General features: G+C 63.8%; 46 protein-coding genes (1 of these 46 running past the window's edge). 25 read left to right on the top strand and 21 right to left on the bottom strand.

Going from position 1 to position 57,671, the window contains the following annotated elements:
- Positions 1-47 precede the first annotated feature (47 nt).
- The gene (locus B552_RS0100340; RefSeq protein ID WP_019446993.1) at positions 48-395 is read right to left on the bottom strand and encodes a hypothetical protein; all 348 of its coding nucleotides are present in this window, start codon (positions 393-395) and stop codon (positions 48-50) included.
- Positions 396-1,275: 880 nt separating this feature from the next.
- Here B552_RS0100340 and B552_RS0100345 point away from each other — a divergent pair.
- Positions 1,276-1,545, top strand: a complete 270-nt coding sequence (locus B552_RS0100345) for a hypothetical protein (protein WP_019446994.1) — start codon at positions 1,276-1,278, stop codon at positions 1,543-1,545.
- A gap of 68 nt (positions 1,546-1,613) precedes the next feature.
- Here B552_RS0100345 and B552_RS0100350 read toward each other — a convergent pair whose 3' ends face one another.
- The 6 genes from B552_RS0100350 to B552_RS0100380 all read right to left on the bottom strand — a co-directional run bounded on the left by B552_RS0100350 (position 1,614) and on the right by B552_RS0100380 (position 3,883).
- On the bottom strand, positions 1,614-1,931 hold the full coding sequence (locus B552_RS0100350; protein WP_019446995.1) for a hypothetical protein: 318 nt from the start codon (positions 1,929-1,931) through the stop codon (positions 1,614-1,616).
- Between the two features lie 33 nt (positions 1,932-1,964).
- The gene (locus tag B552_RS29335) at positions 1,965-2,099 is read right to left on the bottom strand and encodes a hypothetical protein (RefSeq protein ID WP_019446996.1); all 135 of its coding nucleotides are present in this window, start codon (positions 2,097-2,099) and stop codon (positions 1,965-1,967) included.
- A gap of 286 nt (positions 2,100-2,385) precedes the next feature.
- Positions 2,386-2,748, bottom strand: coding sequence for a DUF2493 domain-containing protein (locus B552_RS0100365; RefSeq protein WP_019446998.1), 363 nt, complete (start codon positions 2,746-2,748; stop codon positions 2,386-2,388).
- Positions 2,749-3,090 carry a hypothetical protein gene (locus B552_RS0100370; protein WP_019446999.1) on the bottom strand — a complete coding sequence of 114 codons (342 nt, stop codon included), beginning with the start codon at positions 3,088-3,090 and terminating at the stop codon, positions 2,749-2,751.
- Between the two features lie 49 nt (positions 3,091-3,139).
- Positions 3,140-3,499: a hypothetical protein gene (locus B552_RS0100375; protein WP_019447000.1), complete on the bottom strand. Its 360-nt coding sequence runs from the start codon at positions 3,497-3,499 to the stop codon at positions 3,140-3,142.
- A gap of 57 nt (positions 3,500-3,556) precedes the next feature.
- Positions 3,557-3,883 (bottom strand): hypothetical protein, encoded by a 327-nt coding sequence (locus B552_RS0100380; protein ID WP_019447001.1) that lies wholly within the window; start codon positions 3,881-3,883, stop codon positions 3,557-3,559.
- Positions 3,884-4,653: 770 nt separating this feature from the next.
- Between B552_RS0100380 and B552_RS0100385 the strand changes: the two genes are divergently transcribed.
- From B552_RS0100385 to B552_RS0100395, 3 genes are read left to right on the top strand one after another with little or no spacing between them, the layout of a single operon-like run.
- Entirely contained in the window at positions 4,654-5,574 is a 921-nt protein-coding gene (locus tag B552_RS0100385) for a DUF4007 family protein (RefSeq protein WP_019447002.1), read from the top strand.
- A complete protein-coding gene (locus B552_RS0100390; RefSeq protein ID WP_019447003.1) occupies positions 5,567-8,902 on the top strand; it encodes a hypothetical protein in 3,336 nt (1,111 codons plus the stop codon). Before B552_RS0100385 ends, B552_RS0100390 begins: the two co-directional genes overlap by 8 nt.
- Positions 8,895-9,737, top strand: a complete 843-nt coding sequence (locus tag B552_RS0100395; protein WP_019447004.1) for a phosphoadenosine phosphosulfate reductase family protein — start codon at positions 8,895-8,897, stop codon at positions 9,735-9,737. Before B552_RS0100390 ends, B552_RS0100395 begins: the two co-directional genes overlap by 8 nt.
- Positions 9,738-9,915: 178 nt before the next feature.
- Here B552_RS0100395 and B552_RS0100400 read toward each other — a convergent pair whose 3' ends face one another.
- The 6 genes from B552_RS0100400 to B552_RS0100425 form a co-directional block, all read right to left on the bottom strand.
- Positions 9,916-12,228 carry a DUF262 domain-containing HNH endonuclease family protein gene (locus B552_RS0100400; protein ID WP_019447005.1) on the bottom strand — a complete coding sequence of 771 codons (2,313 nt, stop codon included), beginning with the start codon at positions 12,226-12,228 and terminating at the stop codon, positions 9,916-9,918.
- A gap of 16 nt (positions 12,229-12,244) precedes the next feature.
- A complete protein-coding gene (locus B552_RS0100405) occupies positions 12,245-17,656 on the bottom strand; it encodes an FtsK/SpoIIIE domain-containing protein (protein WP_019447006.1) in 5,412 nt (1,803 codons plus the stop codon).
- Positions 17,650-19,203: a hypothetical protein gene (locus B552_RS0100410; protein WP_019447007.1), complete on the bottom strand. Its 1,554-nt coding sequence runs from the start codon at positions 19,201-19,203 to the stop codon at positions 17,650-17,652. Before B552_RS0100410 ends, B552_RS0100405 begins: the two co-directional genes overlap by 7 nt.
- On the bottom strand, positions 19,200-21,107 hold the full coding sequence (locus B552_RS0100415; RefSeq protein ID WP_026035150.1) for a hypothetical protein: 1,908 nt from the start codon (positions 21,105-21,107) through the stop codon (positions 19,200-19,202). The genes B552_RS0100410 and B552_RS0100415 overlap by 4 nt, the downstream gene beginning before the upstream one ends.
- Positions 21,108-21,644: 537 nt before the next feature.
- Positions 21,645-23,306, bottom strand: a complete 1,662-nt coding sequence (gene panP / locus B552_RS0100420) for a pyridoxal-dependent aspartate 1-decarboxylase PanP (RefSeq protein ID WP_019447009.1) — start codon at positions 23,304-23,306, stop codon at positions 21,645-21,647.
- A 129-nt stretch (positions 23,307-23,435) separates the two neighbouring features.
- Positions 23,436-24,056, bottom strand: coding sequence for a response regulator transcription factor (locus tag B552_RS0100425; protein WP_019447010.1), 621 nt, complete (start codon positions 24,054-24,056; stop codon positions 23,436-23,438).
- Positions 24,057-24,387: 331 nt separating this feature from the next.
- Here B552_RS0100425 and B552_RS0100430 point away from each other — a divergent pair, with 331 nt between their 5' ends.
- Positions 24,388-24,834 carry a universal stress protein gene (locus B552_RS0100430; protein ID WP_019447011.1) on the top strand — a complete coding sequence of 149 codons (447 nt, stop codon included), beginning with the start codon at positions 24,388-24,390 and terminating at the stop codon, positions 24,832-24,834.
- Between the two features lie 43 nt (positions 24,835-24,877).
- On the opposite strand, the gene B552_RS0100435 is transcribed toward B552_RS0100430, so the two are convergent.
- Together B552_RS0100435 and B552_RS0100440 are read right to left on the bottom strand one after the other, a co-directional pair.
- Positions 24,878-25,924 carry a serine/threonine protein kinase gene (locus B552_RS0100435; RefSeq protein ID WP_019447012.1) on the bottom strand — a complete coding sequence of 349 codons (1,047 nt, stop codon included), beginning with the start codon at positions 25,922-25,924 and terminating at the stop codon, positions 24,878-24,880.
- Positions 25,925-25,935: 11 nt separating this feature from the next.
- Entirely contained in the window at positions 25,936-27,549 is a 1,614-nt protein-coding gene (locus tag B552_RS0100440; protein ID WP_019447013.1) for a DEAD/DEAH box helicase, read from the bottom strand.
- A 241-nt stretch (positions 27,550-27,790) separates the two neighbouring features.
- Here B552_RS0100440 and B552_RS0100445 point away from each other — a divergent pair, with 241 nt between their 5' ends.
- The 13 genes from B552_RS0100445 (at position 27,791) to B552_RS0100510 (ending at position 42,320) form a co-directional block, all read left to right on the top strand.
- Positions 27,791-29,473, top strand: a complete 1,683-nt coding sequence (locus B552_RS0100445) for a ClcB-like voltage-gated chloride channel protein (RefSeq protein WP_019447014.1) — start codon at positions 27,791-27,793, stop codon at positions 29,471-29,473.
- Between the two features lie 171 nt (positions 29,474-29,644).
- On the top strand, positions 29,645-30,022 hold the full coding sequence (locus tag B552_RS0100450; RefSeq protein WP_019447015.1) for a hypothetical protein: 378 nt from the start codon (positions 29,645-29,647) through the stop codon (positions 30,020-30,022).
- Between the two features lie 63 nt (positions 30,023-30,085).
- A complete protein-coding gene (gene miaB / locus B552_RS0100455; protein WP_019447016.1) occupies positions 30,086-31,438 on the top strand; it encodes a tRNA (N6-isopentenyl adenosine(37)-C2)-methylthiotransferase MiaB in 1,353 nt (450 codons plus the stop codon).
- 6 nt (positions 31,439-31,444) lie between these two features.
- Entirely contained in the window at positions 31,445-32,440 is a 996-nt protein-coding gene (locus B552_RS0100460) for a PhoH family protein (protein ID WP_019447017.1), read from the top strand.
- A gap of 2 nt (positions 32,441-32,442) precedes the next feature.
- Entirely contained in the window at positions 32,443-33,180 is a 738-nt protein-coding gene (gene ybeY, locus B552_RS0100465) for an rRNA maturation RNase YbeY (protein ID WP_019447018.1), read from the top strand.
- A gap of 132 nt (positions 33,181-33,312) precedes the next feature.
- Positions 33,313-34,200, top strand: a complete 888-nt coding sequence (locus tag B552_RS0100470; RefSeq protein WP_019447019.1) for a transporter associated domain-containing protein — start codon at positions 33,313-33,315, stop codon at positions 34,198-34,200.
- Complete coding sequence (lnt, locus tag B552_RS0100475) at positions 34,197-35,825, top strand: apolipoprotein N-acyltransferase (RefSeq protein WP_019447020.1); 1,629 nt, start codon at positions 34,197-34,199, stop codon at positions 35,823-35,825. The genes B552_RS0100470 and lnt overlap by 4 nt, the downstream gene beginning before the upstream one ends.
- 485 nt (positions 35,826-36,310) lie before the next feature.
- Positions 36,311-37,264 carry a glycine--tRNA ligase subunit alpha gene (gene glyQ, locus B552_RS0100485; protein ID WP_019447022.1) on the top strand — a complete coding sequence of 318 codons (954 nt, stop codon included), beginning with the start codon at positions 36,311-36,313 and terminating at the stop codon, positions 37,262-37,264.
- Positions 37,261-37,884, top strand: coding sequence for a hypothetical protein (locus tag B552_RS0100490; protein WP_019447023.1), 624 nt, complete (start codon positions 37,261-37,263; stop codon positions 37,882-37,884). Before glyQ ends, B552_RS0100490 begins: the two co-directional genes overlap by 4 nt.
- Positions 37,885-37,917: 33 nt before the next feature.
- On the top strand, positions 37,918-40,041 hold the full coding sequence (gene glyS / locus B552_RS0100495; protein WP_019447024.1) for a glycine--tRNA ligase subunit beta: 2,124 nt from the start codon (positions 37,918-37,920) through the stop codon (positions 40,039-40,041).
- Positions 40,042-40,075: 34 nt separating this feature from the next.
- On the top strand, positions 40,076-40,657 hold the full coding sequence (gene gmhB / locus B552_RS0100500; protein WP_019447025.1) for a D-glycero-beta-D-manno-heptose 1,7-bisphosphate 7-phosphatase: 582 nt from the start codon (positions 40,076-40,078) through the stop codon (positions 40,655-40,657).
- Positions 40,658-40,686: 29 nt separating this feature from the next.
- Positions 40,687-41,448: a lysophospholipid acyltransferase family protein gene (locus B552_RS0100505; protein ID WP_019447026.1), complete on the top strand. Its 762-nt coding sequence runs from the start codon at positions 40,687-40,689 to the stop codon at positions 41,446-41,448.
- Entirely contained in the window at positions 41,445-42,320 is an 876-nt protein-coding gene (locus B552_RS0100510) for a SprT family zinc-dependent metalloprotease (RefSeq protein WP_019447027.1), read from the top strand. Before B552_RS0100505 ends, B552_RS0100510 begins: the two co-directional genes overlap by 4 nt.
- A gap of 66 nt (positions 42,321-42,386) precedes the next feature.
- Here the strand turns inward: B552_RS0100510 and B552_RS0100515 are convergent, their stop codons facing one another.
- On the bottom strand, positions 42,387-45,128 hold the full coding sequence (locus B552_RS0100515) for an autotransporter outer membrane beta-barrel domain-containing protein (RefSeq protein ID WP_019447028.1): 2,742 nt from the start codon (positions 45,126-45,128) through the stop codon (positions 42,387-42,389).
- A gap of 261 nt (positions 45,129-45,389) precedes the next feature.
- Between B552_RS0100515 and gloA the strand changes: the two genes are divergently transcribed.
- Both gloA and B552_RS0100525 read left to right on the top strand, forming a co-directional pair.
- Entirely contained in the window at positions 45,390-45,797 is a 408-nt protein-coding gene (gene gloA, locus B552_RS0100520) for a lactoylglutathione lyase (protein ID WP_026035152.1), read from the top strand.
- 6 nt (positions 45,798-45,803) lie between these two features.
- Complete coding sequence (locus B552_RS0100525; protein WP_019447030.1) at positions 45,804-46,709, top strand: DMT family transporter; 906 nt, start codon at positions 45,804-45,806, stop codon at positions 46,707-46,709.
- 67 nt (positions 46,710-46,776) lie between these two features.
- On the opposite strand, the gene trpS is transcribed toward B552_RS0100525, so the two are convergent.
- Genes trpS through B552_RS0100550 form a run of 5 tightly spaced genes read right to left on the bottom strand, consistent with a single transcriptional unit; the run spans position 46,777 to position 53,780 of the window.
- Positions 46,777-47,805, bottom strand: coding sequence for a tryptophan--tRNA ligase (gene trpS, locus B552_RS0100530; RefSeq protein ID WP_019447031.1), 1,029 nt, complete (start codon positions 47,803-47,805; stop codon positions 46,777-46,779).
- A 41-nt stretch (positions 47,806-47,846) separates the two neighbouring features.
- Positions 47,847-48,686, bottom strand: coding sequence for a 16S rRNA (adenine(1518)-N(6)/adenine(1519)-N(6))-dimethyltransferase RsmA (gene rsmA / locus B552_RS0100535; RefSeq protein ID WP_019447032.1), 840 nt, complete (start codon positions 48,684-48,686; stop codon positions 47,847-47,849).
- Between the two features lie 3 nt (positions 48,687-48,689).
- A complete protein-coding gene (pdxA, locus tag B552_RS0100540; protein ID WP_019447033.1) occupies positions 48,690-49,793 on the bottom strand; it encodes a 4-hydroxythreonine-4-phosphate dehydrogenase PdxA in 1,104 nt (367 codons plus the stop codon).
- Positions 49,794-49,808: 15 nt separating this feature from the next.
- Positions 49,809-51,293: a peptidylprolyl isomerase gene (locus B552_RS0100545; RefSeq protein WP_026035153.1), complete on the bottom strand. Its 1,485-nt coding sequence runs from the start codon at positions 51,291-51,293 to the stop codon at positions 49,809-49,811.
- A 9-nt stretch (positions 51,294-51,302) separates the two neighbouring features.
- Positions 51,303-53,780, bottom strand: coding sequence for an LPS-assembly protein LptD (locus B552_RS0100550; protein WP_026035154.1), 2,478 nt, complete (start codon positions 53,778-53,780; stop codon positions 51,303-51,305).
- 180 nt (positions 53,781-53,960) lie between these two features.
- Between B552_RS0100550 and B552_RS0100555 the strand changes: the two genes are divergently transcribed.
- The 5 genes from B552_RS0100555 to B552_RS0100575 form a co-directional block, all read left to right on the top strand.
- Positions 53,961-55,007, top strand: a complete 1,047-nt coding sequence (locus tag B552_RS0100555; RefSeq protein ID WP_019447036.1) for a phosphotransferase — start codon at positions 53,961-53,963, stop codon at positions 55,005-55,007.
- 86 nt (positions 55,008-55,093) lie between these two features.
- Complete coding sequence (locus B552_RS0100560) at positions 55,094-55,813, top strand: AzlC family ABC transporter permease (RefSeq protein ID WP_237718136.1); 720 nt, start codon at positions 55,094-55,096, stop codon at positions 55,811-55,813.
- Positions 55,810-56,133, top strand: coding sequence for an AzlD domain-containing protein (locus B552_RS0100565; protein ID WP_019447038.1), 324 nt, complete (start codon positions 55,810-55,812; stop codon positions 56,131-56,133). The genes B552_RS0100560 and B552_RS0100565 overlap by 4 nt, the downstream gene beginning before the upstream one ends.
- Complete coding sequence (gene murU, locus B552_RS0100570; protein WP_019447039.1) at positions 56,130-56,837, top strand: N-acetylmuramate alpha-1-phosphate uridylyltransferase MurU; 708 nt, start codon at positions 56,130-56,132, stop codon at positions 56,835-56,837. The genes B552_RS0100565 and murU overlap by 4 nt, the downstream gene beginning before the upstream one ends.
- A gap of 105 nt (positions 56,838-56,942) precedes the next feature.
- Positions 56,943-57,671, top strand: partial view of an aminopeptidase P N-terminal domain-containing protein gene (locus B552_RS0100575; RefSeq protein ID WP_019447040.1) — the 5' portion only. It continues 675 nt past the right edge of the window; the window shows 729 of its 1,404 coding nt (coding positions 1-729); the start codon lies at positions 56,943-56,945; its stop codon lies off the right edge, out of view.

Here is a 57,671-nt window from a genome sequence, read left to right on the forward strand (position 1 = left end):
GAAATTACTTGACCACTACAAGCGTCTTCTTCATCCTCATGGTCGCCTCACTTGCAGGGGAAGGTTTCACGCAGGACGTAAAAGACGGCTGTCGACAGCGGCACATCATCTGTAAGCCTGGCAACGACCCTCGACTGATCATTGTCGAGCATTGCCCGCACGTTGCCTGTATTCAGCGAAAGGCTCCTCGGCTGGCAATAGAGGAGAGGCTTGCGTTCGATTTGCAATTGAGCATTTGCAGCGCCAAGAGACTCTGAGGCGCCCGCGATGTATATGTTCATTACTCTGTCCGCACCCTGCTGGCCTGCTGTTTTGTAGTCCTTCCATATGATTTCGGCCATTGCGTTGCCAGACAGGAGTGCCGCGCCGGTCGTGGCTATGATCAGTTTCTTCATATTTGTTCGTCCCTACCCGTCAAAAAATCAATTCTTATCTGGCAACGGTGGCATGCGTGTCAGATCCCTCGCCGGCAAGGCGCTCGCTAGGCCGGCCCTCTCCCTGAAGCCACCCACTTTCCGCTACTGTGGCAATGAGTTCCCTACCGCAACAGCTCGAGTTTGCGCTTCCGCGACAGCGCGCTTACAATTGTGCAACTGCTTGCGGGGCGTCCCACTTAGGGCAATTAGAGCCGGACAGTCGTGTCGCGCAGGCAGCCCTACATCTGCAGCTCCCCTCGGCACACCCTGCCCGCACTTAGCCACTCAGCTAGACTAGCAGCTGGATTCCTTGTGGCAAAAGCTTGCGTTCATCAAGCACCGCTGACACTGGCCCCAACCAGCTTTCGATTATCGTGATCCTCTTCCACCCCGAGGACCGTGCTTACTGGGCAAGCTGATCTTTAGCCGCTGGCATCGACACCGCGAGCCAAAGTATAAGGATCCGTTGCCATCGATGGGATTGAAAGACACTACCCGTCGACTTTTTTCTAAGACTCATGGGCCTCAGCCCAGCGCTTCGATCGAGTTGCTTTACCACAACGATTCGTTGCAAGCCCTACCCAACCGTCTGGTTAGTGGCACGGCAGAGCATTGCCAAGAAAGAATCGCCACCTCGGCTCCCCAGCCTTCCTCGTTTCCCCCTCCAGACCTCTTCCTTATACCGCCAGGCCGCCGAGACCGAATCCGAGTCTCCTTACAGAGGCGATAAACACGATTTGCCTATACAGCCATGACACAGACGTGAGTCTGGAGTGCAGGGCTGGCCGCGGGCTCCCTGCGCTGGCCACCCGGCAGTCAAGCTCGCACTCGCAATCCGTCATGTGTAAGGAGAAAAACCATGACAAACGTAGCATTTATCATCCTGGCCGCTGTCTCCACCGCAGGGCTCTACTTCGTCAGCCGCAAGTTGGGCTGGTCCAAAGCCGAGGCCGTCATGCACGGCAGTCTCGTCGTTGGCCTGCTGCTGATGGCATTCAAGGTGGTCCTGATGGCCATCCTTGCCACCCTTGGCGCCGATGGGGCCGTGCTGACGCTGCAGGCTGAGGCCCGCGACGTGCTCAGTGGCGCGCTGGCTGCGCTCGTTTTGATGCCGCTCAGTAGGGTGTAACAAGCAAAGAGGCTGCTCTCGCAGCCCCTTTCTACTCGACCAGTGGCCGAGGTCCAATCCGTCGATCCTTATACGAGCGAGGGGAACTCCACCTTGCAGTGGTCTTCAGAGCTGCTCGCCTTGCGGACTTCAAACTGATAGGCACCCTCGACGTAGTGCGTCAGAAGCGCGCCGTCTTGGCCCGCGCCGCGCAGCCAAACCTGAGCTTGCGCGTCAATCTGGACCTGCTCGAGGCGGAAGGCGCGCGTCTTGTCTGCCAGGGGCACGGCCCACAGGTTGTAGTCGCCAATCGGAGTCTGAGCCTCCTGAGCCTCCGATTGGAGCGCCGAGAGCCGATTCTTCAGCGAGGTGTGGATCTTGTGACCGTGGGTATCTGCGAAGTTCATTGAATCTCCGTTGAGGGAAAAGGCCCAGGCGCGTTATGCGCAGGACCGAGGATCGTTGATCGCCTTGATTACTGTGTCGATGCGATCGAGCCACATGGACGAGCCGTAGTAGCTGTAGCCCTTGAAGTCCACCGCACCCTGCCCCATGGCCTGGATGTCGATGACCATGTAGACCGAGCGGAGCTGTGGACCGAAACTCGTCTCCGAGATCGTGATCTTCGTCTAGTCAGGCGACAGAACTACGCTGCCCACTGGCTGGCACTCGCCGGCATAGGCTGCGATGTTTTGGCGTAGGCCTGGTCGTTGGGCTTCTGGATGCGAACATCGCGCCGCAGGTTCTCAGCCACGCACACCTCCGCATTGGCGGTCCTAGAGGTGGCCACTGCCATGGAAGCTGCGAAAGCAAAAAGACCCAGACGTGTCATATCGACATCCTTATAGAAGATTTGGGATATTAATGGAGACTGGCAGGTCGAGACCCCGCCAGAATCACTTTTATTTGCGCGTCCCTGGCGATCTCGACCATATGGGCCGTTCCCGTGTGGCCAGGGAAGGCGATGACCAGCTCAGGACGACCGTGTCTGAGCATCTGGTGGTTCCTGACACGTCCACCGCGGCGGCCTGCGGCCGCAGGATAGGGGTAGGGGTCCAGGGGCACGCCGCGCGACCTGGCCCATTCCCTTGCGAGCGTGTCTGCGCCCGCCGCTTCGCCCTCGATCAGCACCGAGATGGGTCGACGCTCGTGGACGCGATCTAAGACCGCGTAGACCCATTGCCGGTCGTTGTATTCCCGACCACCACAGACCAGCAGACGCATTTACTTTGGTGCCTGCAGCTCTCGAATCAGCGCAACTGCGCCGTTGGCGACGAAACTCAATGGATTGGCTCGGCAGTAGTTGTCCATCCACACATAGACTTGATCGGTGGAGAGACCAGAGCTGAACGGGTCGCCATGCGTGCCGGGAGCGATATAGCCGCTCATGAACCCCAAAAGCCATGCCCTGTTGTAGATCGTATCGACGGTTTCTTTGACAGAGCTTTGCTGCCTGATCCATTCGCCGCAGTCAACGGCCCCCTGAAGTCTTACGGCGTGCGCGGCGTGCGCGGCTGGCGTGCAAAGTGTAAGGATGACCGCTGCGGCGGCGAGTGTTTTCTTCATTTCCCCTCCCTTGTATTGTTAGATCCACCATCGCAGACCAGCAGACGCATTATTGCTTCTGTTTGCCCGCTTCCACGGCATCGTTGACGATCAGTTCGATCACAGCGTCGCCGGCCCTCTTGAGCGGGTTGGCGCGGCAGAAGTTGTCCACGTAGAGGTAGATTTGCTCGTTGGAATACTTGCCCATTGGATCGCCCGCGATCTTTTCGCCCGCACCCATGACGATGCCGCTCATGTAGCCGATCACCCATGTTTCGTTGCGCAGCGAGGCGAACGTATTGCGCTGGGTGTTCTGCCTAGCGGTCACCCATTCACCGCAGTCTGGCTGACCCCGAATGGTAAAGGCCTGGCTGGCCAAAGGTGCGCAAAGTGCAACGATGACCGCTACGGCGGCGAGTGTCTTCTTCATGTTCTCCCCCTTGTAAATCAGATCCACCACCACAGCCACCGCAGACCAGCAGACGCATTACTTACCGGCTGATGTCAGGAGTTCATCCAAGAGCATGAAGGCACCCTCGTCGACCATCTTTAGGGGATGGGCGCGGCAATAGTTGTCCATCCAAGCATGCAATTGCTCGGCCGACTGGATCGGCTTCAGCGCGTCACGTCCGATTTTTGCATACATGATGGCATTCAGCGCGCTCATATAGCCATTGAGCCAAACTCGCTGCGCGGGTGAACTTTTGTTAATCCACGTCCCGCAATCCGTGTTGCCGAAAGAGACGACAGCGTTTGCTGCTGTAGACGCGCCAAGAGTAAGGATGACCGCCACGGCGGCGAGAGTTTTCTTCATGTTGTTCCCAATCCGTCAAAAATGTCGTCAAATCCACCACCATAGGGCGCGCACGTAGTCGCGCACGCGCTCCGCAGTCCCTATCGGCCGGAATCCTGCTACCTTTACAATGGCGTCGAAAAATGTCAGTCCCGGCGAACGCTTCCAGACGGCAAGCGCCTCGTCATTGAATACCGGGTGAAACTCGCGGACCCGCTGTGCCAACCATTCGCGGGCACGAGTTGCTCATTGTGTCAATGGCGCATGTCAGATCCATAGCCACAGCGCTTCGTAGTAGCGGCCGTAACCCTCGCCGGCCAGGCGCGTATGAAAGCCGACTTTGGCCGCCGCAGACCGATATATAAGGATCCATGGCCGCGGACTGGATTGAAAGACACTTCCCATTCGCGCGAACAAGTTTTCTCTAGGACCCATCGGTCTTACGTGAACTGTCCCACTGAGGCGCGTTGCTTTACGGCGGCGATTCGTTGCTTTTCGTAGAAGGACATCGAATACGGCTGCGCCTAAGCAACCGGCAGTGATCGCACACCAACGCCTGCACACGACGGCCGTTCCTCAGATGGGCTTGCCCGTGCCGGGCGCACCGGCCAACACGATGTTGTGTGGCAACTTCGGAAGCTTTCAGCGACGCAGCTGTTGCCCTGCAGTGTTGCACGACAGAAACGCAATTCGCCTCATTCCTGGCGCACCCCACGATACTGTGATTATATACAGGTATCAACAGGTCGTCGAACTGGTGAAAGCCACCAGTTCGGGTTAAGATAAGAAGCATGAATGCCATGACAAAACTCCAACGGGGGGCGCCTGCCCATTTCTCGGGCCACGAGACGTTTCCCCTGCGTCAAATGTGGCTCAAGAAAGTTCTCGACCAAGCCACCGATGGCAGACTAATTCGCAAGTCTGCTTTCGCCGATGAGAAGGCCATCGCGGAATTCGGTGTAGGCAAGAACATGGTGGCGTCAATCCGCCATTGGGCCTTGGCTTGCGGCGTAATGCTTGAGGACGGCGACAGTTTTCGCATCCGCAGCCTTGCAAAGGAGATCCTGAGTGATGGCGGGCTCGACCCCTACGCCGAGAGCCCCTCGACCGCATGGCTCGCGCATTGGCAGCTCGCGGGCCGGTGCTTTCGCTCGACGACGTGGCATTGGCTGTTCAACCATGTAACGGCACCCACATTTACCCGCCAAGAGCTCGAAGACCCTTTGGCGCGCTACGCCCGAGAGCTCGATCCAAAGCATCGGCTCTCAGCCTCGACGATCTCGCGCGACTTGGAGACATGCCTACGCAGCTACGCGCCACGCGCGGCCGGTGGCTCCCCCGAAGACTTCGCCGAGCCGCTGTTGGGCGAGTTGGGCCTGTTGCAAGAAGTCCACAAGGGCCAATATGCCTTCCGCCGCGGCCCGAAAGCATCCCTGCACGACGGCGTCTTCGCCTATGCCCTAGTCGATTTCTGGAACCGCGAGGCTGAGGGTCAAAGCTCGCTGGCCTTCGAAGCTGTCGCCTACGCAGAAGGATCGCCGGGCCGGGTCTTTAAGCTCGACGAGGAATCGATCGCACAACGGCTGATCGCCCTCTCCGACTTCACCGGCCGCAAGCTCGAATGGACCGACTCCGCAGGCCTTCGCCAAGTCCACCGCAAGAATCTTTCCCGGGAAGACATGAAGAACATGATCAGGCGCGCCTATGACTGAAAAGAAGCAACAGGCTCTCTCTGACATCATTCAGATTTCGCGCCAATACCAGCGCTCCATTCGCGTCGACGCCGACATTGGCCGCGCGGACGCCCTCTCCGGCTACATCTGCCACGCCACCGCGACGGCCGTGGTCGACGGCATGTGCAAGCAGCTCGCCGGCACCAACCAACGCTGCTTCACTTGGACGGGCCCCTTTGGCGGCGGCAAGAGCTCATTGGCCGTCGCCTTGGCGAGCGCGCTGCATCCCAACAAGAGCCTTCGCGCGAAGGCCCGCCAAGCTCTGCAGTTAGACTCCAAGCCTGCCTTCGACAAGGCCTTCCCCGTCCAAAAGGGATGGCTGATCGTTCCGGCCGTGGGACGGCGGGGCAGCGTCGTGACCGAGCTCTACGCGGCGCTTCGCCGCGCGCAGGGCGAAACAGTTGACGGGCGCAAAAAACCCAACGCCCAAACGCTCATCGCGGATCTGCTCGAAGAGGCCAAGAGCCGCCCGCGCGACGGCGTGCTGGTCATCATCGACGAGATGGGCAAGTTCTTGGAAGCCTCTGCCCTGGGTTCCGGGGACGACGTCTACTTCTTCCAAGAGCTCGCTGAAGCCGCCGCGCGCTCCGAAGGTCGCCTGGTGGTCGTGGGCGTGCTGCATCAATCCTTCGCGCAGTATTCTGCTCGCTTGGGCATCGACACTCGCGACGACTGGGCCAAGGTGCAAGGCCGCTACGTCGATTTGCCCTTCGTGGCTGCGAGCGACGAGGTCGTCGAGCTTATTGGCCGCGCGATCGAAGCCAAAGAACGTCCGCCATGGATGGGCGACGCCTCCAAGGCGATCGCTGAGGCGATCCGTTCGCGCCGTCCCGCCGTGGGGCAGAACTTTGCTGCCGCCTTGGAGGCCTGCTGGCCGCTGCACCCGGCCATGGCCGCGCTGCTGGGCCCGATCTCCAAACGGCAGTTCGGGCAGAACGAGCGCAGCACCTTCGGCTTCTTGTCGTCGGTGGAGCCATATGGCTTCCACTCCTACTTGAATTCAACCCTCAGAAGCGAGGCAAGCTGGTATCGCCCGAGCGACTACTGGGATTACCTGCGCTCGAACCTCGAGCCCGCTATTCTCGCCTCCCCTGACGGGCACCGCTGGTCGCAGGCCGTCGAAGCCGTGGAGCGGGCCGAGGCCAAGACTGGCGATGCCTTGCTGGTCTCGCTGATCAAGAACATAGCGGTCATCGACCTCTTCCGCAACGGTTCCGGCCTGGCAGCCGACGCAGCCGTCATCGGCGCGCTGTTCTACGACAAAAAACGCGAGGAGCTCGACGAGGCGCTCAAGAAACTCTCCGAGCTCAAAGTCGCCCTCTACAAGAGCTACACCGGCGCCTGGTCGGTCTTCGAAGGCAGCGACTTCGACATCGACTCTGCCATCGCGCAAACGCTAGCAGCCTCGCCTGGCATCGACTACTCGCGCCTAGCGCAGCTCATGGGGCTGCATCCAGTGGTGGCCAAGCGGCATTATCACGAGACCGGCTCCATGCGCTGGATGGAGTTGTCGCTGTGCAGCATCGAGCAGGCCGAGAAGATCGCCGCCGAGTTCCGGCCCAAAAACGGCGAGTTCGGGACGTTCATCCTGGCCCTGCCTAGCAAAGGCATGAGCGCGCGGGCTGCGCGGCTGCGCGCGCAAGCCTGCTCGAAGCTTCGTCCATGGCCTGTAATGGTGGGCATCCCCGCCAATCACGCCCGCATCGCCGAGCTCTCTGCTGAGCTGGTGGCCTTGGAGCAAGTCAAGGATCGCCACGAGCTCTCTGGCGATGCCGTCGCCCGCCGCGAGGTCTACGCTCGATTGGCCGCCACCCGCGCCGACCTGGAGGATCAACTCCAAGCCGCGGTTTCGCTGGCGAAGTGGCACGACGGAACGGATGAAGTCGTCGAGCCTGGCTCGAAGCTCTCGCCCGTGGCTTCCGGCCTCGCCGAAAATCTGTTCAGAGATTCGCCTCCGGTGTGGAGCGAACTGGTCAACCGCGACAGCGTCTCGAGCAACAGCGTGAAGGCTCGCCGCGAGCTGCTGCACGCGATGATCAACGCCGAGGGCCAAGTGGCTCTGGGCTTCGAAGGCTTCCCGGCCGAGCGCGGCCTCTACGAGACGTTGCTCAAAAGCACGGGACTGCATCGCCAGGATGGCTCGGAAGCTTGGCGATGCATGCCACCCGGCGACGGATTCGCAGAGGGCTTCCAGCCGTTGTGGCATGCTACGCGCGCCCTCTTCTCAGACGCCAACGCTCGCGTCGGCGCCCACGAGATCTATGCCCTGTGGAGTGCGCCACCGTTCGGCATGAAACTGGGCATCCAACCCGTCATCCTCACGGCTTTCCTACTGGCCCACAAGGCCAACATCGCCGTTTACAAAGACGGGATGTTCGTGCCCCGGCTCACCGACTTCGACATCGACGAGTGCCTGCAAGACCCCGGTCGTTTCTCGCTTCGCTGGGTGGCCATCGACGAGGACAAGAACCGCATCCTTAATGGCATCGCGCAGCTCTTGGCCGAGATCGGCGAGAACGCCGGCGCGGCTGACCCGCTCGAAGCGGCCCGTGGCCTGGTGGCCATGGTCTTCAATCTCCCTGATTGGGCGCGCCGCACGCAGCGAATGGGAGAGATGGCCAAGGCCATCCGCGACATGCTCTTGAAGGCCAGCGACCCGCACAAGGTCCTGTTTGTCGACCTGGCCTCGCTGCTCAATGCCGCCGACGGCAAGGCCTATGTAAAAGCCCTGCGCGCTCCGCTGCAGGAGCTCGCCGGCGCCTACGGAAAAATGCTCGCCGAAGTCGAAGCCAAGATGTTCGACGCGCTCGACGCGAGTCGCGATGATCTCGCCGCACTGCACGAGCGAGCCCGGTCGGTCTCCGGCGTCTCGGGCGATCTGCGTCTGGACGCGTTCGCGACACGCCTGGCCAACTTCGATGGTAGCCGAGCATCGCTCGAAGGCATCCTTAGCCTGGCGGCCGACAAGCCGCCGCGCGAATGGGTGGATCGACACATCGATGCGGCGATCTTGGAGCTGGCGAAGTTTGCCCGGCGCTTCCGCGAAGCCGAGGCTTTCGTGGCCGTGCAGGGTCGCAGGGCTCATAGCGAAGCCATTGCCGTGGTCATCGGTGCGGGCTCGGACACCAAAACGATTTCTCGCTCGTTTTCGATCGCCGATCGCCACCGGAAGACAATCGAAGCTAAGGCTGAGGAACTCGCCTCAATGCTTGAAGGCCAAGGCTTGGGAACGGAAATTCTGCTGGCCATCTTGGCCAAGGCCGGTATGAAGCTGGCGACGATCGACGAGGAGGCCGCAAATGGCTGAACGACACGTTCTGGGGCTATCCGGAGGCAAGGACAGCGCCGCCCTGGCAATTTATATGCGGGATCACCATCCCGACTTGAACATTGACTATTTCTTCACCGACACCGGCGAAGAACTACCTGAAGTTAATGAGTTCCTCGGCCGCTTAGAGGGCTACTTGGGCAAGACAATCGCAAGGCTCAACCCCCGGCGCACCTTCAAGTTTTGGCTCAGCGAATACAACCACTTCCTGCCCAGCCCCCAAACCCGTTGGTGCACCAAACAACTAAAGCTCGTCCCATTCGAACAGTGGATCAAGCCGATGCTCGCAGCAGGCGATACTGTTACCAGCTACGTCGCCATCCGCGCTGACGAAGACTATCGCGAAGGCTACGCGGCCAAGGCCGACAACCTGCTTGTAAAACTTCCGTTTCGCGAGGTAGGCATCGACAAAGCTGGCGTGGTAGACATCCTCGAATCCTCTGGCGTGGGTTACCCGAAGTATTACGAGTGGCGATCCCGCAGCGGTTGCACCTTCTGCTTCTTCCAACAGAAGATCGAGTGGGTTAGGCTGAAGGAGAGGCACCCCGAGGCTTTCGAAGCGGCCAAAGCTCTCGAAAAAGATGCTTTGGAGCATGGCTCGCCTTTCACTTGGTCACAAGGCGAGTCCTTGGGCGACTTGGAACGGCCTGAGCGGGTTGCTGCGATCGAGGCCGAATACGAGATCCGTCGCGCGCGCATGCGCAAGAGCATCCCGATTAACCCCCTGCGACCGGTAAAGGCCTGCCCCGAAGACATAGACGATGTTTATGGTGAAGATGAAGGCGGCGGTTCCTGCTTGATCTGTCACAAGTAACTCCAATCCACGCGCGTTCAAACACACCGGGGGCGCATCGTTGAATTGGTGTCCTCGGGCAGACCAATCGGACGCGATTGACACTCTATGCCTCACCTTTGAAATCTTCCTGAGCTTTTTCTCCTTCACGGTCACCACGTCAAGAAGATGTGGCGACCAAATCGAGATTTTCTGGAGATCAGCCCTCGAGATCCAGCCAGGGTGCAATTCGCTCCCAGGCAAGCTCGGCGATTCTGTTTGAGCGCTTATCGACCAGATCGAGCGTCCACGCGCCATCGACAGAGGCCACAGCCTTCACCATTGGCAAATGCTTGGAGTTCGCCAGTAAGTCGGTCGTGCTCCCTCCAATCTCTATGCCTTGCGCCGTCGCTTGCTTGAGTAGCGGGTCAAGCTCGTCAGCCGTCTCAGCCGATAGAATCTTGTAGCTCAGTCTCTTGCGCTCCCAAGAACCATTACTCAGCGAAGAGTTTTCCCGTTGAGGCAATAGTGTCAAGTTGCCTAGACGGTGAATTGTCTCCACGTCTTCATAGAGCTCCTCATCCCAACCGTCGGCTTGGGTCGTAGGGGCGACGTGTTCAACCGTTTGCGAGGCCTCATCGATCCAACGCTTGAAATTGAGCATTGGAAGCAAATCTTGCTTTCCTGCAACCGTCAAACCCGGCTCCGCCTTATCCACAGCGCTGTCATGCGCCGCGGCAAGCAGCACCAGTCGTGTAACGTCCCGTTGATTCTGATACGCCGGGAGTCGCGATGCAGCTTTCACCCAATCGGCCTTGGTCTCGATCTTTCCCTCTTTCCTTAGCACATGCCGGAGAGCAGCTTTTAGCAACTCAGAGTTAGGATTCGGATTCTCCGCCACATTAGCTGCGACACGACAAAGCGGGGGCATGCCCACAGCCACGCAACCCTGCGCCATCAGGTTTCGATAGTGCATGTCGATATTGTCAGTGCCGCGCCGCGAGGCTCGCCACAGTGTCGAGAAAGCAGCAATGGCCTTGGTCGCTGCAATGAATTCTTCGATGGCCTTCGTTCGACCCTCAGCATCCGCCTTCCGAATTTCAGAATAAAAGCGAACGAGCGGCCCAAGGATGATGCTGTGCTTGATGGTTCGCATCGCGTCGAGACACAGCATCACCTCGTCTGTAGCTGCCTCCTCAGCCGACTGAATTGTCGGTGTCTTTGCTGACGCATCAGGCCATGAGTGCTGAATAAACAATGCGCAATGGGACAAGTGCCGGATGAAGGCCCGCTTGGGCTCATCACCGAACTTGTCGAAGCAATCCTTAAAGAAGCGGCGCTGGTCACTAAGGCGTTTAGACAACTTCTCTCCACGCTCGGCCGAAGCGAAGGCCACGATGAGTCGGCTAGTGGCATCCTGCTTATCATCGGTCTTTGTGAAGCTCTCAAGGTAGGCCTCAGCAGCCGACATGTATTCGTATGACTTCGTCTTCTCGTATTGTTCCAGGCCCTCAAAGTGAATTACGCGAGGCTTGAAGGTTTCGAAAGCCGTTAGCGGCTCGCCTGTGGTGTTCAACGATTCGAACATGTCGAACGCGTAATCCTCGTTCTTTGCAGTGACTGTCGTTATGGCCACGCGAGTCAAAACAAAGTTGGCGAACAGCACCAAACGCAACAGCTGCTTATATGCACCATCTCCTTCCACCTGAATCGCTTTGCATACTTCCTCAGGAAACTCCGCCTTGATGAGAGTTTCTTGAAAGGACTTCGAATTCCGCATGCTCTCGAAGCTCGGAAATTCCAACTGCGACATATCGCCCGATGCAATAGCGCTGAGCATGTTCTGCACCACCTTGCGGCCGTCGCCGAGCTTCATGTGTTTTGAATGGTCTCCAGGCTCCTCGGGAGGCTTGAACTTAAAGGGTTTCTCGCCATTGTCGCGGCAGTGCTGACCGTAAAGATGCAGGTAACGACCAAGAGGCGATTTGTATTCCGCCTTGTCCTTCTTACGCGACCATGAATCGTCGTAAGCACGAATCATACGAGGGTAATAGCGAAACGGTCCATCGCCATAGTCTTTGTCTTCCTCGAAAGTCTTGGCTAAGAGACCGGTGACCTTCATGCACTCTTCAAAGAGCCAGATCTTTTCTACATCCTGCGCGTTCTTGATAGCGGAGGCTCGAATGCGAATGGAATCATGCAAGACTGTATTAATCAGCAGCAATGTCGTCAGTCGCTGCTGCCCGTCGATGATAGTCATCACGCGCGATGGCACATCTCCTTTGACGAGAGGATTGACCGTCAAGTATTGGGTATCGTGGATCGCGATGATGGTGCCCAGAAAAGTGATCGCATCCTCGTGACCGATGAGCATAGTGAACCCGTGGCTGATATCCTCCACGAGTCGCTCAATCTTGGACTTGTCCCACGAATATTGCCGCTGATAAGCTGGCACGTAGAGGCCTTGGCCGTTTTCACACAGATATTGCAGAACGCTCTTGGGAAAAGCGCCGAAAACGTCTTCGATTTGCATGCCTGTCCTTTCTTTCTCATTGGCCTTCCTGGCCGTTGTCGGTTCTTATAGCGGCTACCGCGGCCTCGATGTCCTGGTCCGACAGGAACGGGGCTTGCGCGAAAACAAGCCCCTGCTCGCCGTTGAGCTTTGCGGCCAGGTGGCCGCGGCCCAGCAGCAGCTCGGCTCCGGGCCTGTCGAGCGCAATCTTGGAAGTGGCCTCGCTAGAAACCTTCAAGATGAGCCGGTTACCCAAGTTCTCGCGAAGCTGCATGGGCATCACGTCCTTGTCGGGGCGCTGCGCCGCGAAGATCAGGTGGATGCCAGCCGCGCGAGCCTTTACACCAAGCCGTTGGACGGCCGCACCCACCGCGGCCTTGTAGGCGTCGTCAAGCATCCAGTCGGCGAACTCGTCATGGACCAAAAAGACCATGGGCAGGCGCTCTTCGGCCGAGACCTTTGCGTTGTAAGTCGGCAAGTCGCGCGCTCTGGCCTTGGCGAAGGCCCGGTAGCGGTCCTCCATCTCCTGGACCAGCACCTCGAGGACTTCACCGGCCTTTTCCTTGGTCGTGACTATCTCGTCGCGCATGTGCGGCAAGTCCGCCAAGGGAGCGTAGTCCACGCCCATCTTGGGATCGATCAAGATGATCTGGGCCAAGTCTTTCGAATTGGTCGCAGCAATGTCTAACAGCAGCGCTTGAATGAGCACTGACTTGCCGCTGCCGGTCGCGCCGGCCACGAGCGAATGCGGCTCATGCGAGGAGAGCCCGCCGAACTCTGCGCCGAGGTTCAGATACAGCAACGCTCCGTTAATCTCTTGCAGCCCCAGCAGAAAGGAGGTGTTGATGCCGGCGACGTTGCGATTTAGCTCGCGGCGGGACCAGAGCTCCCAGAGCGAGACCGCCTGCCGCTTGGCCCCGGCGACCGTCACCACGATCTCGCCTGGCTTTGGCTGAACCGTCACGAGGTTGATCGCGTGCGTGGTCAGAAGTTGAGTGCGCTTGTTCTCGATGTCTTCGACACGCAGCCGATCGGATCCGGCCAAGCGCACCAAGCAGCCATTGGGGGTCAGCCGTTTTCCCAGGATCGCCGCCTGCAAGCCGTAACTATTGAGCGCGGCTTTGAGCTTCTTGGTCACGTCCTGAGCCCACTCTTCACGCTCGGCATCAGCCTGGGAGCCGCCCGCGAATTTCGAGGCGACGAGCTCGGAGAGCGACGCGCCGTGATTGGCCGGCTCGGAAGAAGCCGGGGTCGTGGCCGAAGCCATCACTGGGACGTCGGCCTGGGCTGGGCTTTGCGTCGCAAGCTCGGGCGCGGGGGCACTGGATTGAGCCGGCATCGAAGTATCGACCGCCGCAGCGGGTTCCTCAACGGAAGCCTCGATAGCTCCGCTGGCGAGCTGCCCCATGGCAGAGAGCCATGGCACACGGGGCGCAGGCTTCTTGAAGCCATGGCCTGCCCACGGCTGCTGAGCGCCCAAGCCCGCTCGCGCCTCGGTGCTGCCCATGCCTTTGGCGTAGGCCTCGGCGAGTTTTCGCAGGTCAGGCCGGTCGAAGACTTCCTGCCAGGCTTGGACGCCGTCGGATTGCTCCAGCAGCTCTTGCTCAGATGCTGAGGTCGAGCCGGCGTCTGAGGTGTGCACATAGACTTGAGAATAGCCGCGCAGCGAGATCTCCACGTCGCCCTCACGAAGCTTCGCGCGCGCGCGCTCCATCAGACCCGTCATGCCAGGAGGAATGTCAGCGTCGATGAGCATGTCGGCCAAGCGGGCGAGCCACACGTCACGATCGAGCCGTCCCGGATCGCCAAAAAGCGCTTCTCGGAACATGCCCAGCGTCGACAGGAGTTGATCCTTGGAGTCGCGTCGAGCTTTGGCCAAACCATCAGCGCTAACGTATTTCGATTCGACGATCGAGATGACGACGCGAACGCCCTCCTCCCGCTCCTCTACATTGAGCGCGAGGATGTCGGCGATGCGGCTCTCCGGCTGAGAGAGCCAGCTCGCGTAGTCGTCGAGAAGGAAATAGGCAGTCAAAACCTGGCCCCCGCCCGCGGAGGCCTTGAATTCCTCAGCAAGCAAGTGGCGGCTGAGCACCAGGCCGATCATTTCTCCGGCCGAAACTCCCCGCTTAGCCGCGCGCAGAACGATGTCGCCAGAGATGGAGAGCGCATCCCGTTTGGCCTTGTCCGCAGCGGTCTGGATCTCTTCAGGGTCAAGCTGAAGGTTCAGCTCCTGCAATCGCCGGCGCACCAGCACGCCCAGCAGCCGCAGCTCGGATGTCGAGCTTACGATCATGTTGCGGCCGTTGGTGGACCCGCGGCGATAGCGAACAACAGTGATGCCGTTGTGCTGCAGCTGCCGCTTGTCCAACAACTCGTCGTAGGTGGCAACCCATTCGGCAAGCCCGTGAGCGTCCTTGATCATCTCGGCGAGGGCTGCGCTTTGCAGCGAGATACGCCGCGCCGGAAGGAATCGGGCGTCTGGCAACGCGTCGGTCTGCCGGCAAACGGCGGCCACTGCGGACACATAGGCCCAACCGGACGCCGTCTGCCATGGACAGGCGAGGAACGTGGTCGATTTGAGCTCGTTCTCACCCGAGACGCTACGATAGGACCAACGCGAGGGGGCGTGCTCTAGGTTAGGCCTATCGTTAGTCCAGGGAACCGGCAGCCATTCCGATTGAGCCGCGCGCGCGACCACATCATGCAGAAAGGCCACATCGAAGGCTTTGAAGCCCTGCGCGCTCTCGCCGGGCGTGGCCGAGATAGGTGTCACCGAAATGCGCAGCTTCGATATAAAGTTGTCGCTCGTCTCGCTGACCACAGGCAGATCCGGATCGTCGCCGGCCTTGTTGACCAGTTCGCCATAGACACTACGAAGCTTCGCCGGGTCCGAGTGGCGCACCGACACGCTGCATTGGAGCTTGCCATCCTCTTGGATCGACGAGAGCTCTCGCACCGCCGCCAGCGGTAGCTCAGCTGCGTCGGCATTGTAGAGCACGACGCTGAGGTTTGAGGCCTCGTGCGGCTGCAATCCGACGTAGCGCTCCAAGAGCTCGCGCGCTTGCTTGGCGGCGGCGGCCGGATCGACATCGGTCATAGTGTCCCGGGCGCCGCGTGTAGGCGACTCCAAGAGGCTGTATCCGTTGACGGTGCTGCTTTCTGAAACCAGTGTCGGCGCGCCGGCCCGGTTGAGGACGGCGATCTCCGGATAGAACGGGTGAGCGATCTCGTCGGAGAGCTCGCGCATGAAGATTTCGCGATCCCCGTAAAGGATGCTTCCACTCGAGAGCAAGTGGGTGGCAAATCCCGCCACGCGCCGCGACTTCACCGCTAGCGCCTTCATCCGCTCAGGGTGCCAAGGGGGAATGATCAGGGCGAGGTTGTCGCCGGCCACGCGGGCCGTGCCCACCGTGAGGATGTCGGAGACCAGGCGCGAGCGGCACACGTCGCCGCGGGCGTGGGCCATCAAGACGTTCATCAGCGCGCCAAAGGACTCGGCCTGGCGCATGACCGCCTCGCCGTGAAGGCCCGTCGAAACGAAGTCCTCCATCGCCTTGATGTAGTCCTGTTCGAACTTGTCCCAGGCGGCTTTCACCTCATCGCGCTGGTGTGCTGTCAGCCGGCCCTCGTCGGCGAGATCCTTAATGCGAGTCTTGATGTCCTGGCGCAGGCTGCGCAGCTTGCTGGCCGCGGGCACAAGAGACCCCGCGTCAGTCGAGTAGGTGGCCTCCAAAGTGCCCGTGTCGAGCAGCGAGACGTTCTGCACGCCGCCCTTCTTGCTCACCAGGCGTCGGGGGACCTCTGTGCAGCCGACCGCGCCCTTCTCCAAGAGCCGGCGCATATCCGCCACCATCGACAGCCCGATCGACGTGGGCTTGTAGCTCCACAGAAGCTGGGTCTTGGCCAGGACCGTCTCCTTGACCGCGCCAACCTGCACCAAGGCGACATCGAACTTAATCTGCAGGGCCACGCGCGAGAGCGAGGAGTTGGGCCGAATCTTGTTCTTCTTGTCGTTGCGCAGCTCCTTCTCCTTAGCGAAGAACGCCTCGTAGTCGAAGAGCGGATCGGGCAGGTTCGCATTGCCGAGGCGCTCCACTTTCCAGTCCGCCTTGGAGCCCATCAGCTCCTTCAAGCCGCGATACATTGCGGAGAAGTAGCTTCCGGCATCGTAGTTGAAGCGCTCGCGCCACTCCTTGCGGCCCTTGGCGACGGTAAAACGCAGGATCCGTTCCCCCTCGGGATCTCGAAGGCCCGCGTGCAGGCTATTCACCACGCGGGCGAAACCGTCGAAGAAGTCGTTGCACTCGATGGGCTTGCCATACAGGGCCTTTTCCCAGCGGGCGCAGAGCTTGGCGTCTTGCTCGAGCAGCCGGCGATGCTTGACGAAGAACTCTTCGTCCTCCTCGTTGAAGTCGGAGCGGCGCTCGCGTGACTTCAAGTCCTCCAACAGCTTGCGATCCTCGGCGTCGAGCGAGTTCTCCTGGTCGCAGTCATGGTCGAAGAAGCGGATAGTCGAGTCAGCCAGGCCGAGCTGCTTTTCCTTGGGCTTGTCGAATGCGAGGTAGACGCCTTCGCCTTCCCACTCGAACTGCGCCAACGCTGAGGCCGCCTCTTGGTCGCCCGCCGGAGCGGCGGCGAAGGCTTCCAGGGCTAGGCGCGCACCTTCCGCGATGTCGGCGGCATTGGCCGCGATGCGTTCGGTGAGCTCTTCCGAGTCGAGCGTTTGGCCGTTCTGTCGAAGCTTTTTTAGCAGAGGCGCGCGCTGGGCGAAAAGCTTGGCGAAAGCCTTCTGCCAGGGCGTGCGCGTAGCCGCGAAGGTCTTGGCGTTGGAGAAGAAAGAACTGTCGCGAGGCAATCCCGCGCGCGGCATGGCGAAGCCCACCGAGTCGCGGATGGGGAGGCCGCGAATCGCCATGGCTTCGACGATGTCGGCGCAGAACTCGCCGAGCTGGACGAGAGACAGCTCTGACGACGCGAGCAGGCCGCCCAGAGCCGCATGGAACACAGCTCGGTCGTCGGGCACTGGCGAGAGCCCACCAGCATGCAGCGCGGCCTCTACCCATGGCGCGGGATTGGCCCGCATCTCCTTGGCGCCGATCGCCATGACATGCCCCAGCGTGTCGGCAAGGTTGTGCTCATTGCCATTGGCCGTCAGGATCGCCGCTTTGGAGGTCACTGCGTTGTTGCGGACGTAGCCGGCGTTGTGGGGGATTAAAATCTCCGCCGGCAGTCCTTGGCCAGCGACCAACGCCTCGGGGATCATCAGATCTACCCGAGCAAGCAAGTCCGGATTGGCGAGGATCGCCCGCGCGACGGCCGCGATCTGATTGGCCGAGAGCTTGTCCAGTCGGAAGAGCGCCGCCGAGTCGCCCGACTGGTCGGGGTTGGAAATGCGCTTGGCGAGAAGATCCGCGCCGACGCGCCCGATGATGCGATCGGTCAGCATGCAATCTCTCCCTTAAACGCGAACGGGTTTTCAACAAACGAGCAAGAATCGGAGAGCCTTCGGACCAGACCCAGCCCGACGAGCCGGGCTTCGAGGTTGTCCCGGTTCTCGCTGAGCTCCTCTTGGTCGACGAGCTTCGCGTCGACCAAGCGCGCGCCTTCGGCGTCGCCAAGCACCAGGCCATAGCGCTTATTGGCCTCGGCCAGGAACTCGTCGAACTGCATACGGTCGTCGACGATCGCTACCACGAGGGATTTCAGAAGCCGGTCGTTGGGCGCGTAGCGGGTGCGCCGCGAGAGCCTACGGGAGCTAAGGCCGATCGCGCGCGACCAGGTTGCATGGATCTTTCCGACGTGCTGCTCGTGGCGCGCGAGGGCGAGATCGACCAGGTCGCCAACCAGGGTATCCGGACTCTTGCCCGTGTAGTCTTCGTCCTCACCACCGTCTATCGACGGCCACTGGAAGCGCTCACGCATGAGCTTGACGCGCTCGGCGTCGGGAAATTCGTTGGAGGCAGCCTCGGCCCAGGCCTCGTCCTGCCGAATCGATTCGACGTGGGCGCGCACCGCCTTGGCGGGAAGCCCCTGGTTGAACTGGTAGCTATCGCCGGAGAGCGCGCGGACCTTCGTGCGCTCCTTCGAGACGATCTCGCAAACTATCTCGACAGGATCGTCGTCTCCCGAGACGCGCTTGGCGCGCTCGAGGAAGTAAAGCAGCATGTTAAGGCCCGAGATGGTGATCAGATGCTCCAAGGCGTCGTAGATCGGCATGTCCTTGGCCAGGATCGATAGCCAGTCTTCGCAGATTTGGTCGAAGCGCTTGTTGGCAACCTCAGGCAGGTAGCCCGATTGACGCGAATCGTCCGTCCGCTGCGGCACGCCTTGTAGAGCTCGGGCCAGCCGGTTCATGGGTGCTTCGCGATCGAACAGGCGCTCGGCCAAGATGTCCCCGAGCTCCGCGCCGCGCTTAGCCCGCGTGAGCATCATGTAAAGCAGCTCGCCGGTGCGGGCAAAAAAACGTCGGTCGTTGCTCATCTTGCCGCGCGAGTCGATCTCCAAGTCCTCATAGAGAGCGTCGGGGCCGAAGGGGAAGACGAACTTGGAGCTCCAACGCTTGTTGCTGCGGGACTCGAACGAGGAGGAGCGCAGCAGCTCAATGGCCTTGGCGAAGTCATCGAAGCTCGAGAACGAACGACGCAGGTAGCCCATGTCGTCATCGCCGTTGCCCGTCTTACCTTGGTCGAACTTCTCGAACCACTGGCGCCACTTCTCCTCGTCGGCCTGGGCGCTCTCGGCAATGGATTCGACGTAGGGATTGTTGAACAGCAACCCGCGTAGGCGTATTTGCCGCTGTGGCTGGAATTTGAACGCGCCGCCCAGGCCCTCGTGCGGGCGCAGCGGCTTCTCCAGGTTGGAACCTAGTGCGCCGAGAAATTCCAGCACTGTCAAATGCGGAAGCTGCTCGTCATAGAGGCGGTGCCCCCAGATGTTTTCGTCGACGCAGAAGACGACGCTCTTGATCTCGGGGCGCTTGTAGATCTCGCTCATGCCGACGCCCTCACGATCACGGGATGGGAAGAGCCGCGGCCATTGGGATCGATGTCGATGAAGTTCAAAGTTACCGCGGCGGCCTCGCCAACACTCTCATCGTCGTCGCCAACAAACTTCATCTTGCGGACGCTCTCGGCCTTGCGCAGCAGCTTGGCTTTGAACGCTAGCAGGTCTTCAAGGCACTCGTTGGAGAAGCTCGCAGGCAAGGCCCCATCCGCCACGCGCGAAAGGAACTCATGGCGGATCGGCGTGAGGTCGAAGGACACCGAGTTGCCGGGGCTGGGAGAGAGCGACACGTCGAGCTGCGGGCGCCCCGTCACTTCGTCAAGCTTGATGGCCATGCCGACACCGCCCTGCCGGCGGGAGGGCGTATAGTGTTCGCAAAGCACGCTCACGCGGCTTTGGGTGAAGCCGCCGGAGCTGGCGATGAAGATGTGGTCGACGTTCTCCAATAGTAGGCCTGTCAGCACCCGATTGAGCCCCTTGGCAATGCGCCCACGAACAGCCTCGCTCACGAGCTGCTTGTCTTTGAGCGACTCAATGATTTCTAAGTAGTCGCCCGCAAAACGGAAGGCCGTCATCGACCAGCGGGGGTAGCCCGCCTCGGCCTCGGGCAACGTGAAGAAGAGACGACGACGCTGGGCCTCGAGCATCTCCAAGAACTCTGAAGAGCCGCCTTCCAAGCGAGCCTCCTCATGCCCTTCCAGATAGGCATCCTGAGCTGCTCTGAAGTCAGCCGTCGCGCCGTAAACCGCATCGCTGGCGACCAAGCGCTCGAAGTCGGGCTGCAGCCGCGAGTCGTCCTTGCCGTAGACCAGCAGTCCATCGGCGGAGTTGGTCGTCTCCTCGCCCACGCCGAAACTCGCCATGGCCTTGAACACAGGGCGATCGGAAGCCCTGCGCTTGGGCAGGTTAGCGCCGAAGGCGTTGGCATAAATGCTCGCTTTGCCAATGTGGCCGGACTCCTGGATCTTGGGCACATCGGCACAAGTCATGAGGTTCTCCTTGGCCTCCTTGGCATCGGAGTAGCCGAGGATCATGTTCGAGCACAAAGCCAGCAGGTCGCGGACGGGGAGATGCAGTCCGTTGAGGCGTGCGATCTCGACTAGATCGCCCAACCGGCGCGCGAGCTGGCCTCCATCGGAATCGCCGAGCAAACGGCGGCGATTCTCATCGATCGGACAGATTTTGCCGCCGGCATTTAGCGAGCAGCGTTTACAGTTATCCCACTCCTGGTGGCCCGCCACCGCCTTGGTGATTTCATCGAGCGTCTTGCGGCTAGTCGTGCGGCTGAGGTCGAAGACGGCCAAGCGATCAGGCGCGGGGCCGGCTTGCAGGAAGCTCTCCTGGAGCGGCTTTCGCAGCGGATGAACCCGCCGCTGGCGTTTTTCCAGATCGCGCAGGCGATCGAGGAGCTGGCCGTGGTTGGCCGCCAGGATCACGACCTCCGAGTCGTCGCCTCCAAGGACCGACTTTTCAAGGCGCTGCAGCGGCAGGTCGCTCTCCTCTCCGTTGAACTCCGAGAGGTCCTTAATGAAGACCGCCATGCGACCATCTGCCAAGGGGTGCTCTTTCAAGTTGCCCTTTGCCGCCCAATGCTTGGGATCACCGCCAATGCGGGTCCACAGCGCGCGGCAATGATAGGTCTTTCCATCGCCCGCCGTCCCAACGATCAGGAGCGAGCCCGGCGCCTTGGACTCGACGTGCTGGACCATGTCTTCGAGCAGCGGCGTAGACAGGCTTATCGGCTGGACCTTCGCCCGCCCAAGCGCGGTGGACACATACTCGTCGAACATCGTCAGGTTATTCGGCGTCGGGCCATAACTTCGCAAAAAGCGAACCCATGCACTTGACGGCGGTGCACCGCTATCGCTCTCGCCTTGCAGCAGAGTGTTTTTCATGCTGATTTTCCCTTCGAACGTCAAGTCCAATGCCGACGGACTGCCCATGTCTAACGAATACCATTGGGGAGTGTCAAGTGCTGCCTGGTGCATTATATGCCGGTCAATCAGCTCTTCGTGGCGGCACGCCGGGTTGCGAACTTCCGACTACCCGAACAAGAGAGCACGAAGGTCCACGCAATGCTTTCGGCATGTTAGTCTTGGCATCAAGACGTTCATTTGACCCACACCTAGGTGTCACACACGTCAGCGGCTGCTCTAGTAGATGGCAGCGCGGAGCGGAAAAAAGTCCTTTCGGCTCAGTCGGTTAGAGCGACGGAATCATAATCCGCAGGTCCGGGGTTCGAGTCCCTGATTCGCCACCATCTATTTGAAAAGCCGCAATCCTTCACGGGATTGCGGCTTTTTGCTTTGGGGCCGATTTGAGATTGAAGGCCACTGTGGGCCAACTGCGGTGCCTGCGGGACGTTCATAGACCTCGGGCAATCGCGCGGCCGCCGCCGCGCTTGCCAGGGATGGGCTCTACCGGCTACGGCCTCACGCCTCGTCCGGCGCGCCCGCCAGTGCCATCAGCGGCGCCATGCACGGGCTGGCAGCCGCGAGCGCGCGCTGTTCCTGGAGGATGGCTTGCAGGATGGCGTGTGTGGTGTCGGGGTTGGCCAGCACCACGCGGAAAACGGCGATCGGGCGCCCGTCCCACTGGCTCGACGTCAGTTGCGTCCGCGAAACGAACGAATGGCCGGCCTCTCGCTGCATCTCCTGGATGCTGATGGTCAGCGCGTCCAGCGCCTCCAGAATCTTCTCGCGCCTGTCCGCCGAAGCGGTTGCCAGTGCCGCGCTCACCGCTTCCGGCACATGGCGATAGGTCAGGATGCAGAGCTGTGGCTGGCTATCGAGTTCGAAATCGGGCTGTTGCGCGATCAGGGATGCGAAGTACCGGGCGTTGTCGATGCTCCGGTCGATCAACTGCGCCAGCCCCTTGCGCCCCAGCAGATGCAGGTTTGCATAGAGCATGACGGCCGCCGCGCCGCGCGATCCTTCGAGCGTGTGGCGTCCCAGGTCGACCGAGCCCTTGCGCACGATGTAGTTCGCATGCTGGACGATCTCCTGCGTCCACGCCGGGTCGCGGAACAGCACCATGCCGGCACCCATCGGCACATAGAACTGCTTGTGCGCGTCGATAACGACGGAATCGGCACGTTCGATGCCTGCGAAGCGCCAGCGTTCGCGCTCCGATAGCAACGTGGCACCGCCCCAGGCCGCGTCCACATGGAAATGGCAGCCCGCCTCCCGTGCGACATCTGCGATCTCGTCGAGCGGATCGACGGCGCCTGTCTCCGTTGTTCCCGCAATGCCGACGATGGCCATCGGCCGGATGTTGCGCTGCTGCAGATCGCGCAAGGTCTCGCGCAGCAGGTCGATGCGCATGCGGCCATCCGCGTCGACACCAACAGGCACGAGGTTGTCTCGCCCGATGCCAAGCACATCCGCGGCCTTCCGCAACGAGTAATGTCCGCGCTCGGAGACGACGATTGCGAGCCCGTCATAGCCGTAGTGGCGCAGCGCGGCCGGCAGCCCGGCCCGATGGATGCCCGGAAAGCCGTCACGCGCACGCAGCAGGTTGTTGCGGCTCGCCCAGAGCGCGGTGAGGTTGGCAACCGTACCGCCGGAGCAGGATGCGCCGAGTGCGTGGTCGGCATCGTGCAGCCATCTCGCATAGAACGCATTGTCCTGGGCGAACACCAGCTTGTGGAGCATGCCGATAACCTGGCGCTCAAGCCCGGTCAATGCACCCGACGTCTCCAGTTTCACCACGTTCTGGTTAAGCGCAGCCACGACCTTGGCCAGCGACGGCATGAACGACGGCAGCGACGACGTCATGTGTCCGACGAAGGTCGGCGATGCCACGGGCATCACATGGCGAAACACGTCATGCAGCAAATGATCGGCATGTACTTTTGGCGCGACGGGAGTTTCGGGCAAATCCACCGACGAGAATGCCGCCTCGCGAGTTGCGCAAGCGCCTGCCGGATCGAAATCCTTGCCAGCAAAGAAGTCCGCGGGGTGATCGGCAATCCGTTGTTCCAGATCCTCGAAAGCGCCAAGGTCTGCGTCGAACCAACGCAGCGGGCAGTCGTCGCCCGCGACGGCTTCCCGCGCGGCTGTCTTGCGAGCGTTGTCCGACAAGGACGGCTTCATTCGCGCCTTCATTTGCATCACCCAGTCCAGTGCTGTGCCGCGCTGAAAGCGGCACCGATTCGCTGGGCATTATGCCGGATCGCGCGAACGCTGGCGGCACGCGAAACCGCCACGGCTCCCCGGCTGGCCTCATCCGACGAGCTGATGCCGGCGCGCGAACTCCGCCAGATCGATCAACGAGCGGAAACCCAGCTTTGTCATGACACTGCTCTTGTGCGAACTGACCGTCTTGTTGCTGATGCCAAGCACGACGGAGATCGCCTTGTTGGAGTGGCCGGCAGCCAGAAGGCGCAGCACCGTCAGTTCGCGCCGGCTCAGCACGCGCGTCGGGTCGCCGGGAGCGCTGGCGGCGCGGCGGATGGTGGGTAGCGAAGACTGCGGAAACACCGCGTATCCGTTCATCACCGCACGCACCGAGTGCTCCATGCCGTCAATGCCATCGCCCTTGTCGACAAAGCCGTGCGCGCCGCCAAGCAGCGCCCGTTCCGCAGCGCCGGCCACGGCGGACAGCACCAGCACGCGAGTCGTCGGGTAGGTTGTCACGATCTCCTCGACGACAGCGTCGGCAGGCAGATCGGCACGCTCCAGGTCCAGCATCACCAGGTCCGCGCTCTGCGTGCGCAGCTCCGTCAATGCTTCAGCTGCCGTCGTGGCCACGCGGACCTCATTGATCCCGACGAATTTGAGCAACGCGGCAATGGCCGTGGCACGGATTCCACGGTGATTGTCGATAACAAGCGCGCTGGACATCTTTGATCCCCCGAATGAACGAACAAGCGGCGAGCTTAAGTCGTCCAATCATTGGCCGGATGCGGAAACGGCCGGGAGTGCATGCAGAATTTTCCCTGCATTCATGCAGAAATTTCAGATGTTGCAGACTTGTGTCCGCAGCTCCTGCTCACGTGTCCGGGCTGCCCTGGAAGGCGCGGCATCCTTGCATCGTCCTATGGGGACACAAATGACAATCGTGAAAACCTTGAAACTTTCCACCGGAATTGACCTAACTTAGGTGAGTGGCGTTTAGTGCGTGCCATGATCGGCAGATTGCCTACGCAGTGTTCAATCCCAGGAGATCGACGCCATGCCCCAAATCGTCCTTGCCACCGACGGTTCCCCTTTCAGCGATGCCGCAGCCCGATTCATCGTGGACGGCAAACTGCTGCAACCGGGCTTTACCGTGCATGTCATCCACGTGGCACCGGATGTCACCGGGCAGGTACGAGCGTTCGTCAGCAAGGAAACAATCGACGCCTGGCATGAGGAAGCCAGCGCCAAAGCGATGGCGTCGGTCTGCGAAATCCTGGCAGCGGCCAATACGCCGTACGAACGCCATGCGCTGCATGGCTTCCCGCCGGAAAAGATCGTGTCCTATGCGAAGTCGGTCAACGCCGGGGCCATCGTCATGGGCACGCACGGACGCGGTTCGTTCTTCGATGCGGTGATCGGCTCAGTGGCCGGGCGCGTGCTGGCGCAGGCCGAGTGTCCGGTAGTGATGGTGAAGGCGGAGAAGACCGGCAAGCCAGCCTGATCGGGCCGGACCGGGAAGCGCCTGAGGTAAGGTCAGACCGAGATCAGGCCCACAGCGGCGGCTCGTCCATCAGCGCGATCTGTTCGCGCAGTTCCAGGATGCGGTCCTGCCAGTATCGGGCCGTACCGAACCACGGGAACGCGGCGGGAAACGCAGGATCGCGCCAGCGGCTGGCCAGCCACGCACTGTAGTGCAGCAGGCGTAGCGTGCGTAGCGCCTCCACCAGCCATAGTTCCCGCGAATCGAACTCGGCAAAATCCTCGTAGCCGGCCACGATGTCGGCAAGCTGGTCCTGCATCGCCGCCCGGTCGCCCTCGAGCAGCATCCACAGGTCCTGCACCGCAGGACCCATGCGGCTGTCGTCGAAATCAACGAAATGTGGGCCCGGCGTGCCACGTCCGCGCGCATCGGCTTCGTCGATCCACAGCACGTTGCCGCGATGGCAATCGCCATGCAGACGCAGCAGGCTTACGTCGCCTGCGCGCTCGTAGCAACGGCGCACGCCGTCGAGCGCCAGATCGACCGCAGCGCGCCACGGCGCCAGCAGGTCGGCGGGAATGCAATCGTGCGCCAGCAGGTAATCGCGTGGCGCGGTGCCGAATGTCTCGATGTCCAGCACGGGCCGCGCCTGATACGGCGCGGTAGTGCCAATGGCATGGATGCGACCGATAAAGCGGCCAAGCCACATGCGCGTATCGGCCTGGTCGAGCGCCGGCTCGCGCCCCCCGCAGCGCGGGAACACGGCGAAGCGAAAACCTTCATGCGTGAACAGCGTGGTACCGGTCTGCTCGCGGGTGCTGGCGACCAGGGCCGGCACTGCCGGAACCTCGGCATCGGCAAGCTGCTGGACGAAGGCATGTTCCTCGAGAATCGCCGCATCGGTCCACCGGCCCGGCCGGTAGAACTTTGCGACGACCGGCGCGGCGTCCTCGATGCCCACTTGCCAGACGCGGTTCTCGTAGCTGTTGAGCGCCAGCAGCCGGCCATCCGGATAGAACCCCGCCGCCTCGAGCGCATCGAGGATGCACTCGGGCGTCAGTCCCGCATAGGGGACTTCATCGGTCGGCGAGGGATTATCCGGCAAGGTCATGGTTGACCCGATTATGGCGCCGACTTGCGGTTGCCGCCCAGCAGCGCAGCCTGCGGGGCTGGCCGGCGGTTACGGGCGGGCGGCGCGGCGGCATCCTGTGCCGGACGTGCCTGCTGCGGGCGTGGGCCCGCGCTCTTGCCACCATTGCCACCATTGCTGCCATTGCTGCCATTGCCACCATTGCGGCCTTGGCCGTTGCCGCCCTGCCCGTTGCGCGGGGCATTGCCGTTGCGGTTGCCGCCGCCATTGCTGCCACCGTTGCTGCCACCATTGCCGTTACGGCCCTCACCCTGCGCCGATTGTGCGGGACGCTGGCGAGGCGCTTCCTGGCTCTGGCCCTGGCCCTGACCGTGCTGGGCGCGCGGCGGACGCCGTTCGCCACCGCCGGCGTTCTGGCCATTGCCACGCGGCTGGCCGCCACCACGTTGCTGGCGACCCTTCTGGATCGGCTCGGCCTTGATGGTCGGGTCGACCTCGAAGCCGGGCAGCAGCACCTGCTCGATCTGGCGCTTGATCAGCCGCTCGATATCGCGCAGCAGGCCATGTTCATCAACGCAGACCAGCGACACCGCCTCGCCCTCGGCACCGGCACGGCCCGTGCGGCCGATACGGTGCACGTAGTCTTCCGGCACGTTGGGCAGGTCGAAGTTGACCACGTGCGGCAACTGGTCGATATCGATACCGCGCGCGGCGATATCCGTGGCCACCAGCAGGCGCAGCGTGCCGGCCTTGAACTCGGTCAGCGCGCGCGTGCGGGCCGACTGGCTCTTGTTGCCGTGGATCGCCAGCGCGGACAGGCCGTCCTTGGTCAACTGCTCGGCAAGGCGGTTGGCGCCATGCTTGGTGCGCGTGAATACCAGCACCTGGTGCCAGTCGTGCTGGCGCACCAGATGGGCCAGCAGTTCGCGCTTGCGCTCGCGATCGACCTGAAACACGCGCTGGTCCACGGTTTCGGCCGTGGTGTTGCGGCGCGCCACCTCGATGGAGGCAGGATTGTCCAGCAGGCGGTCGGCCAGCGCGCGGATATCGTCCGAGAACGTTGCCGAGAACAGCAGGTTCTGGCGCTTGGCCGGCAGGATGTTCAGGATCTTGCGGATGTCGTGGATGAAGCCCATGTCGAGCATGCGGTCGGCTTCATCGAGCACCAGCAGTTCGATATGCGACAGGTCGATCGTACGCTGCGACACATGGTCCAGCAGGCGGCCTGGCGTGGCCACGACGATGTCGACGCCGCGCTTGAGCGCTTCGATCTGCGGATTGATGCCGACGCCGCCGAACATCACCATCGAGCGCAGCTTCAGGTACTTGCCATAGTTGCGCACGCTCTCTTCAACCTGCGCGGCCAGTTCACGCGTGGGCGTAAGCACCAGCGCACGCACGGTCGGGCGCGCACCGCGCACCGCGTTGCCGCCTTGGGCTCGCGCAGCGGATTCCGACAACAGTTGCAGCATTGGCAGCGTGAAGCCTGCCGTCTTGCCGGTGCCGGTTTGTGCACCGGCGAGTAGGTCGCCACCTTTGAGAATTGCGGGAATGGCTTGCGCCTGGATCGGGGTCGGCGTGGTGTAGCCCTGTTCGGCCACGGCACGCACCAGCTTGTCGGACAAGCCGAGTTCGGAAAAAGACATGAAATGACACTTCGGCCGCCCGCCGCGCAAGAAAGTGCGCCAATCGTGGGGCAGCTCGGGTAGAAAACCATACCTGAAAGGGTCAGGCCCGGCTGGACGGGTCGATTGCCCCCCGGCGCCGGTCAGGAAAGGGCCGTAGTGTACCAGTCCAACGACACCCCTGGATCGATATGGTTACCGGGTGGCGCTGCGCTATCATGGCTGCCACCCGGCCCCGGCGCCCCACGTCCTTCTCATCGCCATGCGGCTCCGTTTTCTCGAAGACCAGGAAGTCACGCTATTCGCGGCCATCCCCGTGGGGATCCTGGCTGGCATCGTCACGACGCTATTCAAGACCGCGATCGAATCGAGCGGAGTGGTCATGTTCGGCACCAACGCCGACATCGTCATGGCGTTCGCCGGCCTGGCGCTGGCGTGGCGTGTCGTGATTCCGGCACTTGGCGGCGCACTGGCCGGCGGGCTGCTGGTGCTGGCCAATCGCGCGGCCGCCGCCGAGCCCGGCCCGGCCGACTACATGGACGCCGTGGCGCGCGGCACCGGGCGCCTGCCACTGAAGATCACGCTGTTGAGAGCGCTGTCGTCGTTCTGCTCGATCGTCTCGGGCAGTTCTGTCGGCAAGGAAGGCGCAATGGTCCAGCTTGCCGCGCTTTGCGGTTCGCTGTTCCCGTCGGCGCGCGCCGACCATACCGCAGGCGACACCAACATGCGCCGCATGCTGACGGCCTGCGGCGCGGCGGCGGGCCTGGCCTCGGTTTATCACACGCCACTGTCAGCGGCGGTGTTCGTCGCCGAGGTGGTGTTCGGCGCACTGGCCGTACAGCGGCTGATGCCGCTGTTCCTGGCCTCCGTGGCCGGTGCGATGGTCAGCCAGTGGCATGGCGGACTGCAGCCGCTCTACCCCGGACTTTACATCGATCCCGACCTGCGTCCGCAGATGCTGCTGGCAGCCGCGGCGCTCGGCGTGCTGGCCGGCGCGGCCGGCGCGCTGTTCATGCGCGCCGCCACCATCGCCCGCAACGGCTTCAGCCATGTGCCCGGCGGCCCCGCAACGCGCCTGGCACTCGGTGGCGCACTGGTCGGAATGCTGGCGATGCTTGTCCCCGAAGTGGTCGGCAACGGCTACTTCACGATCCAGACGATCCTGCAGGGCCAGCCGCTCTCGGTGCCGGTGTGGGGCGTGCTGGTGGCAAAGCTCGTGGCCACGGTGGCCAGCATCGGCTCCGGCGCAGTGGGCGGCGTGTTCACGCCGTCGCTGTTCGTTGGCGCGGCGCTGGGCCAGTTGCTGGCAATACTGGTGCCCGGCGGTGACATGTCGCCGGTCCTCCCGCTGGTCGGCATGACCGCATTCCTCGCAGCCACCAGCCAGGCGCCGCTGATGTCGGTGCTAATGGTGTTCGAGATGACGCTGTCGCCTGCGCTGCTGCTGCCATCGATGATCGGCGCCGTGGCGGCCTACTACACCGCGTCGCGCTGTCAGACGCTGTCGCTGTACACCGTGGTGGTGGAGCGCGAGCAGGCCTCGGCGGCGGCCGAACGTGCCCGCAGATTGCGTCTGGCGGGGCTGTGCGACCCCACGAACACCGTGATCGATCCCGGCGCCACGGTCGACCAGGCCGCCGACAAGTTCGCCGAAACCGGCACGCGCTACCTTTACCTCGTCAATGCCGATGGCGCGCTGGTCGGCGCCATCTCGATCCATGCGATCCAGCGCGCGCAGCGGGATGCGCCCGCTGCAAGCCTGCTGGACCTCGGCGATCTCGGCTTCCCGTCGCTGACGCCCGAGTCACGGCTGCGTGACGCGCTGGAGATCTTCTCGGTGCACGGCATCAACCGGATCCCGCTGGTCCGCGACACCTCCAGCCGCGAACTGATGGGCACGGTGTCCAAACAGCGGGTGCTGCAGGAAGCATCATCCCTGTTCTGATTACGCCACACCGCCCCGGGCTGCCATCCGCCCGATGTCCCCCTGATGCGGGGACAAAAGGGTAGAATCGCCGGTTACCCTGCCAGCGCGATGCCGGCTGTTTGCTGATGGCGTCCGGCGCCGGCGGCTTTGCTGTTCCATCCGCTTGCCACTCTTGTTGCCGGAGCTTTCATGCCCATGCCGTTTTTGCGTCTGTCGCTGGTTGCGTGCACTGCAACGCTGCTGATGTCCATGGCCCCGGCCATGGCTCAGGAAACCCAGCCGCTTCAAGGTACGCCGGTGCGCGTGATCCCCGCGGACGCCCCGATGGCCCGCATGGAACTCGCCCCGCCGACAGCATCGGAGCCGATGCGCGCCAAGCTCGACGGCAAGACCGTCGGCGTGGCCCCGGGCCTGCGGATCTTCAGCACCGAAACGCTGCTGATGAACCCGGTCACCGTGGCCGGCAAGAAGACCCAGGTGCGCTACACGCTCGACCTTTACGGCCAGCTGCTGACCGCCTGGGTATTGACCGACGCCGAAGTCAAGGCCTGGAAGGCCGCCCACTGAAGCATTTTCGATTGAACCTGTTGTGCCCTTGATGCCCCCAGGTAAACCACTGAGACCGGCACCATGAAGAAGGTATTTGTCAAAACGTACGGCTGCCAGATGAACGAGTACGACTCGGACAAGATGGTGGACGTGCTGAACGCCACGCAGGGCATGGAGCCCACGGACAACGTCGAAGACGCCGACGTGATCCTGTTCAACACCTGCTCGATTCGCGAGAAGGCCCAGGAGAAAGTGTTCTCCGAACTGGGCCGCATGAAGGCCCTGAAGGCCGCCAAACCCGACCTCGTGATCGGCGTGGGCGGCTGCGTGGCCAGCCAGGAAGGCGCGTCGATCGTGTCGCGCGCACCCTATGTCGATGTCGTGTTCGGCCCGCAGACGCTGCACCGCCTCCCGGACCTGATCAATCGCCGCCAGCAGACCGGCGTGTCGCAGGTCGATATCTCGTTCCCGGAAATCGAGAAATTCGATCACCTGCCGCCCGCGCGCGTGGAAGGCCCCAGCGCATTCGTGTCGATCATGGAAGGCTGCTCGAAGTACTGCAGCTACTGCGTGGTCCCGTACACGCGCGGCGAGGAAGTGTCGCGCCCGTTCGAGGACGTGCTGGCCGAAGTGGCGGGCCTTGCCGAACAGGGCGTGCGCGAAGTGACGCTGCTGGGCCAGAACGTAAACGCCTACCGCGGCGCGATGGGCGGCACGAGCGAGATCGCCGACTTCGCACTGCTGATCGAGTACGTGGCCGAGATCCCCGGCATCGAGCGCATCCGCTACACCACGAGCCATCCGAAGGAGTTCACGTCGCGCCTGATCGAACTCTACGGCCGCTGCGACAAGCTCGTGAACCACCTTCACCTGCCCGTGCAGCACGCGTCGGACCGCGTGCTGGCCGGGATGAAGCGTGGCTACAGCGTGGTCGAATACAAGAGCATCATCCGCCGTCTGCGCGCGTTGCGCCCGGACATGTCGATGTCGTCGGACTTCATCATCGGCTTCCCCGGCGAGACCGATGCCGACTTCGACAAGCTCATGGCGATGGTCAACGAAATCGGCTACGACACCTCGTTCTCGTTCATCTTCAGCCCGCGTCCCGGCACGCCGGCCGCGAACCTGCACGACGACACGCCGCACGAGGTCAAGCTGCGCCGCCTGCAGATCCTGCAGGCCACCATCGAGGAAAACGTGCAACGCATCAGCCGCGATATGGTCGGCACGGTGCAGCGCATCCTGGTGGAAGGCCCGGCACGCAAAGACCCGAACGAACTGCATGGCCGCACCGAGAACAACCGCGTGGTCAACTTCCCGCTGCCAGGCGTGCCCCAGGCCCAGCGCGACCGCATGATCGGCCAGATGGTCGATGTCAGCATCACGCAGGCTTTCCCGCATTCGCTGCGCGGCGAAATCGCCGTGCGCCAGTAACGAACCATGAGAATTCCTACCGCGGAGTTTGTCGCACCCAAGGACGACAACGTGCGCCTGCAGAACCTGTGCGGGCCGCTAGATGAGAACCTGCGCCAGATCGAACAGGCGCTCGACGTAACGATCCAGCGCCGCGGGCACCGCATGACGGTGCGCGGCGAACGCGCCCAGGATGCAGCGCTTGCGCTCGAGCGCTTCTACAACGATTCGCGCGTGGCGCTGTCGATCGACGACGTGCAACTCGGGCTAGTCGAGTCGCGCCAGGTGGCCGCACACGGCGCCTACCTGCCCGAGAGCGACGAGAACGGCGGGTTCAACGTCGACGATGAGTCGCCCGTATTGCATACGCGCCGCTCGGGTCTGCAGGGCCGCACCGCGATGCAGCGCGACTACCTGCGGAACATCCTGTCGCACGACCTCACGCTTGGCATTGGTCCGGCGGGTACCGGCAAGACGTACCTCGCCGTGGCCTGTGCGGTTGATGCTCTGGAGCGCGACGTGGTCAAGCGCATCGTGCTGACGCGCCCGGCCGTGGAAGCCGGCGAGCGGCTCGGCTTCCTGCCCGGCGACCTGGCGCAGAAGGTAGACCCGTACCTGCGCCCGCTCTACGACGCGCTCTATGACCTGCTCGGTTTCGACCGCACGCAGAAGATGTTCGAACGCCAGATGATAGAGATCGCGCCGCTCGCGTACATGCGCGGCCGCACGCTCAATCATGCGTTCATCATCCTCGACGAAGCGCAGAACACCACGCCGGAACAGATGAAGATGTTCCTGACGCGGATCGGCTTCGGCTCCAAGGCCGTGATCACCGGCGACATCACGCAGATCGACCTGCCGCGCGGCCAGAAGAGCGGCCTCGTGGAAGCGCAGCATGTACTGCACGAGGTGCGCGGGGTGTCGTTCACGCGCTTTTCCAGCGTCGACGTGGTGCGCCACCCGCTTGTGGCCCGCATCGTCGAGGCCTATGACGAATTTCACGCCCAGCACAAGGACGCCTGATCTTGACCAAGAAGTCTTCCAATGCCGCCAGCCTCGTGCTGTTCGATGCCGATGGCCGCGCGCGCAAGTCCGCAGCCAATGCGCTGCGCATCCAGCTGGCCGATGGCCGCAGCCTGACGCTGGACCTGTCCCAGGCCGGTGACGGCGTGGTGGCACTGCTCGCCGAGCACACCGACACGCACCAGCAGGCGGGCCTGCTGGTGCGCCCCGACAACAACGACGCACTGTCGGTGGCCGTGACGGCCACGCCGATTGTCACCACCACGGGTACCCCGGCCACGCCGCCCGAGCTGGACCTCGACGTGCAGCATGGCGACGGCGCATCGAAGCGCAACGGCCTGCCGGCCCGCAAGCAGATCGAGAAGTGGGTGAAATCGGCGCTCTACGCCGACGCCGCCCTGACCGTGCGTTTCGTCGACGAAGAGGAAGGCCGTACGCTGAACCGCTCGTATCGCGGCAAGGACTACGCGACCAACGTGCTCACGTTCGCCTACGCGGAGAACGCCGACGACCCGGTGACCGGCGATATCGTGCTGTGCTGCCCCGTGGTGGAAGCCGAAGCGAAGTCGCAAAAGAAATCGATCGAGGCCCACTACGCACACCTGATCGTGCACGGCGTGCTGCATGCGCAGGGCTACGAGCACGAGGACGAAGCCGAGGCCGAGGAAATGGAAGCCATCGAGACCGAGACGCTGCAGGCGCTGGGTTTCGATGACCCGTACAAGCCGATCAAGGACTGATGATGTCGGTGTTGCTCCCCTCTCCCACAAAGTGGGAGAGGGGAGCACCAAAAGCCACCCCGCGCACCGTCACGGACGCGCAAGGCTTTTAGTGTATGCTTCAAGCGATCTCCACCACGCGCTAGCCGCGACATGAACGACCCCTATCCCAGTTCGAAACCTGCCAACCACAAGCAGACGGATCGACCACGATCTCTACTCGAACGCCTTTCGGATTTCATCTCTCCCGAGCCGGACACCCGCGCCGAATTGCTGGAAGTGCTGCAGGACGCGCACGAGCGCAACCTGATCGATGCCGATTCGCTCTCGATGATCGAGGGTGTGTTCCAGGTATCGGAGCTGACCGCGCGCGACATCATGGTGCCCCGGGCACAGATGGACACGGTCAACATCGCCGACGCGCCGGAGACCTTCATCCCCTACATGCAGCAGACCGCGCACTCGCGCTTCCCGGTCTACGAAGGCAACCGCGACAACATCATCGGTATCCTGCTGGCCAAGGACCTGCTGCGCTATTACACCGACCCGAATTTCGACCTGCGCGAAACGTTGCGTCCGGCCGTGTTCATCCCGGAATCGAAGCGGCTGAACATCCTGCTGCGTGAATTCCGCATCAATCGCAATCACATCGCGATCGTCGTGGACGAATACGGCGGCGTGGCCGGGCTGGTCACCATCGAGGACGTGCTCGAGCAGATCGTTGGCGACATCGAGGACGAATTCGACCTCGACGAGGACCAGGACAACATCCTGCCCACCGCCGACGGCGCGTGGCGCGTGCACGGCCTGACCGAGATCGAGCAGTTCAACGAGACGTTCGGCACGGCGTTCCCCGATGACGATGTCGATACGGTTGGCGGCCTGCTGACGAACCACGTCGGCCATGTGCCGCATCGCGGCGAGATCATCACGCTGCCGCCGATGCGCTTCGAAGTCCTGCGCGCGGATGCCCGCCAGGTGCACCTGCTGCTGGTGCGACGTGAAGCGCCCGCCGAAGCCGATATCGTGACCGAGGCATGAAGCGCGTCGGCACGCCCGACGCCGTGGGCACCCACCGGGCCGGTTCGGCCGAATCACCGCTGGGCGGCACCCCGCCCTCTCCTTCCCAGACATTGCACGCCACATCACGCACCGGCACGGTGTTCCGGCTGCTGATTGCAGCCGTCCTGGGCTTGGCCCATACGCAGTCCTTCGCCCCGCACGATTGGTGGTGGCTCCAGATCCTGTCCCTGGCCGGGCTGGTGGCATTGATGGCCGGCGCCCCGCGCGCGCGCGCCGCGGCGGCCACGGCCTATGCGTTCGGCATGGGCTGGTTCCTGTCCGGCATCTGGTGGCTTTTCATCAGCATGCACGTCTACGGCGAGATGCCATCATGGATGGCGGGCCTGGCCGTGGTGCTGTTTGCCGGTTACCTGTCGATATGGCCCGCCCTTGCCGGTGCAACGTGGCATTGGCTGACACAGCGTGGCCGTGATGGCGTATTCGCCGCCGTGACGTTCGGCGCCACATGGGCGCTGTCCGAATGGCTGCGCGGCGTGGTGTTCACGGGCTTCCCGTGGCTCGGCAGCGGCTATCCGCACACCGACGGGCCGCTGGCCGGCTTCGCGCCGCTTGTCGGGGTCTATGGCATTGCCGCACTTGCGGGAACCATCGCAGCGCTGATCGTGGTGGGCGTGCGGGCCGTTGGCCGTCCGCGCGCGGCACGTTCGGCGGGAATCGCCTTCGGCATCGGCGTGGCCGTGCTGGCTGGCGGCTTCGTGCTGGGGCCGATTCGCTACACATCCCCCATCGGCCAGCCGATCCATGTACGGCTGCTGCAAGGCAACGTGGCGCAGGACATCAAGTTCGAACCGGCAGGCATCGAACGCTCGCTGGAACTCTATCGCGACCTGATCACCGCTGCGCCGGCCGACCTCGTGGTCACGCCCGAAACCGCGTTTCCGGTGATCCTGCAGGAGTTGCCGGTGGAAATCGCCCGTGATGTGCGGACCTTCATGGAGAAGACCGGCACAACGATCATCTTTGGCGCTGCGGGGGCCGATTCGCCGGTGGACTTCACCAACAGCGTGTTCGCGATCGGGCCGGAGCAGGATCAGCTCTACCGCTACAACAAGCACCATCTGGTGCCGTTCGGGGAGTTCATCCCGTTCGGGTTCCACTGGTTCGTCGACATGATGAAGATGCCGCTCGGAGATTTCCGGCGCGGCACGCTGGACCAGCCGGCCGTGCCGGTACGCGGCATCCACGTGGCGCCCAACATCTGCTACGAGGATCTGTTCGGCGAGGAAATTGCCGCCACGCTGCGCCAGCAGGCCACACCGGCCAACATGCTGGCCAACGTCACAAACCTGGCGTGGTTCGGCGACACGATCGCACTGGATCAGCACCTTCAGATCTCGCGCATGCGTGCACTGGAAATGCGCAGGCCGATGCTGCGTGCCACGAATACGGGGATGACTGCCGTGGTGGCGCCTGACGGCACAGTGCAGGTGAAGCTGCCGACATTCAGCGTGGGCACGCTGACGGCAACCGTGCAGGGCATGCAGGGCGTGACGCCTTATATCCGATGGGGCAACGCGCCGGTGCTGGCCGGCAGCCTGCTAGTGCTGCTGATGGCACTCGGCGCGCGGCGCGCGCGCCGGTAAGCCTGGCCGGGGCAAAGCCCCCGGCACTTCAGCCGACCATCGAGGCGGCGATCGAGACCGCGGCGGCGGCGGCCATCACGGCGAGGGCGACAAGATACGGCTTGCGAGACAACAGCGACATGACAAATCCCCAGAATGTTGTTTCCGATGCTCCCCGTTTTGCTTTCCGGCCTTGCGCGTTGACCCGCGGTCAAGGCAGACAGCCCGGGCCGCAGCCTGTCGTTTTGTGAATTGGCTGCGTACTTCAACTGTATACAAAAATCATATCGACACCTATCGGGGACATCTGAAACCCGGGTCGGGATTTACCCGACCCGTTGTGAAACCCCGACACCCGCCATACTGCATTTTTCGCACCCTCCGTCACCTGATTCCTGCTCGCGTACGGATGGGGCGCCCCAAAAACCCGATAGAATTCAAGGTTTGGCAAACCCGGCGCGAGACGACTCGTGCACTTGCCCGCCAGCTTCCTTTTTTGTCTTCCTATGCTGACCTTCCAACAAATGATTCTGACCCTGCAGGCCTATTGGGACCGGCAGGGTTGCGCGCTGCTGCAACCGATTGATCTGGAGGTCGGCGCCGGGACGTCGCACGTGCACACGTTCCTGCGCGCAATCGGTCCGGAGCCGTGGCGCGCCGCCTACGTGCAGCCGTCGCGCCGCCCCAAGGACGGCCGCTATGGCGAGAACCCCAACCGCCTGCAGCACTACTACCAGTACCAGGTGGTGCTCAAGCCGGCGCCCGAGAACATCCTGGAGCTGTACCTGGGCTCGCTCGAGGCACTGGGCCTGGACCTGAAGCAGAACGACATCCGCTTTGTTGAGGACGACTGGGAAAACCCGACGCTCGGCGCATGGGGCCTGGGCTGGGAAGTCTGGCTCAACGGCATGGAAGTGACCCAGTTCACGTACTTCCAGCAGGTTGGCGGGATCGACTGCAAGCCGATCACCGGCGAGATCACCTACGGCATCGAACGTCTGGCGATGTACCTGCAGAAGGTGGAAAACATCTACGACCTCGTCTGGACCGAGTGGGAAGAAAACGGCGAGACACGCCGCCTGACCTACGGCGACGTGTACCACCAGAACGAAGTGGAACAATCCACCTACAACTTCGAGCAAAGCAACACGGAAATCCTGTTCCGCCATTTCTCCGAGCATGAAGGCGAAGCCAAGCGCCTGATGGGCGATACCGGCGAGAAGGCCGAAGGCGAGCAGGACAAGGCGGCGGGCACGCGTCTGGCGCTGCCTGCCTACGAACAGGTGCTCAAGGCCGCCCACACGTTCAACCTGCTTGACGCACGCGGCGCCATCTCCGTGACCGAGCGGGCCGCCTATATCGGCCGCATCCGCAATCTGTCGCGTCAGGTGGCACAGGCTTACTACGATTCGCGCGAGGCGCTGGGCTTCCCGATGTGCAAGAGCGGGGCTCGCGCATGACGACCCGTCTGCGCGGCGTCTGCACGATCGCCGCGTTGGCCGTGTCCGCTGCGGCGGCCGTCTGTGGCGGCAGCGCCCTTGCCTCCGCACGCACCACGGCTTCACCGAGTCCGCAGGCGCTCTACCTGCCGGCGGACCTCAGCAATATCTGCGAAGCCGACTCGCAGGCGCTGCAGCAGGCCATCACGCGGCACTGGCGGCCGTCGCTCAATTCGATCGACCAGTGGGCCCAGCTCGTGCGCTCGTTCTCGTGCGACCTGTCGGGCTCGCGCGATCTCGGCTGGCACCGCGTGCCGCTGCGCGCGTATGAAAGCGCAATCCGCTACCCGCTGCAGTGGGTCGAGTGGGAAGACCGCAACGGCCGGCCTCACCGCACCGTTCGCACGTACTACTCGGCCGCGCAGCTCCCGTCGAAGATCGATTTCTGGGTCGGCGGGCGCATCGACGAGATCCGCTACGACCGCAAGGCGCAACGGATCGATGCACGTTTCCCGGCCGCGGGCACCCGCGGCGCTTCCGGCGTGGCCGTGCAATGCGCCTACACCACGCTGCAATTCCGCCAGCAGAACGGCCTGTGGCTGCTGTCTGGCGTGGAACCCAATCTCGCGCCGCGCTGCTGATCAGCGCGCGCCCATACCTGTTGGATACGATTCATGTCGCAACCCATGACCGATTCGCTGCTGATCGAACTGTTCACTGAAGAACTGCCGCCCAAGGCGCTGGCACGCCTGGGCGACGCCTTCGCACAGGGCCTGTTCGACGGCCTTGGCGCACGCGATCTGCTCGAAGCCGGCGCCACCGTGACGCCATTTGCCACGCCGCGCCGCCTGGCCGCGCTGGTTTCCGGCGTGCGCCGGACCGCTCCGGACCGCGAACAGCGCGAAAAGGTGCTGCCGCTGACCGTGGCGCTTGACGCAAACGGCGCCCCGACCGCCCCGCTGGCGAAGAAGCTGGCGGCGCTTGCCAAGTCGGTGGGCGTTGCCGAGATCGACTGGCAGACGCTCGAGCGTGCCTCTGACGGCAAGGCCGATGCATTCTTCTACCGATACACCGCCCGTGGCGCTGCACTGGCGGACGGCCTGCAGGCGTCGCTCGACGACACACTGACGAAGCTGCCGATTCCGAAGCTGATGAGCTACCAGCGCCCGGACGGCTCCACCGTGCACTTCGTGCGTCCGGCGCACAGCCTGATCGCGCTGTATGGCGCCGAGATCGTACCGGTGTCTGTGCTCGGTCTGCAGGCCAGCAATCTCACGCAGGGCCACCGCTTCCTCTCGCAAGGCACGATCGAGATTCCGCACGCGGCCGAGTACGCAGGCCTGCTGGAATCGCGCGGCCATGTGGTGGCGGGCTATGCCGATCGCCGCGAGCGCATTCGCGCCGCGCTGCTCAAGGAAGCCGGCGCCGACAAGGTCGTCATGCCGGACTCGCTGCTGGACGAGGTGAACTCGCTGGTCGAATGGCCCGTGATCTATCCGTGCCACTTCGAGGAAGCATTCCTGGCCGTGCCGCAGGAATGCCTGATCCTGACGATGCAGACCAACCAGAAGTATTTCGCGCTGACGGACGCCGCAGGCCACCTGCGCAACCGCTTCCTGATCGCCTCGAACCTGGCCACGGACACGCCGCAATCGATCATCTCGGGCAACGAGCGCGTGGTGCGCCCGCGCCTGGCCGACGCCAAGTTCTTCTTCGACCAGGACCGCAAGAAGACGCTGGCCTCACGCGTGCCGCAGCTTGGCAACGTGGTCTATCACAACAAGATCGGCACCCAGCTTGACCGCGTGCAGCGCCTGCAGCAGATCGCCGGCCATATCGCCGACGCGATGAACGCCACCGGTGCCATGGTGGACAAGGCCGCCGCGATGCGCGGCGCCGAACTTGCCAAGGCCGACCTGCTGACCGACATGGTTGGCGAGTTCCCCGAACTGCAGGGTACGATGGGCACGTATTACGCGCGCCATGACGATGAGGCCGCAGACGTTGCGCTGGCCTGCTCCGAGCACTACCGCCCGCGCTTTGCCGGCGACGCACTGCCCGAAGGCAACGTGAGCACCGCCGTGGCGCTGGCCGACAAGCTCGAGACGCTGGTGGGCATCTGGGGCATCGGCCTGCAGCCGACCGGCGAGAAGGACCCGTTCGCGCTGCGCCGCCACGCGCTGGGCATCCTGCGCATGCTGATCGAAAAACCGCTGGCGCTGTCGCTGGATGCGCTGCTGGCCCTGACCGAGCAGGCCTTTGCCGGCATCGCCGCCGTCAAGCCGTCGCGCGAGGCGATCACGGACTTCCTCTATGACCGCGTGCGCGGCTATCTGAAGGAGAAGGGCTACACCACCAACGAAGTGGAAGCCGTGGTCAGCCTGCGGCCGCAGTCGCTGCACGACATCCTGGCCCGCATGGAAGCCGTGCGCACGTTTGCCGCGCTGCCGGAGGCCGAGGCCCTGGCAGCCGCCAACAAGCGCATCACGAACATCCTGAAGAAGACCGACGAGGCCATCGGCAGCGTCGACGTGTCGCTGTTCCAGGAAGCCGCCGAAGGCGCGCTGTTCGAGGCAATCGAACGCGTGCGCCCCGGCGTGGAAGCCGCGTTCGCGGGTGGCGACTTCACGGCCGCGCTGCGCGACCTGGCCCAGCTTCGCGATGCCGTGGACCGCTTCTTCAACGACGTGATGGTCATGGCCGAGGACGCGAAGCTGCGCGCCAACCGCCTGGCGCTGCTGGCCACGCTGCACGGCCTGGCCAATCGCGTGGCTGATATTTCGAAGCTGGCGTCCTAAGCTGTCATCACGTGCATCACCGGAGCGCGCCCCCATGCCACAGTCCCCGCCGAAATTCGTCATCCTCGATCGCGACGGGGTGGTCAACCTCGACAGCGACCAGTTCATCAAGACGCCTGACGAGTGGGTGCCGATCGAAGGTAGCCTCGAAGCGATCGCCACGCTGAACCAGGCCGGCTATCGCGTGGTCATCGCCAGCAACCAGTCGGGTATCGGCCGGGGGCTGTTCGAGATGAGCGCGCTCAACGCGATGCACGAGAAGATGTACAAGATGCTGGCCAATCTCGGTGGCCGCGTCGAAGCCGTATTCTTCTGCCCGCATACGGCTGCCGACAGCTGCGACTGCCGCAAGCCCAAGTCAGGCCTGTTCGAACAGATCGGCGAACGGTTTGGCATCGAGCTGCGCACCGTGCCCACGGTGGGCGATTCACTGCGTGACCTGGAAGCCGGTGTGGCCGTAGGCTGCATTCCTCACCTCGTTCGCACGGGCAAGGGCATGAGGACGCTTGAAAAAGGCGGCCTGCCCGACGGCACGCGCGTGCATGATGACCTGGCCGCGTTCGCACGCTGGCTGATCGGCGAGGGCGCGCACAAGCAGCAAGCGCCCGCGCCCTGAACTTCGCCCCCGATTTCCGTCCCCGATCGATGACTTTCATCCGTTCCCTGCTGTTCGCGCTGTTCCTCCTGGTGCTCACGCCCCCTTACGCGTGCGCGTGCTTTATCGTCTTCCCGTTCCTGAACGCGGCGAACCGCTTCCGCTTCGTGCGCGGCTGGACGCTGCTCGTGATCTGGGCCGCGCGCCTGATCTGCGGCATGCACTATCGCATCCAGGGCATGGAGCAGGCTCAGGGCATGCTCGACAAGCCCGTAGTGCTGCTTTCCAAGCACCAGTCCGCATGGGAAACCGTGGCCTACGTGGCCCTGATGCCCAAGCCGCTGTGCTTCGTGTTCAAGCGCGAACTGCTTTTCGTGCCATTCTTCGGCTGGGCGCTGGGCATGCTCAAGATGGTGCATATCAACCGCAAGGATGGACCGCGCGCGTTCGCATCGGCCGCCCGCCAGGGCCGCGACCGGCTGTCCGAAGGCGCATGGATCATCATGTTCCCCGAGGGCACGCGCACCCGGTCCGGCCTGGAGAAGCCGCGCTACAAGAGCGGTGGCGCGCGCCTGGCTGTCGAAACCGGCGCATGGGTCATCCCGATGGCAGTCAATTCGGGACGTCTCTGGCCACGTAACTCGTTCCTGAAGTATCCGGGCATGATCACGATCTCGATCGGCCCGCCGATCCCGTCTGCCAACAAGACCGCCGACGTGCTGAACCAGGAAGTGGAAGCGTGGGTCGAAGCCGAAATGCGGCGCATCGATCCGGAAAGCTATCGCCACGCAGGAAACCAGGCCACCGCATGAAGCTGCTGCGCCCTGCTCCCGAGACCCCCGGCGCGCAGCTAGAGCTGCCGCTGGCAGAAGCCCTGCCGCCGGCCGCCGCGGAGCAGCAGGACCTGTTGCCAACGGCCGGGTTGCGTGCGCCGGAGGCCGCGCCCTGGCCGCCGGCGCCGCCCAATGGCCGCATGCTGCAGGTAGGCGAACGCACGCTGCACTATGCGCTCAAGCGGTCGTCCCGGCGCACCATCGGCTTCACCGTCGACGACCGCGGCCTGTCGATCACCGCACCGCGCTGGGTCACGCTTGCCGATGTCGAGGCCGCCATCCACGAGAAGCAGCGCTGGATCTTCAACAAGCTTGGCGAGTGGCGCCATCGCGAAGCGCGCCGTATTCTGCCCACCGTGCAATGGCGCGACGGCGCATCGCTGCCGTTCCTGGGCCAGCCGATCACGCTGCAACTGGAATCGCCGGTTGGCGTGTTGCTGTTCAATGCGGAAACCCGCGTGCTGCACCTGGCCATGCCGGCGCATGCCGACGAGCAGCAGATCAAGGATCGCGTACAGGGCTGGCTGCAGACCCAGGCGCGGCGGCTGCTGCCCGAGCGCCTCGAGATCTATGCCAGGAAGCTGGGCGTGCGCCATACCGGCTTCGCGCTGACCTCGGCGGCCACGCGCTGGGGCAGTTGCACGGCCGACGGCAAGATCCGCCTGAACTGGCGCCTCATGCATTTCCCGCTGTCGATGATCGACTACGTGGCTGCCCACGAACTGGCCCACCTCAAGGAAATGAACCACGGCCCGCGCTTCTGGGAAACCGTGGAATCGATCTTCCCCGAATTCCGCGACGCACGCGCCCAGCTTCGCGCGCATCCGCCGGAGCTGTTGCCGACGTTCTGACGCCCACCGCACTCGCGGCACTCGCGGCGCTCGCGGCGTCCGCTTCGGTCATCGCTGTCATCTCGATCACCACGCATAGCGTGCGCCGAGGCGCATGCCGTACTGCCGGTAGCCCTGGCTGCCCCACTGCGCGCCGATGTTGCCCCAGCTCGCCCAGCCGCGCGACAGCTTCGCGCTCAGGCCAAGCTTGAGTTCGTAGCGATTGCGCGGAAACAGCCCGCCCAGTACCGTTTCGTTGAACCCGACCGAGGCCGTCATCTGGTCGTGCCACCAGTTCAGCGTCGCGTACGGTTGCAGCCGGCCGCCATCTTCGCTATCGAGCGTGCGGAAGATCCGCGCACCGAGCCGCGTCACCACGCCGTCGTGCCCTCCGCTGCTGACCTCGGTGCCGTTCGGCTCCGTCAAGCTGACGCCTCGGTGGCGCACCCACACAGCCTGCGCCTGCGGTTCAACGCGCCATGCAAGCGCGCCCATCGGTAACGCCCAACCGGCTTCCAGCGATGTGTTCCACGCCTGCGAGTTGTAGCTGACCTGCGGCAACTGATCTCCACGCACGCTGCTGTTGAACCACGCGTACTGGAACCACGTATCGACATAGGGACCGAGGTCGGACACGGCCTGCCCGAACCACGTGGCATACAGGCCGATGCCGTAGCCGTTGACATGCCCGTTCGCGCGCGCGCCGTTGCCGGCAGCAAGGCCATCCGTTTCCACGGCGCCATAGCCCGCCATGGCGCCAACGTGAAGCCTGTCTGCATTGCCGAACAGCGGACCCCGTGCGATATCGCCACCACCGTGCAGGACAACCGTATTGGCGCGTGCGCTGTAGTCGTTGCCACGGCTGCCGCTCTCGGCTGTCTTGCCGACCAGCCTCATCCATCCGGCCGGGGCAGACGAGAACGGCAGTTCGCCCATTCGATCTTGCAGGCTATGCAGGAACAGGCTGGCCGCCGCCTGTTCGTTGGCGATATATGCCGGCACCTCGGGGCGGTACATCGGCGGTGGCGGTGAAGGTGGTGGCGGCGATGGGGGATCGGGCGGAACCGGCAGGCGTTGGGAGCGCAGATACCAGTCGCCATCGGCGGGATCGTCCGTGCCGCCACGGTAGAGCCCGTACTCATACGGGCCGGCCACGGCGCGGCCGGCCAGGGCAAACGTCCCCGACGGCGCGCTGCCGCCGTTGACCGCTTCGATCACGCGAATGCCGGCGCTGGTCACATCGCCCTTGCCGCCCGCGTTGACGATGCGCACGGCGGTGGTGCCCGTCGCCGTGCCGCCATCGATCACCAGACGATCCGCCGGCGATTCATCTCCGCCCAGCGCCGCAGTCAGCACCAGTGCGCCGGCATCGCCGTGGTACTGCTTGACGGTCAGTGTGTGGAACACGCTGTTTCCAGGAGGCAGAAATGCCACCGTACTGCCGAAGTTCTCCAGGCGCGTGAGATTCGAATCGCCGGACACCAGCCATATCGCGCCATCGCGCAGCGACACGTTGGCCACGCTTGCCACGCGTGACGCGCCGCGTATCAGCGTGCCACGAGCCGTCAGGTCGAGCCGTGCGGGCACGGTTGTGTCGGATACGTCGAGCCACAGTCCGTTGCCAGCGATGGCGCCACCTGAAAGCTGCACGTTGGCCGTCCCGCCCGCCACGCGAATGGCAGCCGCCTGGCTGCTGATTAGCGTGCTGCCGGTAATCTCGGCGCTCTGGATCGTCAATGCGGTGTCGCCGATCAGGTATAGCCCGCTGCCGCCGGAGCCGGTTGCGCTGGCGGCGCCATTGCGCAACGCCAGGCTTGCACCGTTGTGTGCGTATAGCGCATGCGAGCCCGGACCGGATGTCTGCACCCGCGTGCCGTCGGCAAGCACCTGACTGCCGGCATCGACCGCCGAAAGCCCGTGCGCCTGCATGCCGCTGGTGCTCACGGCACCGCCGGTCATGGAAATGCTGCCGCCGCGTATCGCCAGCAGGCCATTGGCCTGATCGCCGCGCGTCGTGACCGTGCTGCCGCCCGCCGCATCGACCAATGTCCTTGCCGCGGTGGACAGCAGCCCGAACGAGGCAACCCCTTCGGTTAGAACGTCGACGCCACGCAGCACGACGGTGCCCGCCGTGTCGGCCGCTGCGCCTGGTGACTCCAGCCCCGTGGTGTGGACGGTAATGCGGGCACCCTGGCCGTCGAGCACCACGCTCGAATTGTTCGATGTCTGCACCACGCCTGGCGCCAGGTCACCTGTCGTTGTGATCGAACTGGCCCCAAGCAATGCGAACGACCCCGTGGCCACTGCCGCACCGGCGGCTTCCTCGCCATGGGTCGTGATGACCGAATCGTGCAACTGGATCAAGCCGCCGAAATCCGCGAATACGGCATGTGCGCGCAAGCCGGACGTGGTGATGCTGGCCTGCCCCTTGATGGTCGCGTTGCCGAACGTGTGAACGCCGTTGGAATGCGCGCCGAGCATCGTCAGGACGATTCCAGCGGCATCAAGCTGGATGCGGCCGCCATTTTCGGCGTACGCGCCGGTGGAGTTATCGCCCTCTGAGTGAAGCGTGACAGGTCCGGTCACCGTGATGGACCCGCCGTTCGTTGCATGCAGCACCGATGCATAGCCTGCAGAGCCAGTGTCGAACGTGCCGCCGCTGATGGTGGCGTCGCAGCCATTGGCCGTGTAGGAGGTTGCCGTCGGCGAAGGGGGTGTGCAATCCGAAGCATGCGCGGCCGGACTGGATGCGCCGCCCAGCAGCATCCACATGCCGGTGACCATTTCCAGTGTTGCCTTGCGGGTTCTGCTGCGGAAGCATCGCGTCATACAGTTTCCCCACTGTCAGAGAAAGCCTGTCGCGCGTCCTTCGGCGCTGCCGCGCCGTGAGTTACCGGCGTAGGCGTTCGTGCAGCAATCGAAGTTGATCAGGAGAAATCTAGCAGTTGCCGGCGAGCAGCGATGTGGGTATCGATCTGAAATCTTTTTGCAGTGCGTTAACCGTTGCCGCGCACCGCCACCGGGCACGGTTTTCCGGGGAGGACTAAAATGACGGACTCTGCAGTCACAACTATCGGAAGAAGGCCCCCCATGCGACTCCTCCACACCATGCTGCGCGTTGGCGACTACCAGCGCTCGATCGATTTCTACACGCGCGTGCTCGGCATGACGCTGCTGCGCGAGCGCGACAATCCCGAGTACAAGTACCGCCTGGCCTTTGTCGGCTACGGCCCGGAGACCGAGAACGCGGTCATCGAACTGACCTACAACTACGGTGTCGACAAATACGAACTCGGCACGGCCTATGGCCATATCGCGCTGGAAGTGCCCAATGTTGCCGAAGCCTGCGACCGCATCCGCGCGGCCGGCGGCAAGGTCACGCGCGAAGCCGGCCCCGTGAAGGGCGGCACCACCGTGATTGCGTTCGTTGAAGATCCCGACGGCTACAAGATCGAACTGATCGAGCGTCACTCGACGCGCGACGACGCCCGCCCGTAACGCGCGATGAGCGCGCAAGCAACAGCGCGGCGTCCGCTGGATAGCACCGCCATCGGGCTGATGGTGGTGCTGTGTGCCGCGTGGGGACTCCAGCAGGTGGTCATCAAGGTCACCGCGCCGTTGATGGGCGCGGTGCTGCAGGCTGGCGTGCGATCCGCCGTAGCGGCATTGCTCGTGTTCGGCTTTGCGGCCTGGCGCGGCACGCCGCTCTGGGAGCGCGACGGCACGCTGCGCGCAGGCCTGGTGGCAGGGCTTCTGTTCGGCGTCGAGTTCTTCTGCATCTTTGTCGGGCTTGGCCACACCACCGCGTCGCGCATGGCCGTGTTTCTCTATACGGCCCCGATCTTCACCGCACTCGGTCTGCATCTTTTCGTGCCGGGCGAGCATCTGCACCGGGGCCAGTGGCTTGGCGTCCTGCTCGCGTTCTGTGGCATCGCGCTGGCTTTCGCCGATGGCATCGTCTCGCCGGCAACGCAAGGCAGCACCCTGATTGGCGATACGTTGGGCATCGTGGCTGGCGCACTGTGGGCGGCAACTACGGTCGTCGTGCGCGGCAGCAAGCTGTCGGGCGCTCCGGCCAGCAAGACGCTGCTCTATCAACTGGGGGTTTCGGCCGTGCTGCTGCTGGGGATGGCGCTGGCGGCAGGCCAGACCCAGCGGGTGGAGATCACCGGCTTCGTCGTGGCAAGCCTGTTCTACCAGTCCGTGCTGATCGCGTTTGCAAGCTACCTGATCTGGTTCTGGCTGTTGCGCCAGTACCTTGCGTCACGGCTGTCGGTATTCTCGTTTCTCACACCGCTGTTCGGCGTGGCGTTCGGCGTGCTGCTGATGCACGACCACGTCGGCGTGCGATTCGCCGTGGCGGCAGTACTGGTGCTGACGGGGATTGTGCTGGTGAACCGGAAGGCGTGAGATCTACCAGTCGGTTTGCTCCCCTCTCCCGCCATGCTAGAGAGGGGAGCGAAAGCCCGTCAGACAATCACTTGGGGAACGAGAACATTCCCAGTGCGTCGCGCACTTCGTCCAGCGTCTGCTGGGTGATCTCACGCGCTTCGGCGGTGCCCTTCTTCAGGATTTCGAACACGTAGCCCGGGTCCTGGGCAAGCTGCTCGCGGCGCTCGCGGATCGGGCGCAGCATTTCCTGCAGGATGCCTTCCACGCGGCGCTTCAGCACCATGTCGCCCAGGCCACCGCGCTGGTAGTGCTCCTTCAGCGCTTCCACTTCGGCAGCATTCGGATCGAACGCGTCGAGGTACGTGAACACGACGTTGCCTTCCACTTGCCCCGGATCGGACACCTTGAGGTGATTCGGGTCCGTGTACATCTTGTGCACGGCCTCGCGAATCTGGTCCGGCGATGCGCCGAGCGGAATCGCGTTGCCCTGCGACTTGCTCATCTTCGCCTTGCCATCCACGCCCGGCAGACGTCCGTGCTTCGGAATCAGCGCGGCGGCTTCCGGCAGCACGTCGCGGCCAACCTGGTGGTTGATACGGCGCACGATCTCGTTGGTCTGCTCGATCAGCGGCGCCTGGTCTTCGCCAACCGGCACCAGCACGGCCTTGAAGCCGGTGATGTCGGCGGCCTGCGATGCCGGATAGCACAGGAAGCCGGCAGGGATGTCGCGGCCAAAGCCGCGCGCCTGGATCTCTTCCTTGATTGTCGGGTTGCGCTCGAGGCGCGATACCGTGACGAAGTTCAGGTACATCAGCGTGAGTTCTGCCAGCGCCGGCAGGTGCGACTGCACCGAAATCGTGGTCTTGGCCGGGTCGATACCCACGGCCATGTAGTCGAGCGCGACTTCCAGAACGTTGCGGCGCACCTTGTCGGGGTCGTGCGCGTTGTCGGTCATCGCCTGCGTATCGGCCAGCAGCACGTACTGCTTGTGCGTTTCCTGCAGCGCGACACGGCTCTTCAGCGAGCCAACATAGTGGCCGAGGTGAAGCGGGCCGGTGGGACGGTCGCCGGTCAGGATGACGGGACGCTTATCGGGGTTGGTCTGGTCAGTCATGGGCGTCGCAAAAGCTTCGAGGTATTCAGTAAAAAAAGGGATCAGGCCACGCGCGCGGGCGGCACGGCACTGCCGCCGACGATACGCGCCAGCTCGACATACTCGGCAACGGGCACTTCCTCGGCGCGGCGGCCAAGGTCGAATCCGAGCGCGTCGAAATCGACCTGGTCACGCAGGAACGACAGCGTGTTGCGCAGCACCTTGCGGCGCTGCGAGAACGCGGCGGTCACCACGTCGCCCAGCACGCCCGCATCGCATGCGGCATACGGCGAACGCAGCGTGCCATCCTCGCCGCGCGGCCACGGAATCATGCGCACCACGGCGGAATCGACCTTTGGCGGCGGATTGAACGAGGCGGGCGGCACGTCGAGTACGTGTTCCATGTGATAGCGGACCTGCAGCATGATCGACAGGCGGCCATAGGCCTTGCTGCCGGGCTCGGCCACCATGCGCTCGACCACTTCCTTCTGGAGCATGAAATGCTGGTCGCGCACATGGTCCGCGAAATCCACCAGGTGGAACAGCAGCGGGCTGGAAATGTTGTACGGCAGGTTGCCAACGATGCGCAGCGCGCGGCCCGGCTCCTGCAGCTTGCCGAAATCGAACGCCAGCGCGTCGCCGGCGTGCACCACGAGGCGGTCGCCATAGCGGCGGCGCAGGCGCTCCACAAGATCGCGGTCGAGTTCCACGACCTGCATGCCCGGCAGACGCTCGAGCAGCGGATCGGTCAGCGCGCCGAGCCCCGGGCCGATCTCGACGACGATGTCGTTCGGCTGCGGGTCGATTGCGCTGACGATGCCGTGAATGATGCCGTCATCGACAAGAAAGTTCTGTCCGAACCGTTTGCGGGCCACATGGCCCTGGTGCACGTTTGAACGCATAAGTCAGTGCCGGCCGTTGGCAATGCCGTTGTCGTTGCGCCCATTCTTGTGGCGCCCCGTGGCATGCTCGGCCATGGTAATGGCACACCGGATGGCTTCGATCATGCTGCCGTGCTCGGCGCGGCCGGTAGCGGCCAGGTCGAGCGCGGTGCCATGGTCCACCGATGTGCGGATAAAAGGCAGGCCCAGCGTGATATTCACGCCGTGGCCGAAGGTGCCGTACTTGAGCGGCGCAAGGCCCTGGTCATGGTACATCGCCAGCACGCAATCGGCGTCGCGCAGATGGCGCGGCTGGAACAGCGTGTCGGCCGGGTACGGACCGTGCACGTCGATATCGGCGTCGCGTGCCGCATCCAGCGCGGGGCCGATGATGTCGATTTCCTCGCGCCCCATGTGGCCGGATTCCCCGGCGTGCGGGTTCAGGCCGGTCACCAGGATGCGCGGCCGCGCGATGCCGAAGTTCCTGCGCAGGTCGGCATCGACGATCCGGAGCGTTTCCACGAGCATCGGGATGTTCAGCGCATCGGGCACCGCGCGCAGCGGCAGGTGCGTGGTGGCCAGCGCTACGCGCAGCATGGCATTGTCGTGGGCCGGCTGCGGCCCGGCCAGCATCATCACCACGCGCGGAACGCGAGCGCATTCGGCCAGGTACTCGGTATGCCCCGTGAATGGCACGCCGGCATCGTTGATCGTGCTTTTCTGCACGGGCGCGGTAACCATCGCCGCATAGCGGCCCGCTCGCAGCCCGTCGATTGCCGCATCCAGCAGCGCCAGCACGTAGTGGCCGTTGCGCGCATCAAGCCGGCCCGGCTCGCTGGCCACGCCAAGCGGGATGTCTTCCACCACCACGTCGCCATCGGCAATCCGCCGTGCCCATGCATGGGCCACGCCAAGCGCGGCAGCGCGCTGGTCCAGCAGGCGCGCATCGCCAATCACGTGGAAACGGAACCGGCCGCCGTGCCCGCCGTTGCCGCCTTTGCCAATATCGCCGCCGTTGCTGCCATGATTGGCCGCAAGCTGCAGCAGGGCCCCGATCGTGATGTCGGGCCCGATGCCGGCAGGTTCACCTGTCGTGATGGCGAGGTCGAGTGGCGCGGGGGCAGGCATGGTAGGGTCAGCGCATCAGCGCTGGCGGTTGATCCGGTATTCGACGTACGCCGCACTGCGCAACTGGCGCACCCAGTCATCATAGGCGGCGCGCAGCTTCTGCTCGCGCACTTCGGCACGTGCAAAGTCGCGCTGTTTCTCGGGTGACACTTCCGTCTCGCGGCGATTCTCGACCTGGATCAGGTGCACGCCGAACTGCGTGACCACCGGGTCGGAAATCTCGCCGGGGCGCAGGCGGTTCATCGCCTGTTCGAACTCGGGCACCAGTTCGCCCGGCGAGACCCAGCCGAGTTCACCGCCTTGCGACGCAGAGCCGTCCTGCGAGTAGCGGCGCGCGGCATCGGCAAAATCAACCCCGTGCGTGATACGGTCGCGAATCGTCGCCATCTGGCGCTTGGCTTCCGCCTCGGGCATGTTGGGGCCGGTACGGATCAGGATGTGGCGCACCTGTGTCTGGGCGATCCGGTTGCTCGCCGCCGGTTGCGCGGCAGCCGCCGTACGCTTGGACACGAGCTTGAGCACATGGAAGCCGTTGGCCGATTCCAGGACCTCGGGCACAACGGCGCCCGCCTGCAGGTCGACCACGGCATTGGCAAACACCGCCGGCAGCCGGCCGATCTCACGGAAGCCGAGCGAGCCGCCCTGCGAGGCTTCCGGCGCATCGGAGTTGGCCTTGGCCAGTTCGCCAAAGTCCGCCCCACCCTGCACCTGCTTCAACAGCCCTTCTGCCTTGGCCTTGAGTTGCGTCTTCTGTGCGTCGGACGCATCTTCCGGCACGCGCACGAGGATCTGGGCCACGTTGTACTCGGTCGGCCCCGTGGCAGCGGCCTGGCCGTTACGGGCCGCCAGATAGTTGTCGATCTCGCCGTCGTAGACCTGCACCTTCGAATCAACCTCGCGCTCGCGCAGGCGAATCACCTGGACCTGCTTGCGCAGTTCGTCCCGGTACTTGGTCCACGTCATGCCGCTGGCTTCCACGCGGCTGCGCAGTTCCGTTGCCGACATCTTGTTCTGCTGGGCCACCGATTCGATCGCGCGGTCAACCTCCTGATCGGTCACCTTGATCCCGGCTTCCTGCGCCGCCTGCGTCTGCACGCGGTCCATGACCAGGCGATCCAGCACCTCGCCAAGCAGGTCCGCCCGCGCAGGAATCGGCCGATTGGCGGCGCGCATCTGGGCCTCGATCTCGTCGGCGCGGTCAAGCAGTTCCCGGCGCGTGATCACGCTGTTGTTGACGATCGCCACGACCTCGTCCACAAGTTGCGAGCGCGGCTGGGATGACGGCTGCGGCACGCCCAGCTGCGGCTGGCTTGGCGCCACCGTGCTTCCCTGGCTGGCAGACTTGCTGCCCTGCTGCATGAAAATGCCCTGCGTGGGGGTGCCACCGGGCGCGCGCAATTGCGCGGCGGCCGGCGCGGCCAGCGTCACGAGCACGGCAGACAGCAGGGCCTGCTGCCAGGGATTCAGGCGGGACAACAGGGAAAAGGCTTGACGTTTCATCTTGGTCCGTCATTCATAGTGATCGTACGGTGTCGTCGGCACCGGACGTGCGGTTACGGGCTCGTAACCAGGAACATTGAGGCGCAGCATGTCCAACGGGTTGGAACCGAACTTCGACAGCCCGCGGAACTCCACCTGGAAGAAAATCCGGCCGGTGTAGCCATTCGAGGTGTTGCGGAAGCGCTGGTACACGAAGCGGCCCACCCAGCAATCGGCGGCGTACTCGAAGCCTGCCAGGGCATCCACGAGCTGGTTGGCCGACTTGTCGAACGCCACCCGGCCGATACCGTAGGTGCGCTGCGTCAGCGGCCACTGGCTCGAGACCTCCAGCTGGTCGATCGCGGTATTGTCCGTCACCGAGGTCGGCCGGCGATACCGGTAGCCGAAATTGATGAGCTTGCGCGATTCCGGGCGGTACGCGAACGACACATTCGCGTAGTTGACCTTGTCCTCGTCCGGATTCCACTGGATCCCGGAATCGAGATAGTAGCCGCGGAAGAGCTGGATCGTCGCGGCGGCCAGCAAGTCCGAGTAGCTCGGCTTGGCATCCGTCAGCGTACCGTTGATCTGCACGCGCTGCCCAGTGAAATCGACGCGCTGCGCAATCGTGCCACGGAACCGCTCGACGCCGGTTTCCGATTCGATCAGGCGCGTGGTCAGGCCCAGCGTCAGCTTGTTGTTGTCGGCGATGCGGTCATTACCGGTGAACGGGTTCTCGGTAAAGATCTGGCCGTAGCCAAAGTCCGACTGCACCGTATCGAACAGCGGGAACTGGCTCTGGTCGTAAAACGGCGTATAGACGTAGAACAGGCGCGGCTCGAGCGTCTGGGTGTACTTCACGCCGAACATCTTGCTGACCGAGGGCGCATCGCGCTCGAACGTCATGCCCGAATCGAAGCTCACCGTCGGAATGGCGCGGCTCAGTGTGTTCGACGCACCAACCGTATTGGTGCCGGCATCCATGTTGTACTGCGCAGCGTTGAAGATGACCTTCGGCGTCACGTACCAGCCCGGGCGGACGATCGGGTAACTGATCGTCGGCTGGATGAATGCGCGGTCGCCTTCGGGCTGCTGCAAACCGGTCGTGGTCAGCGGAATGCGGAAACGCGTGTAGTCGGCTTCCATGGCGATGTCGAAGCCGTGGAAGTCATAGTGCGTGTACCTCGCATTCAGCTGTGGCTCGCGCTGGTACGACGGCTCGCTGGGCGCCAGGGTCTGGAATTTCTGCACGCGTGCCGTGACGATCCAGTCCTGCCACGCATAGACCACGCCGGCTTCCTGCGTGTACTGGCGCAGGGTCGACTGCGATACCGAACGTGTCAGGTCGTCGGGATACTTGTCGTCCGAGACCTTGCTGGCATTCACGTAGGCCGTCAGGCCCGGGATGATCTGCTGCGAGTGCTGAACCGAGTAGGCCCAGCGGTCGCGGCCCGCCTTCTTGTCGTCGGGCAGGAACTCGCCACGGATGCGGCCGCTGTAGCCGTTGCCGATGTAGCGGAAATCTTCACCAAGCTGTACGCCGCGCGACGACAGGATACGCGGATAAAGCGTCAGGTCGCGGTTCGGCGCCAGGTTGAAGTAATAGGGGACCGTCAGGTCGAAACCCGAATTCGAACCGTAGCCAAACAGCGGCGGCAGCACACCACTGCGGCGCTCGCTGGTGAGCGGGAACGAGAATGAGGGAGCCGCCGCAACCGGCACGCCGAAAAAGTGCAGTACGCCGCCATGGGCCGTGCCGACTTCGCGGTCGCTATCTATGTCGAGCTTGCTCGAACTGAAATACCAGTCGGCGTTGTCCGGCGAGCACGTCGTGTACGTCGCCTTCTTCATCGTGCTGCGGTCCGGATCCAGGAAATCGATGCGCTCGGCACTGCCCGCGCCACCAGTCTGCTGGAAGTAATAATCCGGCGACAGCATGTAGCCTTCGTTGGCCTCCACGCGCATGCGCGCCTCCGGGCCAACCGCCAGCGTGCCGCTCTTGGACAGCCGCACGTTGCCGACGGCATGTGCCTCGTCGGTATCCTGGTCGTAGGTCAGTTTGTCGCCCTTGACCACGCCGCCGTCGCGGCGCAGTTCGGCATGCCCGTCGAGCTCGACGCCTTTTTCGCTGTAACCCGTGACCCGGTCGCCCGACACGTAGGCCGGAGCGTTCGGGTTGGATGGCGTGGAGGAAGGCGCCATGTTGATCGTGTTGCCGCTCGGCGCCGTGCGCATGGGCGGCTCGGTCAGGCGCGGCACAAGATCGCCCGGTTCAGCCGGCGGCGGCGGCGCCTCGGGCGTCTGCGTGACGGCGGCCGGCTCGGCGACGTCGATCGTCGGAATCGCGGACGTCGCGCCATACTGCGCATGCGCGCTCACCGTCAGGCCGGCCATGGCCAGCACCAGCGGCCGGATAGCGCTGGCGGGCAGGCGGACGCGCCGGGCCGCGCCCGGGGGCGCTGGCGGTCGGGTGGCCGGATGGTGCGGTGATCGTCGTTGTTCGGTCATGCAAACGGTTGTCGGTCAACTCGGCGGCGGGCGTCCGCAGGCGACCGGAAAAGGGTCCCTGCTTCGACGCCAGCCCATAGCCGGAGCGGGCTGCGGGGCGACAAAGGCCCCTCCCGGGGGCCACCCGGCGCCCGGGTCTGGTCGGGTATTATACGGGGCATCGTATTCTCCCTTTCCGGCATGTCTGCACTTCTTCACGCCACGGGCAACGACCCGCGCATCGAACAACTCAAGTCGTGGGTCGCCGGACTCGGCGCTGCATGGTCAATCGACCCTGATTCATGCACGCCGGCGTCCGCCGACGCGAGCTTCCGCCGCTATTTCCGTGTGCGCACGGGTCATCCCGACCACCCCACCGCCATCGTGATGGATGCGCCGCCTTCGCACGAGGACTGCCGCCCGTTCGTCCATGTAGCAAAGCTGTTCGGCGATGCCGGCGTCACCGTGCCGACCGTTCTCGCACAGGACCTGGGGCTGGGCTTCCTGCTGCTGGCCGACCTGGGCAGCCAGACCTACCTGTCGCGCCTGGATGAGGCTTCGGCACGTGATCTCTATGGCGATGCGGCGGCCGCGCTGGTCAAGATCCAGCTGGCCACGCGCTCCGGCGAACTGCCTGCCTACGACCGCGCACTGCTCCAGCGCGAACTGGACCTGTTCCCGCAGTGGTATGTCGCCAGGCACCTTGGCGTCACGCTCGATGACACCCAGCAGGCCGACCTGCGCGAGGTTTTCGAGACGATCCTGGCCAACAACCTGGCGCAGCCGCAGGTCTATGTGCACCGCGACTATCACTCGCGCAACCTGATGGTGCTGCCCGGCGCCGGCAACCCCGGCATCCTTGACTTCCAGGACGCGGTGATCGGCCCGATTACCTACGATGCCGTGTCGCTCTGGCGCGACGCCTACATCGAATGGGAAGAGGAGCAACAGCTCGACTGGCTGATCCGCTACTGGGAACGCGCACGCAAGGCCGGCCTGCCGGTAGCCAGCGATTTCGGCGATTTCTACCGCGATTTCGAATGGATGGGGCTGCAGCGCCACCTCAAGGTGCTCGGCATCTTTGCGCGCCTGTATCACCGCGACGGCAAGGACGGTTACCTGGCCGACCTGCCGCTGGTGCTCAAGTACACGCGCAATGTGGCCGGCCGCTACAACGAAATGCGCAAGCTCGTGCGCCTGCTCGACGCCCTCGAGGGCACCGAGCGTCCCACCGGCTTCACGTTCTAGGCGGCGCCTTGACGGTTCCCTCCGATACCTCCGAGCCCATCACGCGCAGCGGCGAGTGGTGGGCCGGCGCCCGCGCCCTGGCGCCAATGCTGCTCGGCGTCGTGCCGTTCGGCCTGATCTACGGCGTGCTGGCCGTCAATGCCGGCATGCCGGCCTGGCTGGCCTGCGCGATGAGTGCGATCGTCTTCGGCGGCGCGTCGCAGATGATCCTGACGCAGCTCTGGTCTGCGGGCACACCGGCGCTGGTGATCGCGTTCACCGTGGCGATGGTCAACCTGCGCCACGCGCTCTACTCGGCGACCATCGCCACATCCATGGCGCCGCTGCCGCGCCGCTGGAAGGCGCTGATCGCCTACCTGCTGACCGACGAGGCCTTCGCCGCCATGACGCGCCGTATGGGCGACAGCGGCCCGCGCGCGCGCTATCGGCACTGGTTCTACTTCGGCGCCGGCTTCTCGCTGTGGGCAAGCTGGCAGGTCTCCACGCTTGCCGGCGTGCTGGTTGGGGCTCAGGTGCCGCATGACTGGCCGCTCGACTTCTTCCTGCCGCTGACATTCATCGGCATCATCGTCCCGAACCTGAAGCACCGCTCGCAGGTCGCCGCCGCGCTGGTGGCCACGGCACTCGCCGTGGTCTGCTTCGCGATGCCGCACAAGCTGGGCATCATGGTGGCGGCGCTGGGCGGCATTGCCGCGGGCATGCTGCTGCGCGGCCGCGACAGCGACGGCACCGGCCGGCGCGCCGTGGGCCCGTCAGGCCCATCGGGCCCATCGAGTCCGGCTGACGGCAAGGAGCACGCGGCATGAGCCAGATGACCTTGCTGTGGGTTTTCATCGGCGCGGGGCTTGCCACGTTCCTGATCCGGCTGTCGTTCATCGCCGTGGAAGGCCGCGTGCGCCTGCCGGCATGGTTCCGTACCGCGCTGCAGTTCGTGCCGGCCGCGATGCTGTCGGCGCTGATCGCACCCGACCTGCTGATGCGCGATGGCGCTGTCTACCTGAGCCCGTACAACACACGACTGATAGCCGGCCTGGTGGCCATCGCCATCGCTGCGCGCACGCGCAGCGTCGGCTGGACCATCGCGGGCGGCATGGCCACCCTGATTGCCCTGGAGACCCTGATTTGAAATCGATGATCTTCGCCGCCGGGCGCGGCGACCGCATGCGCCCGCTGACCGACTCCTGCCCGAAGCCCCTGCTGGCCGTGGGCGGCAAGCCGCTGATCGTGTGGCAGATCGAAGCGCTCGCGCGGGCAGGCATCACCGATATCGTCATCAATCACGCATGGCTGGGCGACCAGCTCGAGGCCGCGCTAGGCGATGGCGCACATTTCGGCGTGCGCATTCACTGGTCGGCCGAAGGCACGGCACTGGAAACCGCCGGCGGCATTGCCCGTGCGCTGCCGCTGCTGACCGGCAAGTCCGATATCGACGATGTGTTCCTGGCCGTCTCAGGCGATATCTACTGCGACTTCGACTACCGCACGCTGATGCCGCGCGCGCGCACAATGGCTGGGGCCGCGCGGCCGCACATGCACCTGGTGATGGTGCCAAACCCGCCGTTCCATCCGCGCGGTGACTTCATGCTCGGTGCCGACGGCCTGCTGCGGATGCCCGATGCCGAGGGCAGTACGCTGACCTTCGGCAATATCGGGCTGTACGACACACGCCTGTTCCGCGATATCGAACGCGGCGAGAAAGTAGCGATGTCACCGTACTATCGCGCCGCTATCGCCGAAGGCCTGGCCACTGGCGAACGCTTCGACGGCCGCTGGGAGAACGTCGGCACGCCGGACCAGCTGGCTGCGCTGGACCGTCTGCTGCGCATGTAACTGCGCATCTCCGCGCTGCCCGATGCGCCGCGTTGTGCGCTCGGGCAGCCGCTTCATGCTCGGACGGGTTTAGAATCGGCACATTCCCCTCACCGATCTCCATCCATGTCCGCACCCGACTCCGCCCTTCTTGGCGCGTGCCGCGACCGCCGCGCGCGTGTGCTGCAACATTTGCGCGCCAACGGCGGCGGCGTGGCCATCGTGCCGACCGCGCCGGAAGCCATGCGCAATCGCGACAGCGACTACCCCTACCGGCACGACAGCTATTTCTATTACCTGACCGGCTTCACGGAACCCGAAGCGGTCCTCGTGCTGGTGGCCGGCGCCCCCGGCGATGCGGCTGGCGGCGATCGCAGCATCCTGTTCTGCCGGCCCAAGCACGAAGAGCGCGAAATCTGGGACGGCTTCCGCTATGGTCCCGAAGGCGCACGCGCGACGTTTGGCTTCGACGAGGCGCACTCTGTCGAGGACATCGACAAGCTGCTGCCGCCGATGCTGGCCAACCGTACGCAGCTGGCCTATCCGCTGGCCGCCACGGCCGAGATCGACGCACGCGTGCGCGGCTGGCTGGAAACCGTGCGCATGCAGGGCCGCGCGGGTGTCTCGGCGCCGTCGGCCGTTGTCGACGTGCGGACGCTGCTCGATGAAATGCGTCTGTTCAAGGATGCCGGCGAAATGGCCACGATGCGCCGTGCCGCCGAGATCTCGGCGCAGGCCCACGTACGCGCGATGCGCACGTCGCGCGCCGGGCTGCGGGAATACCACCTCGAGGCCGAACTGCTCTACGAATTCCGCCGCCATGGCGCGCAGAGCGTGGCCTACAACTCGATCGTC

Source organism: Cupriavidus sp. BIS7, from assembly GCF_000292345.1.
GTDB lineage: Bacteria > Pseudomonadota > Gammaproteobacteria > Burkholderiales > Burkholderiaceae > Cupriavidus.

Excerpts from the sequence above, each read along its gene's own strand:
- B552_RS0100380 (WP_019447001.1), bottom strand. The coding sequence starts at position 3,883 with ATGAAGAAAACTCTCGCCGCCGTGGCGGTCATCCTTACTCTTGGCGCG.
- B552_RS0100550 (WP_026035154.1), bottom strand. The coding sequence starts at position 53,780 with ATGACCGAACAACGACGATCACCGCACCATCCGGCCACCCGACCGCCA.
- B552_RS0100415 (WP_026035150.1), bottom strand. The coding sequence starts at position 21,107 with ATGAAAAACACTCTGCTGCAAGGCGAGAGCGATAGCGGTGCACCGCCG.
- B552_RS0100470 (WP_019447019.1), top strand. The coding sequence starts at position 33,313 with ATGAACGACCCCTATCCCAGTTCGAAACCTGCCAACCACAAGCAGACG.
- lnt (WP_019447020.1), top strand. The coding sequence starts at position 34,197 with ATGAAGCGCGTCGGCACGCCCGACGCCGTGGGCACCCACCGGGCCGGT.
- B552_RS0100395 (WP_019447004.1), top strand. The coding sequence starts at position 8,895 with ATGGCTGAACGACACGTTCTGGGGCTATCCGGAGGCAAGGACAGCGCC.
- B552_RS0100510 (WP_019447027.1), top strand. The coding sequence starts at position 41,445 with ATGAAGCTGCTGCGCCCTGCTCCCGAGACCCCCGGCGCGCAGCTAGAG.
- rsmA (WP_019447032.1), bottom strand. The coding sequence starts at position 48,686 with ATGCGTTCAAACGTGCACCAGGGCCATGTGGCCCGCAAACGGTTCGGA.
- B552_RS0100435 (WP_019447012.1), bottom strand. The coding sequence starts at position 25,924 with ATGACCTTGCCGGATAATCCCTCGCCGACCGATGAAGTCCCCTATGCG.
- B552_RS0100525 (WP_019447030.1), top strand. The coding sequence starts at position 45,804 with ATGAGCGCGCAAGCAACAGCGCGGCGTCCGCTGGATAGCACCGCCATC.
- B552_RS0100390 (WP_019447003.1), top strand. The coding sequence starts at position 5,567 with ATGACTGAAAAGAAGCAACAGGCTCTCTCTGACATCATTCAGATTTCG.
- B552_RS0100460 (WP_019447017.1), top strand. The coding sequence starts at position 31,445 with ATGAGAATTCCTACCGCGGAGTTTGTCGCACCCAAGGACGACAACGTG.
- B552_RS0100545 (WP_026035153.1), bottom strand. The coding sequence starts at position 51,293 with ATGAAACGTCAAGCCTTTTCCCTGTTGTCCCGCCTGAATCCCTGGCAG.
- glyQ (WP_019447022.1), top strand. The coding sequence starts at position 36,311 with ATGCTGACCTTCCAACAAATGATTCTGACCCTGCAGGCCTATTGGGAC.
- B552_RS0100490 (WP_019447023.1), top strand. The coding sequence starts at position 37,261 with ATGACGACCCGTCTGCGCGGCGTCTGCACGATCGCCGCGTTGGCCGTG.
- B552_RS0100410 (WP_019447007.1), bottom strand. The coding sequence starts at position 19,203 with ATGAGCGAGATCTACAAGCGCCCCGAGATCAAGAGCGTCGTCTTCTGC.
- B552_RS0100440 (WP_019447013.1), bottom strand. The coding sequence starts at position 27,549 with ATGTCTTTTTCCGAACTCGGCTTGTCCGACAAGCTGGTGCGTGCCGTG.
- B552_RS29335 (WP_019446996.1), bottom strand. The coding sequence starts at position 2,099 with ATGGTCATCGACATCCAGGCCATGGGGCAGGGTGCGGTGGACTTCAAG.
- B552_RS0100365 (WP_019446998.1), bottom strand. The coding sequence starts at position 2,748 with ATGCGTCTGCTGGTCTGTGGTGGTCGGGAATACAACGACCGGCAATGG.
- B552_RS0100450 (WP_019447015.1), top strand. The coding sequence starts at position 29,645 with ATGCCCATGCCGTTTTTGCGTCTGTCGCTGGTTGCGTGCACTGCAACG.
- B552_RS0100430 (WP_019447011.1), top strand. The coding sequence starts at position 24,388 with ATGCCCCAAATCGTCCTTGCCACCGACGGTTCCCCTTTCAGCGATGCC.
- trpS (WP_019447031.1), bottom strand. The coding sequence starts at position 47,805 with ATGACTGACCAGACCAACCCCGATAAGCGTCCCGTCATCCTGACCGGC.
- B552_RS0100565 (WP_019447038.1), top strand. The coding sequence starts at position 55,810 with ATGAGCCAGATGACCTTGCTGTGGGTTTTCATCGGCGCGGGGCTTGCC.
- B552_RS0100345 (WP_019446994.1), top strand. The coding sequence starts at position 1,276 with ATGACAAACGTAGCATTTATCATCCTGGCCGCTGTCTCCACCGCAGGG.
- B552_RS0100340 (WP_019446993.1), bottom strand. The coding sequence starts at position 395 with ATGAAGAAACTGATCATAGCCACGACCGGCGCGGCACTCCTGTCTGGC.
- B552_RS0100445 (WP_019447014.1), top strand. The coding sequence starts at position 27,791 with ATGCGGCTCCGTTTTCTCGAAGACCAGGAAGTCACGCTATTCGCGGCC.
- B552_RS0100505 (WP_019447026.1), top strand. The coding sequence starts at position 40,687 with ATGACTTTCATCCGTTCCCTGCTGTTCGCGCTGTTCCTCCTGGTGCTC.
- B552_RS0100385 (WP_019447002.1), top strand. The coding sequence starts at position 4,654 with ATGAATGCCATGACAAAACTCCAACGGGGGGCGCCTGCCCATTTCTCG.
- B552_RS0100350 (WP_019446995.1), bottom strand. The coding sequence starts at position 1,931 with ATGAACTTCGCAGATACCCACGGTCACAAGATCCACACCTCGCTGAAG.
- B552_RS0100560 (WP_237718136.1), top strand. The coding sequence starts at position 55,094 with ATGCTGCTCGGCGTCGTGCCGTTCGGCCTGATCTACGGCGTGCTGGCC.
- glyS (WP_019447024.1), top strand. The coding sequence starts at position 37,918 with ATGTCGCAACCCATGACCGATTCGCTGCTGATCGAACTGTTCACTGAA.
- miaB (WP_019447016.1), top strand. The coding sequence starts at position 30,086 with ATGAAGAAGGTATTTGTCAAAACGTACGGCTGCCAGATGAACGAGTAC.
- panP (WP_019447009.1), bottom strand. The coding sequence starts at position 23,306 with ATGAAGCCGTCCTTGTCGGACAACGCTCGCAAGACAGCCGCGCGGGAA.
- B552_RS0100375 (WP_019447000.1), bottom strand. The coding sequence starts at position 3,499 with ATGAAGAAGACACTCGCCGCCGTAGCGGTCATCGTTGCACTTTGCGCA.
- B552_RS0100515 (WP_019447028.1), bottom strand. The coding sequence starts at position 45,128 with ATGACGCGATGCTTCCGCAGCAGAACCCGCAAGGCAACACTGGAAATG.
- B552_RS0100425 (WP_019447010.1), bottom strand. The coding sequence starts at position 24,056 with ATGTCCAGCGCGCTTGTTATCGACAATCACCGTGGAATCCGTGCCACG.
- B552_RS0100555 (WP_019447036.1), top strand. The coding sequence starts at position 53,961 with ATGTCTGCACTTCTTCACGCCACGGGCAACGACCCGCGCATCGAACAA.
- B552_RS0100370 (WP_019446999.1), bottom strand. The coding sequence starts at position 3,090 with ATGAAGAAAACACTCGCCGCCGCAGCGGTCATCCTTACACTTTGCACG.
- gloA (WP_026035152.1), top strand. The coding sequence starts at position 45,390 with ATGCGACTCCTCCACACCATGCTGCGCGTTGGCGACTACCAGCGCTCG.
- B552_RS0100405 (WP_019447006.1), bottom strand. The coding sequence starts at position 17,656 with ATGCTGACCGATCGCATCATCGGGCGCGTCGGCGCGGATCTTCTCGCC.
- pdxA (WP_019447033.1), bottom strand. The coding sequence starts at position 49,793 with ATGCCTGCCCCCGCGCCACTCGACCTCGCCATCACGACAGGTGAACCT.
- gmhB (WP_019447025.1), top strand. The coding sequence starts at position 40,076 with ATGCCACAGTCCCCGCCGAAATTCGTCATCCTCGATCGCGACGGGGTG.
- B552_RS0100400 (WP_019447005.1), bottom strand. The coding sequence starts at position 12,228 with ATGCAAATCGAAGACGTTTTCGGCGCTTTTCCCAAGAGCGTTCTGCAA.